At 46.7% G+C, this 53,827-nt stretch carries 47 protein-coding genes and 2 tRNA genes; 18 read left to right on the forward strand and 31 right to left on the reverse strand.

Annotation, left to right across the window (positions count from 1 at the left end; genetic code table 11):
• Positions 1-32: 32 nt before the first annotated feature.
• Together LSG34_RS20045 and LSG34_RS20050 are read right to left on the reverse strand one after the other, a co-directional pair.
• Positions 33-2,423: a Lon protease family protein gene (locus LSG34_RS20045; RefSeq protein WP_233011114.1), complete on the reverse strand. Its 2,391-nt coding sequence runs from the start codon at positions 2,421-2,423 to the stop codon at positions 33-35.
• Positions 2,424-2,498: 75 nt separating this feature from the next.
• Positions 2,499-2,954, reverse strand: coding sequence for a zinc ribbon-containing protein (locus tag LSG34_RS20050; protein WP_233011115.1), 456 nt, complete (start codon positions 2,952-2,954; stop codon positions 2,499-2,501).
• A gap of 149 nt (positions 2,955-3,103) precedes the next feature.
• Here LSG34_RS20050 and LSG34_RS20055 point away from each other — a divergent pair, with 149 nt between their 5' ends.
• Complete coding sequence (locus tag LSG34_RS20055) at positions 3,104-4,261, forward strand: serine hydrolase domain-containing protein (protein ID WP_233011116.1); 1,158 nt, start codon at positions 3,104-3,106, stop codon at positions 4,259-4,261.
• A 15-nt stretch (positions 4,262-4,276) separates the two neighbouring features.
• On the opposite strand, the gene LSG34_RS20060 is transcribed toward LSG34_RS20055, so the two are convergent.
• On the reverse strand, positions 4,277-4,912 hold the full coding sequence (locus LSG34_RS20060) for a LysE family translocator (protein ID WP_233011117.1): 636 nt from the start codon (positions 4,910-4,912) through the stop codon (positions 4,277-4,279).
• A 207-nt stretch (positions 4,913-5,119) separates the two neighbouring features.
• Between LSG34_RS20060 and leuS the strand changes: the two genes are divergently transcribed.
• The 14 genes from leuS (at position 5,120) to LSG34_RS20135 (ending at position 18,839) form a co-directional block, all read left to right on the forward strand.
• Positions 5,120-7,708 (forward strand): leucine--tRNA ligase, encoded by a 2,589-nt coding sequence (gene leuS, locus LSG34_RS20065; RefSeq protein WP_233011118.1) that lies wholly within the window; start codon positions 5,120-5,122, stop codon positions 7,706-7,708.
• Between the two features lies 1 nt (position 7,709).
• On the forward strand, positions 7,710-8,195 hold the full coding sequence (locus LSG34_RS20070; protein WP_233011119.1) for an LPS-assembly lipoprotein LptE: 486 nt from the start codon (positions 7,710-7,712) through the stop codon (positions 8,193-8,195).
• On the forward strand, positions 8,195-9,247 hold the full coding sequence (gene holA, locus LSG34_RS20075) for a DNA polymerase III subunit delta (RefSeq protein ID WP_233011120.1): 1,053 nt from the start codon (positions 8,195-8,197) through the stop codon (positions 9,245-9,247). Before LSG34_RS20070 ends, holA begins: the two co-directional genes overlap by 1 nt.
• Positions 9,228-9,890, forward strand: a complete 663-nt coding sequence (gene nadD, locus LSG34_RS20080) for a nicotinate-nucleotide adenylyltransferase (protein WP_233011121.1) — start codon at positions 9,228-9,230, stop codon at positions 9,888-9,890. The genes holA and nadD overlap by 20 nt, the downstream gene beginning before the upstream one ends.
• Positions 9,891-9,942: 52 nt before the next feature.
• Positions 9,943-10,263 (forward strand): ribosome silencing factor, encoded by a 321-nt coding sequence (rsfS, locus tag LSG34_RS20085; protein WP_233011122.1) that lies wholly within the window; start codon positions 9,943-9,945, stop codon positions 10,261-10,263.
• Between the two features lie 4 nt (positions 10,264-10,267).
• Positions 10,268-10,738, forward strand: coding sequence for a 23S rRNA (pseudouridine(1915)-N(3))-methyltransferase RlmH (rlmH, locus tag LSG34_RS20090; RefSeq protein ID WP_008900365.1), 471 nt, complete (start codon positions 10,268-10,270; stop codon positions 10,736-10,738).
• 147 nt (positions 10,739-10,885) lie between these two features.
• Positions 10,886-12,760 carry a penicillin-binding protein 2 gene (gene mrdA, locus LSG34_RS20095; RefSeq protein WP_233011123.1) on the forward strand — a complete coding sequence of 625 codons (1,875 nt, stop codon included), beginning with the start codon at positions 10,886-10,888 and terminating at the stop codon, positions 12,758-12,760.
• A gap of 204 nt (positions 12,761-12,964) precedes the next feature.
• Positions 12,965-14,080, forward strand: a complete 1,116-nt coding sequence (gene rodA / locus LSG34_RS20100; RefSeq protein WP_233011124.1) for a rod shape-determining protein RodA — start codon at positions 12,965-12,967, stop codon at positions 14,078-14,080.
• 9 nt (positions 14,081-14,089) lie between these two features.
• A complete protein-coding gene (locus LSG34_RS20820) occupies positions 14,090-15,091 on the forward strand; it encodes a septal ring lytic transglycosylase RlpA family protein (RefSeq protein ID WP_269822990.1) in 1,002 nt (333 codons plus the stop codon).
• Between the two features lie 57 nt (positions 15,092-15,148).
• A complete protein-coding gene (locus tag LSG34_RS20115; RefSeq protein WP_233011125.1) occupies positions 15,149-16,321 on the forward strand; it encodes a D-alanyl-D-alanine carboxypeptidase family protein in 1,173 nt (390 codons plus the stop codon).
• Between the two features lie 89 nt (positions 16,322-16,410).
• Positions 16,411-16,692, forward strand: a complete 282-nt coding sequence (gene ybeD / locus LSG34_RS20120; protein ID WP_008900370.1) for a DUF493 family protein YbeD — start codon at positions 16,411-16,413, stop codon at positions 16,690-16,692.
• Between the two features lie 71 nt (positions 16,693-16,763).
• Positions 16,764-17,417, forward strand: a complete 654-nt coding sequence (gene lipB / locus LSG34_RS20125) for a lipoyl(octanoyl) transferase LipB (RefSeq protein ID WP_408636177.1) — start codon at positions 16,764-16,766, stop codon at positions 17,415-17,417.
• Between the two features lies 1 nt (position 17,418).
• A complete protein-coding gene (lipA, locus tag LSG34_RS20130; protein WP_408636178.1) occupies positions 17,419-18,387 on the forward strand; it encodes a lipoyl synthase in 969 nt (322 codons plus the stop codon).
• A 98-nt stretch (positions 18,388-18,485) separates the two neighbouring features.
• Positions 18,486-18,839 carry a PilZ domain-containing protein gene (locus tag LSG34_RS20135; RefSeq protein WP_233011127.1) on the forward strand — a complete coding sequence of 118 codons (354 nt, stop codon included), beginning with the start codon at positions 18,486-18,488 and terminating at the stop codon, positions 18,837-18,839.
• Here the strand turns inward: LSG34_RS20135 and LSG34_RS20140 are convergent.
• The 17 genes from LSG34_RS20140 to rlmE all read right to left on the reverse strand — a co-directional run bounded on the left by LSG34_RS20140 (position 18,820) and on the right by rlmE (position 36,640).
• A complete protein-coding gene (locus tag LSG34_RS20140) occupies positions 18,820-19,974 on the reverse strand; it encodes a hypothetical protein (protein ID WP_233011128.1) in 1,155 nt (384 codons plus the stop codon). The two genes, LSG34_RS20135 and LSG34_RS20140, sit on opposite strands and share 20 nt — an antisense overlap.
• Positions 19,975-20,166: 192 nt before the next feature.
• Complete coding sequence (nlpI, locus tag LSG34_RS20145) at positions 20,167-21,084, reverse strand: lipoprotein NlpI (protein WP_233011129.1); 918 nt, start codon at positions 21,082-21,084, stop codon at positions 20,167-20,169.
• The gene (gene pnp, locus LSG34_RS20150) at positions 21,065-23,197 is read right to left on the reverse strand and encodes a polyribonucleotide nucleotidyltransferase (RefSeq protein ID WP_233011130.1); all 2,133 of its coding nucleotides are present in this window, start codon (positions 23,195-23,197) and stop codon (positions 21,065-21,067) included. Before pnp ends, nlpI begins: the two co-directional genes overlap by 20 nt.
• 246 nt (positions 23,198-23,443) lie before the next feature.
• Positions 23,444-23,713 carry a 30S ribosomal protein S15 gene (gene rpsO, locus LSG34_RS20155; protein ID WP_008900377.1) on the reverse strand — a complete coding sequence of 90 codons (270 nt, stop codon included), beginning with the start codon at positions 23,711-23,713 and terminating at the stop codon, positions 23,444-23,446.
• 101 nt (positions 23,714-23,814) lie between these two features.
• Positions 23,815-24,756 carry a tRNA pseudouridine(55) synthase TruB gene (gene truB, locus LSG34_RS20160; protein ID WP_233011131.1) on the reverse strand — a complete coding sequence of 314 codons (942 nt, stop codon included), beginning with the start codon at positions 24,754-24,756 and terminating at the stop codon, positions 23,815-23,817.
• The gene (gene rbfA / locus LSG34_RS20165) at positions 24,756-25,184 is read right to left on the reverse strand and encodes a 30S ribosome-binding factor RbfA (RefSeq protein WP_233011132.1); all 429 of its coding nucleotides are present in this window, start codon (positions 25,182-25,184) and stop codon (positions 24,756-24,758) included. The genes truB and rbfA overlap by 1 nt, the downstream gene beginning before the upstream one ends.
• An 86-nt stretch (positions 25,185-25,270) precedes the next feature.
• Positions 25,271-27,952, reverse strand: coding sequence for a translation initiation factor IF-2 (gene infB, locus LSG34_RS20170; RefSeq protein WP_233011133.1), 2,682 nt, complete (start codon positions 27,950-27,952; stop codon positions 25,271-25,273).
• A gap of 26 nt (positions 27,953-27,978) precedes the next feature.
• The gene (gene nusA, locus LSG34_RS20175; protein ID WP_233011134.1) at positions 27,979-29,475 is read right to left on the reverse strand and encodes a transcription termination factor NusA; all 1,497 of its coding nucleotides are present in this window, start codon (positions 29,473-29,475) and stop codon (positions 27,979-27,981) included.
• Between the two features lie 28 nt (positions 29,476-29,503).
• Positions 29,504-29,959, reverse strand: a complete 456-nt coding sequence (gene rimP / locus LSG34_RS20180; protein ID WP_233011135.1) for a ribosome maturation factor RimP — start codon at positions 29,957-29,959, stop codon at positions 29,504-29,506.
• A gap of 259 nt (positions 29,960-30,218) precedes the next feature.
• Positions 30,219-30,295: transfer RNA gene (locus tag LSG34_RS20185), tRNA-Met, on the reverse strand.
• A 208-nt stretch (positions 30,296-30,503) separates the two neighbouring features.
• Positions 30,504-30,588: transfer RNA gene (locus tag LSG34_RS20190), tRNA-Leu, on the reverse strand.
• Between the two features lie 19 nt (positions 30,589-30,607).
• A complete protein-coding gene (gene secG / locus LSG34_RS20195) occupies positions 30,608-30,946 on the reverse strand; it encodes a preprotein translocase subunit SecG (protein ID WP_233011136.1) in 339 nt (112 codons plus the stop codon).
• The gene (gene tpiA / locus LSG34_RS20200) at positions 30,946-31,692 is read right to left on the reverse strand and encodes a triose-phosphate isomerase (protein ID WP_233011137.1); all 747 of its coding nucleotides are present in this window, start codon (positions 31,690-31,692) and stop codon (positions 30,946-30,948) included. Before tpiA ends, secG begins: the two co-directional genes overlap by 1 nt.
• A gap of 83 nt (positions 31,693-31,775) precedes the next feature.
• Positions 31,776-33,110: a phosphoglucosamine mutase gene (gene glmM / locus LSG34_RS20205; RefSeq protein ID WP_233011138.1), complete on the reverse strand. Its 1,335-nt coding sequence runs from the start codon at positions 33,108-33,110 to the stop codon at positions 31,776-31,778.
• Entirely contained in the window at positions 33,103-33,945 is an 843-nt protein-coding gene (gene folP, locus LSG34_RS20210) for a dihydropteroate synthase (RefSeq protein WP_233011139.1), read from the reverse strand. Before folP ends, glmM begins: the two co-directional genes overlap by 8 nt.
• A 73-nt stretch (positions 33,946-34,018) precedes the next feature.
• Positions 34,019-35,929, reverse strand: a complete 1,911-nt coding sequence (ftsH, locus tag LSG34_RS20215) for an ATP-dependent zinc metalloprotease FtsH (RefSeq protein ID WP_233011140.1) — start codon at positions 35,927-35,929, stop codon at positions 34,019-34,021.
• A gap of 81 nt (positions 35,930-36,010) precedes the next feature.
• A complete protein-coding gene (gene rlmE, locus LSG34_RS20220) occupies positions 36,011-36,640 on the reverse strand; it encodes a 23S rRNA (uridine(2552)-2'-O)-methyltransferase RlmE (protein WP_233011141.1) in 630 nt (209 codons plus the stop codon).
• A gap of 84 nt (positions 36,641-36,724) precedes the next feature.
• On the opposite strand from rlmE, the gene yhbY reads away from it, so the two are divergent.
• Positions 36,725-37,021, forward strand: coding sequence for a ribosome assembly RNA-binding protein YhbY (gene yhbY, locus LSG34_RS20225; protein WP_008900389.1), 297 nt, complete (start codon positions 36,725-36,727; stop codon positions 37,019-37,021).
• On the opposite strand, the gene LSG34_RS20230 is transcribed toward yhbY, so the two are convergent.
• From LSG34_RS20230 to LSG34_RS20255, 6 genes are all read right to left on the reverse strand, one after another.
• Positions 37,018-37,428 carry a hypothetical protein gene (locus LSG34_RS20230; protein WP_233011142.1) on the reverse strand — a complete coding sequence of 137 codons (411 nt, stop codon included), beginning with the start codon at positions 37,426-37,428 and terminating at the stop codon, positions 37,018-37,020. The two genes, yhbY and LSG34_RS20230, sit on opposite strands and share 4 nt — an antisense overlap.
• Before the next feature lie 79 nt (positions 37,429-37,507).
• The gene (gene greA / locus LSG34_RS20235) at positions 37,508-37,984 is read right to left on the reverse strand and encodes a transcription elongation factor GreA (RefSeq protein ID WP_233011143.1); all 477 of its coding nucleotides are present in this window, start codon (positions 37,982-37,984) and stop codon (positions 37,508-37,510) included.
• Complete coding sequence (gene carB, locus LSG34_RS20240; protein WP_233011144.1) at positions 37,981-41,202, reverse strand: carbamoyl-phosphate synthase large subunit; 3,222 nt, start codon at positions 41,200-41,202, stop codon at positions 37,981-37,983. Before carB ends, greA begins: the two co-directional genes overlap by 4 nt.
• A gap of 31 nt (positions 41,203-41,233) precedes the next feature.
• Entirely contained in the window at positions 41,234-42,364 is a 1,131-nt protein-coding gene (gene carA, locus LSG34_RS20245; protein ID WP_233011145.1) for a glutamine-hydrolyzing carbamoyl-phosphate synthase small subunit, read from the reverse strand.
• 196 nt (positions 42,365-42,560) lie between these two features.
• Complete coding sequence (dapB, locus tag LSG34_RS20250) at positions 42,561-43,370, reverse strand: 4-hydroxy-tetrahydrodipicolinate reductase (RefSeq protein WP_233011146.1); 810 nt, start codon at positions 43,368-43,370, stop codon at positions 42,561-42,563.
• Between the two features lie 86 nt (positions 43,371-43,456).
• Positions 43,457-44,611 carry an iron-containing alcohol dehydrogenase gene (locus LSG34_RS20255; RefSeq protein WP_233011147.1) on the reverse strand — a complete coding sequence of 385 codons (1,155 nt, stop codon included), beginning with the start codon at positions 44,609-44,611 and terminating at the stop codon, positions 43,457-43,459.
• Positions 44,612-44,897: 286 nt separating this feature from the next.
• On the opposite strand from LSG34_RS20255, the gene LSG34_RS20260 reads away from it, so the two are divergent.
• Positions 44,898-46,217, forward strand: coding sequence for a Na+/H+ antiporter NhaC family protein (locus LSG34_RS20260; RefSeq protein ID WP_233011148.1), 1,320 nt, complete (start codon positions 44,898-44,900; stop codon positions 46,215-46,217).
• Between the two features lie 236 nt (positions 46,218-46,453).
• On the opposite strand, the gene LSG34_RS20265 is transcribed toward LSG34_RS20260, so the two are convergent.
• The 3 genes from LSG34_RS20265 to dnaK all read right to left on the reverse strand — a co-directional run bounded on the left by LSG34_RS20265 (position 46,454) and on the right by dnaK (position 50,534).
• Positions 46,454-47,260, reverse strand: a complete 807-nt coding sequence (locus tag LSG34_RS20265; protein WP_233011149.1) for a M48 family metallopeptidase — start codon at positions 47,258-47,260, stop codon at positions 46,454-46,456.
• 138 nt (positions 47,261-47,398) lie between these two features.
• On the reverse strand, positions 47,399-48,526 hold the full coding sequence (dnaJ, locus tag LSG34_RS20270) for a molecular chaperone DnaJ (protein ID WP_233011150.1): 1,128 nt from the start codon (positions 48,524-48,526) through the stop codon (positions 47,399-47,401).
• Between the two features lie 100 nt (positions 48,527-48,626).
• A complete protein-coding gene (dnaK, locus tag LSG34_RS20275; RefSeq protein WP_008900399.1) occupies positions 48,627-50,534 on the reverse strand; it encodes a molecular chaperone DnaK in 1,908 nt (635 codons plus the stop codon).
• Positions 50,535-50,789: 255 nt separating this feature from the next.
• Between dnaK and luxS the strand changes: the two genes are divergently transcribed.
• Positions 50,790-51,296, forward strand: coding sequence for an S-ribosylhomocysteine lyase (gene luxS / locus LSG34_RS20280; protein WP_233011151.1), 507 nt, complete (start codon positions 50,790-50,792; stop codon positions 51,294-51,296).
• Positions 51,297-51,364: 68 nt separating this feature from the next.
• Here the strand turns inward: luxS and LSG34_RS20285 are convergent, their stop codons facing one another.
• Both LSG34_RS20285 and LSG34_RS20290 read right to left on the reverse strand, forming a co-directional pair.
• Complete coding sequence (locus tag LSG34_RS20285) at positions 51,365-53,404, reverse strand: methyl-accepting chemotaxis protein (RefSeq protein ID WP_233011152.1); 2,040 nt, start codon at positions 53,402-53,404, stop codon at positions 51,365-51,367.
• A gap of 165 nt (positions 53,405-53,569) precedes the next feature.
• On the reverse strand, positions 53,570-53,827 hold a 258-nt coding region (locus LSG34_RS20290; protein WP_233011153.1), incomplete at its 5' end, for a hypothetical protein.

The following is a 53,827-nucleotide window of genomic DNA, read 5'->3' on the forward strand; positions in this document are numbered from 1 at the left end:
GAGCCAGAGCTGGTCGCTCTGGCTTTTAGACGTTAACTGTCAGATGAGCCGTTGACTATCTCGGCTATCTCTTCCAGACGGCGCAGCGCCAGATAGTTGATGGTGCGTTTTGGATACTGGCCTTTGCTGTTACGTTCACCGGCCGGCATATCCATTAACAGCTCCAGCGCTTCATCCACACCTTTGACCACATAAATATGGAACTGCCCCTGCTCTACCGCTTTAATCACTTCATCATTCAGCACCAGATTCAACTGGTTGCTGGCAGGAATAATACAACCTTGTTTACCTGTTAAACCACGGGACTCACAGAGGCGGAAGAAACCTTCAATTTTTTCGTTGACGCCACCAATAGCCTGCACCTGACCATGCTGATTAATAGAACCAGTCACCGCCAGACTTTGGGTAATAGGAATATCAGCTATGCCTGAAATCAGCGCACAAACCTCAGCCAGAGATGCACTATCGCCATCTATTAAACCGTAGGATTGCTCCATCGCTATATTGGCTGACAAGGTCAGCGGGAAATGCTGAGCGTATTTAGCGCCTAAGTAACCTGTCAGCAGCATCACACCTTTGGAGTGAATGGATTTACCCAGTTCCACTTCGCGCTCAATATCGACTACACCAGTAGAACCGGCAAAAACTGTGGTACTGATGCGGGCTGGCGTACCAAAAGCGGTATCGCCAATTTCCAGCACAGTTAAACCATTAATTTTGCCAACGGCCCAGTCGTCAGTGTCTATTAAAATCTGACCTTCCTGAATATCTTCTAAAAAGGATTCGCTGATACGGCCTGTGCGGTATTGTTTGCCTTCCAGCGCCATTTGCACATGCTCAGCGCGCAGTTCAGTCGAGTCATGCTGAGTGGCATAAAAACAAGCTTCGCGCACCAGCTCCAGCACTTCAGCAAAACGGGCAGACAACTTGCGCTGATGTTCAGCCTGACGGAAACTGAAATTCAGCAACTGCTTTAAGCCGCAGGCGGACAAGGTTTCCATATCCATTTGCTGAATTTGATCCTGAATTTGCAGCGACATATAACGTACTGTCTGCTCGTTAAACGGCAAATAATGCTCAAAATCGGCTAACACACGGAACAGTTCGTTAAACTCATCGTCCACGTCCTGCACCAGATAATACAAATCGCGCGAACCCAGCAGCACAATTTTGACGCTGAGCGGTATAGCTTTAGGCGTAATAATGGTGGAGTTGGTGACTGCATGATCGCTTAGGGTATCAATCAGAATTTCGCCGGTTTTCAGCGCCAGTTTCAGTGCATCCCACAAGCTTGGCTGTGACAATAAACGGTCTGCATCCAGCACCAGATAACCACCATTGGCTTTATGCAAAGCACCTGGGCGGATCATGCGGTAATTGGTATACAAGGAGCCTTGCATTGAGCTGTATTCAACCCGGCCAAATAAATTGCCGTAGCTTGGATTCGGCTCAAAAATAATAGGAGCGCCGTCCATCAATTCGTGATGCATCAGCACATTAGGCACAAAGTCGCCGACAAAAATGCTACGGATATCCAGCTCTTCCAGCTTATCGCTTTCAGCCTCTTCAGGCAGCAGTTCCAGCATAGCTTTGACTAAAGCCGGTTTCATTTCACGCAGATAACGTAATACACCCAACTCACCTGAATAGTCGTGTTCCAACTGTTTCAGCAATGGCTTAATGGCTTGTTCAATAGTCTCACGACGCAGCGCCCGCAGGTTTTCCGACAGTTCACGTTTCCACTGCGGTAATTCCAGCAATTGCTCATTCAGTATGGTTTCAAGCTCTGAGACTAAATCGTAGAAGAACTGGCGTTTTTCTTCAGATAAATTAGCAAATTCATTGTCATCCAGCGCTTTGCCATCCACCACTGGTGAAAAGCTGACAGCCCCGTTTTCTTCGTACAGTACCACTTGCTGCTCTAAGGCTTTGCGTTCCACTAACTCTATAGCGGCTTCGTACTTATCATCAAATTCCTGATGAATGGCTTTTTTCTTACGCTGATAACCCGGGTTATCAAAAGCAGCCGGGAAAGTATCGAGCAGCTCGTCGATTAAGGCTTCGACCTTTTTCACCAATACTTTGCCTTCACCCGGCACTAAACGTAAGGTGCCCGGAATACGCTCATCGTCAAAGTTATTGATATAACACCAGTCATCCGGCGTAGCTTTTTCGCTGGCAGCTTGCTGCAGAATGTCCTGCACTAAAGTGTAACGGCCTAAGGCAGGCTCGCCCATGACATAGAGGTTATAACCCGGCATATCCATGCCGATAGCAAAATTTAATGCCGCCTTTGCTCTGTCCTGGCCAATAAAAGTGCTGGATAAACCTGTCACGTCCAGCGCTTGCTGGATCAGGTTTTTATCAAGTTGTGGGCCTAAATGTTCGGCGGTTAAAGCATATTTATGGCTGTTGTGCGTCATGCAACCTGCTCAGTGTTGAAAGATGAAAACTACAATTTCCGTCATCTTAACAAATCATTGAATAAAATGAAGGTTTTAAACAGGTAATCCATGACGACTGAAATGCGTGCCTCCACAATACACACAGGCGCTTAATTCAGCCGGATGATAAAAGGCCTGTTGTTGCTGACACTGCTGGCATTGATACAGCCCCATGCCCACTTCTTCACCTTGTAGATACGTACCCTGATGCTCCAAATCCTGCATCAGCTCCTGCCATTCAATCTGGGTTTTGTCGGTAATCAGCGAAAGCTCATACCACAAAGTTTCAGGCCAAAGGGATGGCGCTTGTTCAGCCTCTGTGGCCTGACGTTTAAAGGTTTCAATAAAAAGCTGAGTTTCATAAGCCGTCAGCTCTTTGCCAGCTTTGACATAAGCTTTGACTGTGTCGGCAAAGTCCACCAGATTATCCAGTTGCTGCTGCCGCCCCTCTTTGAACATAGTGGCTAACTCATTGAGCCAATTCTGATATTTTTCTTTAAATTCGGACATAAATCCTCCTTACTACTTTTCTTCAGTATAGTCGGCTAAAAACGAATAACTGAGTTTTAAACCTGTAGCCCGGCTTTTTAGTCGCAAGGCTATTGCGGCTTTTTGCTCTGAAGCTCAGTCTGCAGACAGAACTATAAAAGGGGTTGTTAATGAAACTTTATTTTGCTTTTACCGCTTGTGCTTTGTTATTCAGTGCAGCTAGTGCGGCAGAGTACTTTCCACCTGCCGGGCAATGGCAACAAAAACCAGCCGCCGAATTAAAGGTGGATGCAGCCTTGCTGCAACAAGCTGTGGATTACGCCATAAAATCTGAAAATAAGGCAGACCCGGATCAAGCCATTAATCAGGCTACAACTTTTGGTGCCAAAGAGCCTTATGATCAGATTATTGGCCCGATGAAAACCCGGGCTCCTGCCAATGGCCTCATTATTTATAAAGGCGCAGTGATAGCTCAGTGGGGCGATACACAGGCTGTAGATATGACCCACAGCATCACCAAAACTTTTTTAACCACTGTGACAGGCCTGGCGGTGCAACAAGGTTTAATTCATAGCCTGCAGGATAAAGTAGATAGCTATATGCCGCATGGTGTGGATTTATATCAGGGTAAGCACAACAGCCAAATTCGTTGGGATCATTTACTGCGTCAAACCAGTGACTGGCAAGGTACCTTATGGGGCAAACCCGACTGGGCTGACCGACCTGAAGGCAAAACACCGGCTGACTGGCCAAAACGGCCGTTACGCACACCGGGCAGCCATTACAAATACAATGATGTACGGGTCAATCTGCTGGCGTTATCCACCTTGTATGTCTGGCGTAAACCTTTACCCCAAGTGCTGAACGAACAGATCATGTCGCCTATTGGAGCTTCGTCCACCTGGCGCTGGTATGGCTACAACAATAGCTGGATTGAACTGGATGGTCAGAAGATGCAGTCCGTATCAGGTGGTGGTCATTGGGGCGGCGGCATGTTTATTAATGCCTGGGATTTAGCCCGTTTTGGTTATCTGTTTTTACGGGATGGTCAATGGCAGGACAAGCAACTCGTCAGTAAAGAATGGATCCGGCTTGCCAGTACTGGCGGCTCAGCCAACCCTGAATATGGCTTTGCCAACTGGTTTTTAAACCCGGGCCGTAAAGCTCTGCCAAACGCTCCTGAAACAGCTGTTACTTTTCAGGGCGCCGGCCGCAATATTATTTATATAGATAAAGAAAATGATCTGCTGATGGTCGCGCGTTGGATAGGCAATGGCGATGAGCTGAATCAACTGGTGGGCAAAGTATTGACTGCTCTGCCCCACTGATCAGGTGCAGTCTGACTAGCGCAGGTCTGCCAGCGCTAGCTTCACACCCAAAGCGACAAATAAAGCACCAATACTTTTATTCAGCCAAAACGCCACCAGCGGGCTTACTTTCATTTTTTTTCCGGCAAAGCCAGCACTGACAGCTAAGAACACACACCAGAGCATGCCATTCAGATTAAAAATAAAACCTAAGATCACAAAAGCCAAAGCTTTGTTGGCTGCATCCACGGCAATAAACTGCGGTACAAAAGCTAAAAAAAACAGCGCCACTTTTGGATTCAGTACATTAGTGACAAAACCCTGCAGAAAAATGGTTTGAAAGGAAGCTGCAGAAACCTGCTGTGCAACAACGCCATGTTCAGGACGTTTTGCCAACAACATTTTCACCCCGAGATAAACTAAATAGGCAGCACCAGCCAGCTTCACCAGCGTAAAAGCCGTTGCAGAAGTCGCCAGCAAAGCAGAAACCCCCAAAGCAGCGGCAAAAATATGTAGACAAACACCAGTGCCAATACCTGCAACTGCGACCAAACCAGCACGCCAGCCCTGACTGGCACTACGACTGACAATCAGCACCGTATCCGGCCCTGGTGAAATATTCAGCAATAAGCCCGAAATGATAAACAACATCAGATTTTCAATACCAAACACAAGCTATTCCTTGATGAAACCCGCATCTTCAATTCACCACTTTATGCAGCCGGAGTAACACAGACAAGAGCATCTGAACAAAATAAAACAAAGCAAGGATTGTCCCTTGTTGCAGTTGTTGCCGACCCCCCGCTTGCGGTATGCTAGCGGCAATTTTTCCCGCCGGTTTCATCGGTCTGGTTTTGACTTCACGTTGGAAGGTTTTTAATGCACGAACAATATAATCCGCAGTTGATTGAACAGCAGCTGCAAAAGGAATGGGAACAAACAAACGCCTTTAAAGTAGTAGAAGATGCTTCGAAAGAAAAATACTACTGCCTCTCCATGTTCCCGTACCCAAGTGGCCGTTTACATATGGGCCACGTGCGTAACTACACCATAGGTGATGTGATCAGCCGCTTCCAGCGTATGCAGGGCAAAAACGTGATGCAACCTATGGGTTGGGATGCTTTTGGTTTACCGGCCGAAAACGCTGCTATTGCCAATAAAACAGCACCAGCCAAATGGACTTACGCCAATATCGACTATATGAAAGGCCAGCTGAAACGCTTAGGTTTTGGTTACGACTGGGACCGCGAAGTCGCTACCTGTAAGCCTGAATACTACAAGTGGGAACAATGGTTTTTCACCAAGCTGTTTGAAAAAGGCTTAGTGTTCAAAAAAATGGCGACCGTAAACTGGGACCCTGTCGATCAGTGCGTTTTAGCCAACGAGCAAGTGATTGACGGCCGCGGCTGGCGTTCAGGTGCTTTAGTCGAACAGCGCGAACTGGCGCAGTGGTTTATTAAAATCACAGATTACGCTGAAGAGTTGTTACAAGACTTAGACCAGTTAGACGACTGGCCTGAGCAAGTAAAAACCATGCAGAAAAACTGGATCGGCCGCTCAGAAGGCGTGGAGATCGAGTTTAAAGTGGCTGATTCTGACCAGACCATGTCGGTCTACACCACCCGCCCTGATACTTTATACGGTGTCACTTACGTTGCCGTTGCTGCTCAGCATCCATTAGCCCAGCAAGCTGCCGTAAATAATGCTGAATTACAGGCTTTTATTGACGACTGCAAAGGCGGCAAAATGGCCGAAGCCGATATGGCGACCATGGAGAAAAAAGGCGCGCCAACAGGTTTATTTGCTATTCACCCATTAACAGGTGAACAAGTACCGGTGTGGGTAGCGAACTTTGTTTTGATGCATTACGGCTCAGGCGCTGTGATGGCCGTGCCTGGTCACGATCAGCGCGACTATGAATTTGCAACTAAATACGGCCTGGCTATTAAACAAGTAGTTCAGCCAGAAGCTGGCAGTGCTGCAGTGTGCGATTTAAGCACTGCTGCCTTTACTGAAAAAGGTGTACTGGTTAACTCTGCCGAATTTAACGGTTTAGACTTCGCAGCTGCTTTTAAAGCTATTGCCGACAAGTTAACGGCCATGGGCATTGGTCAGGTCAAAGTGAATTACCGTTTACGTGACTGGGGTGTATCCCGTCAACGTTATTGGGGCTCACCTATTCCTATGCTAACTCTGGAAGATGGCACTCAGGTTCCGGTACCAGAAGATATGCTGCCGGTACGTTTACCTGAAGATGTGGTGATGAATGGTGTAACTTCGCCTATCAAAGCAGACCCGGAGTGGGCAAAAACCACTTACAACGGCCAGGCCGCTTTCCATGAAACCGATACCTTCGACACCTTTATGGAATCGAGCTGGTACTATGCCCGTTACTGCAGCCCGGATCATGACAAAGCCATGCTGGACCCGGCCAAAGCCAACTACTGGCTGCCGGTCGATCAGTACATAGGTGGTATTGAACACGCTATTTTGCATTTATTGTATGCCCGTTTCTTCCATAAGCTGTTACGTGACGTAGGTTTAGTCCAGTGCGATGAGCCGTTTAAGCGTTTATTGTGTCAGGGCATGGTATTGGCTGAAACCTTCTACCGTGAAACTGAAAACGGCGGTAAAGAGTGGTTCTCGCCTGCTGATGTGGCGACAGAACGTGACGACAAAGGCCGTATTACAGCATCTATTTTAAAAGCAGATGGCAAGCCGGTGTTGTCGGCTGGCATGAGCAAAATGTCCAAATCGAAAAACAACGGTATAGACCCGCAATTGGTAATAGACCAATACGGCGCTGATACAGTGCGTTTGTTTATGATGTTTACTGCACCACCAGAACAAACTCTGGAATGGCAGGATTCAGCAGTAGAAGGTGCAAACCGTTTCTTACGCCGTATCTGGACTTTAGCTGCTGATCACAAAGAGCTGTTCAACACAGCAGTGACCTCACTGGAATTAAATTCTGATCAAAAAGCTTTGCGCCGCGATATTCATAAAACTATCGCCAAAGTGTCTGACGATATAGGCCGTCGTAACGTATTCAACACCGCTATTGCTGCCATTATGGAGCTGGCGAACAAGGTGCAAAAAGCTCCTGTGGATACCGATGCTGACCAACAAGTGAAACGTGAAGGTATTCAGACCTTAATTCAGTTGCTGAACCCAATCACTCCTCACTTGTCGCAGTACCTGTGGAAAGAGTTAGGTTTTACTACGTCACTGGAACAAAGCCCATGGCCAGTGGCTGATGCAGCTGCTATGGTGGAAGATGAAAAACTGGTGGTGGTGCAAATTAACGGTAAAGTCCGGGCTAAAGTGACAGTGGCAGCTGATGCGACTGAACAACAGGTGCTGGAACTTGCCCATGCTGAAGAAAACGTTCAGCGTTTCCTTGAAGGTGTCACTATTCGTAAAGTGATTTATGTACCAGGTAAACTGCTGAGTCTGGCCGTAGGATAAAATGAAAAAACACTCCGTATGGACAGGGCTGCTGCTTGCAAGCAGCCTGCTTCTGACCAGCTGCGGCTTCCACTTACGTGGCAGCCTGCCGCTGGAGCGTTATCCGGCAATTTTTGTTGATGCAAAAAAGCACTCTGAGCTGGCAAACTTGTTATCGCAGCAACTCACCAGCAATGAAGTGAAATTGCTGACAGAGCTGGATCCCAAAGCACCAGCACTGATGCTGCAACAGGATAGTCTGGAACGCCGGACTTTATCTTTATTCCCCAATGGTCAGGTTGCCGAATACGAACTGATTTATCAGGTGAAATACCAGTTATTGCTGCCAGGTCAGGATATTCAGGAGTTTCAGTTTGAACTGACACGTGACTATCAGGACGATCCAAACCTTGCGCTTGCCAAAGCCAAAGAACTGGATTTGTTATTGCAGGAACTGAGAAATCAGGCCGCCAGCCGTATAATCCGTCAATTAAACCGGATCCACTAATGCTGAAACTGTATAGCAATCAGCTTGCTGCACAGTTACAAAAAAGCCTGGCACCAGTGTATCTGGTGTTTGGTGAAGAGCCGCTGCAAAAGCAGGAAAGCATTGATTTAATTCGTGCTGCTGCAAAAAAACAAGGCTTTGATGAACGGCAAAGTTACAGCTGGGACAACAGTTTCAGCTGGAACGACTTTCTGATGGAACTGAATAATTTATCCTTGTTTTCGCCTCGTCGGGTATTTGAGCTGGAACTACCGGCTAAATTGCCAACAGGCGCAAGCGACTTATTAAAACAGCTCCCCTCTTTATTGCACCCGGATTTAATTCTGGTGTTGCATGCAGCCAAAAATGCCAACGATTACGCTAAATCTGCCTGGTTTAAAACGCTGGCAGAACAAGCAGTTCAGGTGCAGTTTTATCCATTGGACGATCAGCAGTTTCAGCGCTGGTTACAGCAACGAGCCTCTGCACTCAAACTGCATTTAACACCAGATGCCATTACCTTAATGCAGCATCACTGCGCAGGTAATTTATTAGCTGCGGCACAAGAGCTGGAAAAACTGGGTTTAACTTTGGTCAGTGGCACTATAGATGCTGAACTTCTGGAACAGCATTTAGCCGACCAGTCGCACTTTTCAGTGTTTCAATTGGTAGATGCTTTGCTGTCAGGTCAGGGTAACGAAGCCTTGCACCGTCTTGACCGTTTATTACAGCAGGACACTGAACCTGTAATTATTGCCTGGCAGTTACAAAAAGAAGTCACTACATTGATGCAAATGCATCTGGCCCAGCAGCAAGGTAAACCCTTGGCTGATTTCTTCAAAAAAAATGCGATTTGGCCTAAGCGTCAGCCTATGTACCAAACTGCTGTATCGCGTTTACCTGCCAAATGGCTGGGGTATGTGCAACAGGAACTGGCCGCCTTTGACCGCGCCTTTAAATCTGGTGCTTTAAGCAGCCCTGAACTGGCATTAGCACATTTAGTGAGTTTATTAGTCAGCCCTGTCTCCAAAGTATTTTCATTGCAGCAACGTTATGCCGACTTCACGCCCTGATCGTGCTTTTGCCGTATTTGGCGGCACTTTTGACCCCATACATCTGGCGCATGTAGCCTGCGCCCAGTACGTGTTAAAACACTGTGCTGTACGTGAAGTGCAACTAATGCCCTGCCACCTGCCCGCTCATCGCGCAAGTCCAGGCGTTAGTGCAGAACACAGAGCTGCGATGGTGCAACTCGCCATTGAGCATATTCCTGGTTTGTCGCTACAGAGTCTGGAGCTGAATAAACATAGCCCTTCGTACACGGTCGACAGTTTGCGTTTATTGCGTGAACAGTACCCACGGGGTGGTTTGTTGTTTGTCATGGGTATGGATTCACTGGCGTATTTTAAACAATGGCATCAGTGGCAAAGTATTTTGCAACTGGCGCATCTGGTGGTTTGCCAGCGCCCCGGCAGTACAGCTGAAGATGGTGATTGTCCGGCGCTGCTGGAACAATTTGGCACAACCTCTCTGCAAGACCTGCATTTACTGGACTCTGGCAAAATTATGCTGCTGGATAACCCTCCTCTGGATTTGAGCGCAACGCGGATCAGAACCTTGTTGGAAAAAAACCAGCAAAGCACCGAACTAAGTCAGTTAATACCAGCCGAAGTGTTGCAGTATATAAAAGCAGAAAGGCTGTACAGCGGCGTATAAGATCAAAACAAAAAGTGTTAACATGTCGCGTTTTTAGATCCCGGAGTTAAAAGTGCAAGCACAAGAGTTATTAGCATTCGTCCTCGACAAGCTGGACGATATGAAAGCCAAGGATATCGTCAGCCTGGATGTCAGAGAAAAATCCAACGTGACGGATTCCATGGTCATCTGCTCAGGCACCTCAAACCGTCATACCCGTTCTATCGCCGATCATCTGGCCAAAGAAGCGAAAAAAGCCGGCATCAGTGTGTTAGGCATTGAAGGTGAAGGTTCAGGTGAATGGGTACTGATTGATTTGGGTGACGTTATTGCCCATGTTATGCAGGAAGAAAGCCGCAGTTTTTACCAGTTAGAGAAACTCTGGAGCGTTTAACGGCATGAAGTTAATGCTGATTGCAGTCGGCACAAAAATGCCTGATTGGGTCACCACGGCTTATGAAGAATATGCCCGTCGTTTTCCGCGTGATTTACCACTGGATTTGATTGAAATTCCGGCTGGTAAACGCGGGAAAAATGCGGACATTAAACGTATTCTCGAAACCGAAGGCGAAAAAATGCTGGCCGCTGTGCCCAAAGGCGCCCGCATTATTACGCTGGAGGTGGAAGGTGCCAACTGGAGCAGTCCACAACTGGCACAAAAACTGACACAATGGCAAATGGATGGCCGTGATGTTTGTTTACTGGTGGGAGGCCCTGAAGGCTTAGCTCCAGCTTGCATAGCTGCGAGTGAAGGCAAATGGTCGTTATCAGCGCTGACCATGCCCCACCCTATGGTTCGGGTTGTATTGGCAGAAAGCTTGTACCGCGCCTGGAGCATTAGTACGAATCACCCTTACCATCGCGAATGACCATGATGAAGCAGCTCCCATCCATTCAAACAAGCGCCCCACAAAACCAGCTATTTCATCAAAAGGCTTGGTTTGATTTTGCTAAGGCACTGATTTGTGGGAGTATCGACACCACCCAGTACTCTCTTTATGTAACCGCGAATAACGATGATTAAAAAACGCCCGTCCATTCAGGATCCAGCCGCCGAAAGCCAGATGTTTAATCAAAGGGCTTTGTTTGGTTTTGCTGTAGTGCTGATTTGTTTTTGTGTGGTGGTGTTTAATCAATACAAGTTACAGGTGGTGATGCATGAACATTACATGACCCGTGCAGATGGTAACCGCATTAAACTTATTCCACAGCCACCAAACCGCGGTTTAATTTATGATCGTAACGGCATTTTGTTAGCAGAAAACCGCCCTATTCATTCGGTTGAATTAATACCCGAACAAGTGAAAAACATTCCCGAAACTCTTGCTGAAATTGCCCGTCTGATTGAAATCTCACCAGAGCGCCAGAAGGAATTTTTGAAAGAAGTGAAGTACCACAGACGTTTTGTCAGCATAGCGGTTAAAGAGCATCTGACAGAGCAGGAAGTGGCAATTATTGCCGTGAACCAACACAGATTAACAGGTGTTACTTTAGAAGCGCGTTTAACCCGGCATTACCCTTTTGGTGAGCTGTTTACTCATGCTTTAGGTTATATCGGCAAAATTAACGCTAAAGAACTGGCGAAGCTGGAAGAAGATGGCGTCAGCGCCAACTATGCGGCCAGCCGGGATATAGGCAAAATTGGTCTGGAACGTTTTTACGAAAGCCAGTTGCATGGCCAGGTAGGTTTTGAGCAGGTCGAAGTCAATAACAGAGGCCGGGTGATCCGTATTCTGGATTCAAAACCAGCCACATCTGGTGATGATTTAATCTTATCTATCGATATGAGCCTGCAGCTAAAAGCTCAGGAGCTAATTGGCGAAAACCGCGGTGCCATAGTAGCAATGGACCCAAGGGATGGTGCTGTTTTAGCCTTTTACAGTAACCCAAGTTATGACCCGAATTTATTTGTGCATGGCATCAGTGGTAAAAATTACCGTGAGCTGCTGAATTCCCCCGATCGGCCGCTGGTCAACCGTGTCACTCAAGGGGTGTATCCACCAGCATCCACTATTAAGCCTCATATGGCCGTGCTGGGACTAGAAAATGGCACTGTGACAGAGCAAACCCGTATTCCGGATCCTGGCTTTTACAAATTACCAAACTACAGCCGGCCTTACCGCGACCACGTCAAATGGGGTCACGGCTGGGTTGATGTCTACACAGCCATTACCAAAAGCTGTGACACGTACTTTTATGATTTAGCGGTGAAGCTGGGTATAGATAACATTTCTGATTATATGAAAAAATTTGGCTTTGGTTCCCGTACCGGCATAGATGTGATGGAAGAGAGTGCAGGTCTGATGCCGTCTAAAGAGTGGAAAAGAGCCAGACACAAACAAAGCTGGTATCCGGGTGATACAGTGTCTTTGGGTATAGGCCAAAGTTACTGGAGTGTAACCCCTATGCAACTGGCGCTGTCGACCGCAATTCTGGTGAACGATGGCCAAAGACCTACCCCGCATATGGGTCGTTATTTCCGCAGCCAGGGAAAAGACACCAGCCTGATAGCTCCACTGCAAACCGCGATGGAAGTCAAAGATCACAATAACTGGCGTATTGCCAAAGAAGCTATGCGCCAAACCGTGATGGTCCAGGGCGGTACAGGTTTTAATGCCTTTAAAGGCATCAGTTATAGTGCAGCAGGTAAATCAGGCACAGCTCAGGTTATTAATATGGCAGCAAACCAAAAGTATGATGCCAATGCCATTAAAGAAATCCACCGGGATAATGCGATGTTCATCGCCTACGCTCCGGCCGAAAATCCAAGCATCCTGGTGACTGTCGCCTTAGAGAATGCCGGTGGTGGCGGTGCCAACGCAGGCCCTATAGCCCGTAAAATGATGGATCATTACTTTACACGTCAAAGTGCTGCGGGAGCTCAACCATGAGCTTACAAAAAGATCTGAACCACAAGACTTTAGAACCAAAAGGCCTTCCTGATGGATCTCTCTTTATGTTCACACGTCAAAGTGCTGCGGGAGCTCAACCATGAGCTTGCAAAAAGATCTGAACCACAAGACTGTAGAACCAAAAGGCCTTCCTGATGGATCTCTCTTTATGTTCACCCGTCAAAGCGCGGCAGGAGCTCAACCATGACTCTGTTAAAAGATCCGACTCACAAAGGAATTCTAGCCAAATTGCATTTGGACGGCCCCTTATTTGCCGGACTGCTGGCTTTATGCTGCACAGGTTTATTTGTCCTCTATAGTGCCAGCGGTCAACACTGGGACATGATGGCAGCTCATAGCACCCGCTTACTCATTGCCTTTGGCGCCATGTTATTTTTAGCTCAGGTGAAACCTCAAACCTTTAGTTTTTGGGCCGTGCCTTTGTTTTTAGCGGGTACGGCAATGCTGGTGATGGTGCTGGCCTTTGGTCATATCGGCAAAGGCGCACAACGTTGGCTTGATTTAGGTTTTATGAAGTTTCAGCCCTCAGAAGTGATGAAATTGGCCGTGCCTATGGCGGTTGCCTGGTACGTGTCCTCGCATCCATTGCCGCTCAAATTTAAACACCTGATTATTGGTTTTATTATGTGTGCTATTCCTACTGTGCTGATACAGCAACAACCGGACTTAGGCACCTCCATTCTTATTTTTGTCGCCGGGGTTTTTGTGCTGTTTTTAGGTGGCATGAGTTGGCGAATTATTACTGCAATAGCCATGATTATTCCGGTGGTGTCTTACACCATGTGGTTGTTCTTTATGCACGACTACCAAAAACGGCGGGTGTTAACCTTTTTAAATCCTGAAAGTGACCCGCTTGGTTCTGGTTATCATATTATTCAGTCGAAAATTGCTATAGGTTCAGGTGGTTTTGAAGGTAAAGGCTGGATGCACGGTACTCAGTCGCAATTGGAGTTTTTACCTGAGCGCCATACCGACTTTATCTTTGCAGTATTCAGTGAAGAGCTGGGCATGATAGGGGTACTGTTTTTACTGGCCTTGTATGCTTTTATCATTGCCAGAGGTTTGATTATCGCCAGCCGTGCACAGGACAACTTCAGCAAGCTGCTGGCTGGCAGCATTACTCTGACATTTTTTGTCTACGTCTTCGTTAACATTGGTATGGTATCAGGCTTGTTACCCGTGGTCGGCGTGCCTCTGCCTTTGATTAGCTATGGTGGGACATCCATGGTTACACTGATGGCTGGTTTTGGTATTCTAATGTCAATCAGCACCCATAAACGACTTTTAGCTCAGCAGTAGAAAGAATCAATGATAAAAAAAATAAGCGCTTTATGTTGTACTTTGATGCTGGCTTCCTGTTCACAAACACCAGAGCCAAAATCAGCAGCCACTGAAACCAGCCCTGGTTGGGAAGAGCCAAACAAAGGCCGTTACTCACAAGCAACAGACAGTCACCCCACTCGTCTGCCGACCTTGCTGGAGATGACCGACCCTGAACCCCGGGCAGAAGCCTTAAGCCGCGGCGGTAACAAACCTTACAATATTTATGGTGTGGACTATTCACCCCGTACCGACCTGATGGAATACAAAGAAACAGGCATTGCTTCCTGGTATGGTCATAAGTTTCATGGTCATCTGACGTCTAACGGTGAAACTTATAATGTATTCGCCATGTCTGCTGCACATAAAACCTTACCTTTGCCTTCTTATGTCAGGGTCACCAACCTCGACAACGGTAAGTCCGCCATAGTACGGGTGAACGATCGTGGCCCTTTCCATAACGACAGAGTGATCGACTTATCTTATTCTGCAGCTTATAAAATTGGCATGATGGGCAAAGGTACAGCCCGTGTTCAGGTGGAGCTGTTAGCCTCGCCAGCCATGACTAGTCAGGAAAGTTATGCCATGGGTTTAGGCAGCAGAGGTAATCAGTTTGAAGAAACAACCATAGCCTCGAACCCGGCAGGGCCAAGACCAGGTAGCGTTGCAGCCCCTGTTGCTGCCGCAGTTTCTGCCCCCGTACGCTCAGCGCCTGCAACTGCAATCTCTGCACCTGTATCCAGCGCTAACAAAGTGACAGGCTGTTTTATTCAGCTGGTTGCCAGCAGTAACAAAGCAAAATTACAACAGTTAGGTGCCGATTTGCAGCAGCAATGGTCGGTCTCGACACAAATTAACGATGGCAACGGAATTTTCCGTTTATTGGCGGGTCCAATGCCATCAGCGGCCGAAGCGAACAGCTGGCTGGAACGTTTTAAAAGTGCCGATTATCCATCGGCTTATATTACAGATAAAAAAAGCTGTGGTTAAAACCACGGTTGATTTCGTTTAAAAATGAACTCAGCTCAACAACATAAGAAAGGTCTCATGAATACGTACTCCAGAATTTTTATTGCTTGCTCCTTTGGTGTTGCCAGTTTTTTAGCAGCCGGACAAACAGCCCCACTGACAGCGTCACAAATGACGCCACAACCTCCAGAAGTAAATGCCAAAGGCTACATTCTGATTGATTACCATACAGGTGCAGTGTTGGCTGAAGGCAATGCCGATGGTTTATTAGCGCCTGCAAGTCTGACCAAAATGATGACCAGCTACATCATTGGTACAGAAATCAAAAACGGCACCATTAAGCCGTCCGATCCTGTCACTATTACTGAAAATGCCTGGGCTAAACAGTATTCCGACTCTTCCAAAATGTTTATCGAAGTGGGTGAAACCATCAGTGTGGAAGAATTAAACCGTGGCATTATTATCCAATCAGGCAACGATGCTTGTGTGGCTATGGCCGAACATATTGCTGGCACTGAAGGTGCCTTTGTGGAGCTGATGAACGCCCACGCCGTGCGTTTAGGCATGGACAATACCCACTTTGCCAATAGCCATGGTTTACCTGATGAAACTCAGCGCACCACGGCCCGTGATATGTCAAAGTTGTCGGTTGCACTTATTCGTGACACACCGGACGAATACAAAATTTACTCAGAAAAAGAGTATGTATTTAACGGCATCAAACAATACAACCGTAACGGTTTATTGTGGGATAAAAGCCTGAATGTGGATGGCATTAAAACAGGCCACACTTCAGAAGCCGGCTACAGCCTAATCACGTCTGCGACCAAAGACGACATGCGCTTAATCTCTGTGGTGATGGGCACAGACAGCGCGAAAATCCGTGAAGCAGAAAACAAAAAGTTACTGACCTATGGCTTTCGTTTTTTCGAAACTTTTTCTCCTTATAAAGCAGGAGAAAAGTTTGCTGAACAACGGGTATGGCAAGGCACTAAAGAAATCATCACTTTAGGTGTACTGGCAGAAACGCCTATTACCCTGCAACGTAATCAACGTAAAGATTTAAAAGCCGACTTTAAATTGAATCAGGAACTGATTGCCCCCATATCTAAGGGTCAGGTACTGGGCACTGTTTACCTGAAGTTAGGTGACAAAGATATCGCCGAATTTCCTTTGGTAGCGCTGGAAGATATCGAACAAGCAGGTTTATTCAGCCGCTTAGTAGATATGGTGAAAATGCGTTTTCAGTAATGAAAAGTACAGCCTGAGATGAAAACAGTCCCGGCAAAGCCGGGACTTTTTGTTAGAATAGATCAAGATTATTTTGTGAGCAGAACATCATGACAATTGAAGTAAAAGACACCCGCTTTGATGAATTTTTAGAGTTTCCATGCTCTGTAAACTTTAAAGTGCTAGGCGTCGCTGTGCCAGAACTGGTGGATCACATCGTGGTTGTGCTGCAGGAACACGCTAAAGCCGACGACTACAATCCGCAAATCCGTCCTAGCAGCAAAGGCAGTTATCACTCTGTGTCTGTGTCTGTCACTGTCACCAGCAAAGAACATATGGAACTGCTGTACACAGAACTTGGCCGTTTAGAACTGGTTCGCTATGTGATCTGACGAGTGGCACTGCCCTTTTTAGTGGCAGAGCAGGTATAATGCCGGCACTTTCAACTGAACCGGAGTTCGTTGTGGTTGATCCTCAAGGCTTAGTGATACGGGATTTAGGGCGCCAGCCTTATGTTCAGGTATGGCAAGCCATGCAAAAATACACAGATGAGCGGACTGAACAAAGTCCGGACGAGCTGTGGTTTGTTGAACATGACCCGGTGTTTACTCAGGGTCAGGCCGGTAAAGCAGAACATCTGCTGATGCCAGGCGATATTCCTGTAGTACAAGTCGACAGAGGCGGTCAGGTGACTTATCACGGCCCTGGTCAACTGGTGGCTTATGTACTACTGGATATTAAAAGACGTAAGCTGGGTGTGCGTGAGTTGGTGACCTTGATTGAACAGGTGATCATTAAAGCTTTAGCACCTTATGGCATTGAAGCCTACGCCAAAGCCGATGCCCCTGGTGTTTATGTACAAGAACAAAAAGTCGCTTCGCTTGGATTGCGGGTGAGAAAAGGCTGTACCTTTCATGGTCTGGCTTTAAATGTGAATATGGATTTATCACCTTTTTCCAGGATCAATCCATGTGGTTATGCCGGCATGCAGATGATCCAAACCAAAGATATTGCAGGTCCACAACTAGTGGATGAAGCAAAGCAGGCTTTGCAGTCACAATTTGTTGCCCAATTGGCGGTCAGCCAGACTGAGCACAAAACAGGGTTAAGTGAGTAATATGACCATCAAAACAGCTCGTATGGAACCAGGCGTCAAGTTACGTGATGCCGAAAAAATGGCCCTGATCCCAGTCAAAGTATTACCGACAGAACGTGACGAAATGTTACGTAAGCCGGACTGGTTAAAAATCAAATTACCACGCAGCACGGACCGTATTGAACAAATCAAAGGCGCTATGCGTAAGCATGGTTTGCATTCGGTCTGTGAAGAAGCCTCCTGCCCTAACCTGTCAGAATGTTTTAACCACGGCACAGCAACCTTTATGATTTTAGGTGCCATCTGCACCAGACGTTGCCCCTTCTGTGATGTAGCTCATGGTCGTCCTTTACCTCCAAGCGCAGAAGAGCCGGAGAAACTGGCTTTAACTATTAAAGATATGGCGCTGAAGTACGTGGTGATTACCTCAGTAGACCGCGATGATTTGCGTGATGGCGGTGCCCAGCATTTTGCCGACTGCATCAGCTCTATCCGTCGTGAAAGTCCGTCGATAAAAATTGAAGTACTGGTACCGGATTTCCGTGGCCGTATGGATGCAGCACTGGACATTCTGACGCAAACACCACCAGACGTGTTTAACCACAACCTGGAAACAGCACCACGATTATACAAACTGGCACGTCCGGGCGCTGATTATAAATGGTCACTGGAACTGCTGCGTCGCTACAAAGAAGCACATCCTGAAGTGTCCACTAAATCTGGCCTGATGGTAGGTTTAGGTGAAACCACAGAAGAGATCATTGAAGTGATGCGCGACTTACGTGCACACAACGTCGATATGCTGACAGTGGGTCAATACCTGCAACCAAGCAAACACCATTTACCAGTCAAACGTTATGTTTCTCCGGATGAATTTGACGAAATAAAACGTATTGGTTATGAGTTAGGCTTTAAACACGTTGCCTCAGGCCCGTTCGTACGATCGTCATACCATGCTGATCGTCAGGCGGCAGGTGAAGAAGTCAGCTAATAACTAAGTGACTGTACAGGCAGTTAAATTTAGCTGCCTATGCTGTCTTTTCATGCCGGAAACAACTATGCTCAACGCAGTGAACTGAAGGATTTGGTATGGACAACAGACGTTTTAGCCGGGTGTTATTTTCCGGTCCGGTACAACTAAAAAATGCCGACACTGTGTACACTGGTCAACTACAGGATTTGTCACTCAAAGGCGCTTTATTGCAGTTAGATAAAGCGGCTGAGTTGCAATCAGGCCAACACTTCCAGCTGCAGTTTCAACTCAATGAGTCTGGTGTGGATTTGTTTATGGATGTGACTGTGGCGCATTTGAATGGCACTTGTGTAGGTGTGCGCTGCGATAAAATAGATATCGACTCAGCCAGTCATTTGCGCCGTTTGCTTGAGCTGAATTTAGGCGATGCTGATTTGTTAAGCCGTGAACTTACGGAGCTGTCGGAATAGCCGAAGCTTCTTGTAAAGAGTGCTTTGCATCCGGATAACCTTGTTTTGCGGCCTGCTCCATTAATAATCGCCAACTTTGCCAATCCTGCTGCTGCCTGGCTAAATAAGCATAAAAATACTGCACTGGCATAATCAATTCTGGCTGAGCTAAAACCTTCTGCATCAACTTAAAATACAAGTCTGGCACTTCTGCCTCATGTGAGCGCATAAAGCTTAGATTGTTTACTGGGGCGTAAGCTTGCTTCCCAACCTTGTTACAACTATCTATCGGCTTTAACTGAATATCATCTTTTTCCAGTTTCCAGTGCTTCAGATATAACTCCAGCTGAGCTTTATCGGCCAGCACATTCGGCCGGATTTTATCCTTGCTGCATTCCACTTCCGCCACTTGTACACTTAAGCTGTATTCATCGATAAAACCCAGAATATGAGCAAACTCGTGCCTGAATACTGCAAAAGAACTGCTTTCAGCAAGTTGCACTATGCCATTGTTGTAATTTGCATTGCCCTCGCCCGCTACCAGCAATAACTGGCTAAAGCCACCCTCAGCAACATGGGACATTAATACCGGATACTGACACTGAATACGTTGACCTGGCTGGTAACTACATTGTAAGTCAGTGCTATTAACGCGCTTTTCAGGCAAAAAACAGACAGATAAGGAAGAAAGCTGCGGATCCTGCTGCCACTGCTGCTGTAACAGTTGCAACTGCCGACTACCGGCTCTGGACTGGACTACAGGTTGCAAAGTAAGGCTACAAGAGGACTTTGAGTGTATTGGAGATTCAACACTGTTGTGCACATACTGCCAAATGCCATAATCAGCAGCTAAATCGGCCTGGACGGCATTTAAACTCCGTTGCTGATGCAGGTGTTGCTCAAGATAACCAGCGGCGGCTAAAAAGCCATCCTGCTTGCGTTTCAGCGCAATTAAAGCAGCAAGCTCATTGGTGAGCCCAGCATCCACAGCCTTTTGATACCAATTCAGAGCAGATTGCGAGTCGCCCTGCTGTTCACGTTTTTTCGCAAGTATTACTGCGGCAGCCGCATTGCCTTGCTGCGCTTCATCCATTAATTGCTGTTCAGGCAAATGCTCAAGTGCAGGCTCACAGCCCACTAAACAGCAAAGCAACAAAACTGTTGAACACCTGAGCGAAGCGAAGATGGCACGGGAGGTGACCACTATGGATAGCTGGAAACACAAAAACATCAGGAATGTTTTTGAACATTGGAGCATCGCGACGATGGCCCGGAGGGTGAGCGCCATGGATGGCAGCGAATAAAAAAGCCAGAAAACCGGCTTTTTTTATTTAATCGCATCAGTCTGTTAATTAACAGGTGCAGTGCTTGCATCTAAACCACGCAGCCTGTTCATTTCTATGCGGGCATAACGGTGTTCAACAAACTCATACACATTAGTCGCCAGTACTTTTTTATAGTAATCCAGCGCTTTGGTTGGGTTTTGCTGTTGATGCCACTTGGCCAGATAGAAATAAACTTCACATAAGCGTTCAGCCAGTTGTTGTGGATCGGAATTTACATTAGCTGCCGCATCCAGTAACTCTTGTTCTGAGATTTTTCCCAGATAAAAAGCCACTATATTGCTGGCCCAATGGGTTTGATCCAACTTCAGCTGATTCACAGCTAAACGCGCCTGAGCTTCAGGGACAGATAACTTGGCATCAGCAAAATACAACCACAATGAACGGTATGGATCTTCAGGTTTAGCCTGATAAAACTGTTCAAAATCACCAATAGCCAGATCAGTTTTACTATCATACAGCAGAGCTATACCCCGGTTTAAATAAGCATAATCATAATCTGGTGCCAGCTCTAAAGCGGCATCAAATGACTCATAGGCTTCGGTGTAGTTGCCCACTAAGGTATGGTGAATACCAATAAAGTTATAGGCATCGGCCATATCAGGCTGTAAGCGTAAAGCTCGCAGAAAATCAAAACGGGCTAATGAACGTAAACCGACACTGTCGTACATCACACCACGGTCGTAAAATAACCGGGCACGTTGTTCATCTGTAGTTTCGGCTTTGGTCAACAGCTCGGAAATTCGCGCTATAGCAATTTCAGTGCGATAAGAGGCAGGAACTGGTTCTGGTGCCAGTGGATTTTCCACCAGTACAGCCACTTCAGTTGAAGGTTTCTGGGCGCAAGCGCCCAGAGCCAGCAGTGCTGTAAGCAGCACCGCACTTTTGGTCAGGTCAGAGACCTTACTGAGCTTCAACAGCATCAGCAGACTCAACAGCTGCAGGTTTGTCCTGAGCTTCTTTAATGCTTAAACGCACACGACCTTGCTTGTCCACTTCCATCACTTTTACAGCAACTTTCTGACCGATCACTAAGTGGTCAGCTACATTGCTCACGCGCTCATCAGAGATTTGTGAAATGTGAACTAAACCGTCTTTGCCAGGTAGAACGTTAACGAAAGCACCGAAGTCAACAATACGCACTACTTCGCCCTGGTACACTGCACCCACTTCGATTTCAGCTGTGATAGCTTCGATACGGTTGATGGCGATGTTCGCAGCTTGTGAGTTAGTCGCAGCAATTTTCACTGTACCGTCATCTTCGATTTCGATAGTAGTACCAGATTCTTCAGTGATCTGACGGATCACAGCACCACCTTTACCAATCACGTCACGGATTTTTTCCGGGTTGATTTTTAAAGTGTAGATACGTGGAGCATGTTCAGACAGCTCTTCACGGTGCGTGCTGATTGCCTGGTCCATCACGTTCAGAATGTGAATACGGGCAGCTTTAGCTTGCTTCAGAGCGATCTGCATGATCTCGCGAGTGATACCTTCGATTTTGATATCCATCTGCAGTGCAGTGATACCTTCAGTAGTACCAGCCACTTTAAAGTCCATGTCACCTAAGTGATCTTCATCACCTAAGATGTCAGACAGAACAACGAAGTCGTTGCCTTCTTTTACCAGACCCATAGCGATACCAGCTACAGAAGCTTTGATTGGTACACCAGCATCCATCAGAGCTAATGAAGAACCACACACAGAAGCCATAGAGCTTGAACCGTTTGATTCAGTGATTTCAGATACCATACGTACTGTGTACGGGAAGTCATTGAAATCTGGCATTACAGCAGCTACACCACGTTTAGCTAAACGGCCGTGACCGATTTCGCGACGTTTTGGTGAACCTACCATACCTGTCTCACCTACTGAGTACGGAGGGAAGTTGTAGTGGAACAGGAAGTTGTCAGTTTTTTCGCTCAGTAAGTCATCTACTGTTTGCGCGTCACGGGCAGTACCTAAAGTACAGGTTACTAACGCCTGAGTCTCACCACGAGTGAACAAAGCTGAACCGTGTGTACGTGGTAATAAGCCTGTCATTACACTTAAAGCACGGATCATTTCGTTGTCACGACCATCAATACGTGGTTCGCCTTTGATGATACGGCTACGGACGATTTGGCTTTCCAGGTTGTGGAAAATTTCGTTCGCTTCAGTTTCGTTAAAGCCTTCGCCTTCCGCTAATTCAGCTTTGATTTTAGCGAACACTTCAGCTTTGATTGCGCCAATGGCTTCGTAACGTTTTGCTTTTTCAGTGATACGGTAAGCTTCGCCAACCGGCGCTGTTGCCAGTTCAGCAATTTTGCTGGTCACTGTCGCGTTTTTCACCGGAGCAACCCAGTTCCAGACTGGTTTTGCAGCAACAGCCGCAAATTCATTGATAGCGTTGATTACAGTTTGCATTTGGTCGTGACCAAATACCACTGCACCTAACATCACTTCTTCTGACAATACGCCAGCTTCAGATTCAACCATCAATACAGCGTTTGCAGTACCTGCAACCACTAAATCCAGTTTGCTGTCTTTTAATTCAGTTTCTGACGGGTTTAACACGTACTGGCTGTTTACATAACCAACACGGGCCGCGCCTAATGGACCACTGAACGGGATACCAGAGATAGCCAGTGCAGCAGAAGTTGCGATGATAGAGATAATGTCCGGCTGAATTTCAGGTTGTACTGAAACTACAGTAGCTATTACCTGAACTTCGTTGGTGAAGCCTTCAGGGAATAATGGACGGATTGGACGGTCGATTAAACGAGAAGTTAAAGTCTCGCCTTCTGACGGACGGCCTTCACGCTTGAAGAAACCACCAGGGATGCGGCCTGCCGCATAAGTTTTTTCCTGATAGTTCACAGTCAGAGGGAAAAAGTCCTGACCTGGTTTTGGTTGTTTTTTAGCGACCACTGTGACTAACACAGAGGTATCACCCATGCTTGCAAGTACAGCCGCGTCTGCTTGACGGGCGATAACGCCGGTTTCCAGAGTGATAGTGTGTTGGCCAAACTGGAATGATTTTACGATGGGGTTCACTGATTATTTCCTTTCTATTTTTCGCGTTTTTTCGCGGAGTCTTTTGGTCTGTTTTTCGCGGCACAGTATAGCCTGTTACAAGGCTGAAAAGATAGCTGGCACCAGAGTCGCAGGGTATAAAATTTAAGCATGTCCGGGCGGTAAGAACATCATGAAGGCATTAAGTTGCATTGATATGAATTTTTCTGTTTTGAAGTCGAAAAAAAAGCCAGTCGAGGACTGGCTTTTTCAGGCATAAGCTGCGAATTAACGACGCAGACCTAAACGCTCGATCAGAGTAGCGTAACGCTGACCGTCTTTGCCTTTTAAGTAATCTAATAACTTACGACGTTGGCTAACCATACGTAACAGGCCACGACGTGAGTGGTGGTCGTGCTTGTGATCAGCAAAGTGCGGTTGTAACTTAGCGATAGTTGCAGTTAATAATGCAACTTGTACTTCTGGTGAACCGGTATCGCCTTGTTTAACAGCGAAATCTGCTAAGATTTGCGCTTTTTCAGCTGTAGTTAGTGACATAGAGCCTCCAAATAGAGAGATATGTTGTGCCGGCCACTAATCCAGCAACAACGAAAATGAGCGCGCATTCTATGCGCTTTCTTAAAGTCTTACAAGCAAAATTATAATGCTGGGGTTTGCCAAGCACTGGTGTTCAGTAAACGTCGAACCGACAGCACTCCGGTCTCTAACGAAGCCACCCCAATAAACTGTTGGGCAGGGCCATACAACTTAATAGCATCGGCAGATTCCGTACCTAAATCCACCAGTTCAGACTCGCTTAACAACACCGTCTGGCCATGCACTAAACGTTTTTGCTGCTCTTCAGTAAGCTTCAGCTCTGGCAAGCCTGTTAAGGCTAAATCCATAGGCAACAATAAAGCGTCTAAGCCAGCCCAGTCTTGCTTGTCGTTAAAGGGCACCAGCTGTTCCTGCGTCAGCATTTGCGCAGCATCAAAAGGCCCCACATGAATACGACGTAAGGCGCTGACATAAGCACCAGAACCCAAAGCCTCACCTAAGTCATCGATTAAGGTGCGGATGTAAGTACCTTTGCTGCAATGCACCAGGAAGCTGGCGTATTCGCCGTCAAAGTGCTGCAATTCAAAACGGAAGATAGTGATAGGCCGCGCTTCACGTGGTACTTCAATGCCCTGACGGGCATATTTGTACAGCGGCTGCCCCTGATACTTTAAGGCCGAAAACATAGTCGGAACTTGCATCTGGGGGCCACGAAACTGCTGCATCATCTGCTCAAGCAGGGCTTGATCAAATGCCACAGGCTTACGGCTGATGATTTCACCTGCCGCATCGCTGGTGTCAGTACGTATACCAAAATGGGCGGTCACCAGATAAGTTTTGTCGGTGTCTAATAAGAACTGACAAAACTTAGTGGCTTCACCAAAACAAATGGGCAATAAACCACTGGCCAGTGGATCTAAAGCGCCGGTGTGACCAGCCTTTTCCGCCTGATACAACCAACGCACACGCTGCAAAATACCATTGCTGGAAATTTCTAACGGCTTATCAAGTAACAGAATGCCGTGGACAGCACGACGCGCCATTACTCTTCCTCGTCCTTGTCGACCTTAGGTTTACGATCCGGTTCCTGACCTGCATCAATACGACGCTTGTCATCTTCACGGCGTACCTGTTCAACCAGGTTGGCCATATGAATACCCTGATCCAAAGACTGGTCAAAGTAAAAACGAATCGTTGGTACTATGCGGGCCTGAATACGCTTGGCGATCAGACTGCGGACATAACCACAGGCGTCGTTTAAAATATCCAGGTTTGCTTTTACCTTTTCAGCTTCCAAGCCTAAAAAAGTAACAAAAATTTTGGCGTGTGATAAGTCACGCGACACGTCCACATCAGACACTGTAATCATGTTGTGTAAGCGTGGGTCTTTGATTTCACGTTGTAAAATCACTGCGATTTCCTGCTGCATTTGCTGCGACAGACGGTCTACCCGGGTAAATTCTTTAGCCATAACTCTTTCCAACACATTTGAGCAGAAAGAAACAGGGGCCTAAGCCCCTGCCGATCTCTGTATCTTATAACCTACCAATGAGGTGCTTATAAAGTACGTTCTACTTGAACGACTTCGAACACTTCAATCTGGTCGCCTTCACGCACGTCGTTGTAGTTCTTCACGCCGATACCACACTCGAAGCCGTTGCGTACTTCGGATACGTCGTCTTTAACACGACGCAAGGACTCCAGTTCACCTTCGAAAATTACTACGTTGTCACGCAGTACACGAATTGGCGCGTTACGTTTAATAACACCTTCGGTCACCATACAACCTGCGATAGCACCAAACTTCGGCGAGCGGAACACGGCACGAACCTGAGCCAGACCAATGATCTGCTGTTTAAACTCAGGCGCTAACATACCAGTCATCGCTGCACGTACTTCATCTAACAGCTCATAAATGATGCTGTAGTAACGTAAGTCCAGATTCTCGTCTTCGATGATCTTACGGGCTGTACCTTCGGCACGCACGTTGAAACCGATAACGATAGCTGAAGATGCAGCTGCAAGCGTCGCGTCAGTTTCAGTAATACCACCCACGCCACTACCGATGATTTTGATTTTCACTTCATCAGTCGACAGTCGGCTCAGTGATTCACTGATCGCTTCCACAGAACCTTGTACGTCTGCTTTCAGAACTATGTTCAGTTCTGACACATCGCCTTCGGACAGGTTCGCAAACATGTTCTCCAGCTTAGATTTCTGCTGACGGGCCAGCTTGACGTCACGGAATTTACCTTGACGGTACAAAGCAACTTCACGGGCTTTACGCTCGTCTTTCACTACAGTCACTTCATCACCAGCCTGAGGCACACCGGACAGACCTAAGATCTCAACCGGAATAGATGGGCCAGCAACTTTGATTTCTTTACCGTTTTCATCGCGCATTGCACGAACACGGCCGTATTCGAAACCACAAAGCACGATTTCGCCTTGTTGCAGTGTACCTTCCTGTACCAGGATGGAAGCAACAGGACCACGACCTTTATCCAGACGTGATTCAATCACCACACCACGGGCCAGACCTTTTCTTACTGCTTTTAATTCAAGCAGTTCAGCCTGGTTCAGGATGGCTTCCAGCAGGTCGTCGATACCCATACCGGTTTTTGCAGAGATAGGCACGAACTGAGTATCACCGCCCCACTCTTCAGAAATAACACCAAACTGAGATAATTCGTTACGAACACGATCCGGATCTGCATCCGGTTTATCCATCTTGTTGACAGCAACAACCAGAGGCACACCAGCAGCTTTAGCATGCTGAATAGCTTCTTTGGTTTGTGGCATGACGCCATCGTCTGCTGCAACCACCAGAATAACGATATCTGTGGCTTTAGCACCACGGGCACGCATTGAAGTAAAAGCAGCGTGACCTGGAGTATCAAGGAAAGTCACCATACCGCGTTCTGTTTCTACATGGTAAGCACCGATATGCTGAGTAATACCACCGGCTTCGCCAGCTGCTACTTTTGCTTTACGGATATAATCCAGCGTAGAGGTTTTACCATGGTCAACGTGACCCATAACGGTAACAACCGGAGCACGAGGCTCTAACTCGCCTTCACCCTGACGGTCAGACATTACAGCTTCTTCCAGCTCGTTTTCTTTGGTCAGAGTGAACTTGTGGCCCATCTCTTCACAAACGATAGCTGCAGTTTCCTGATCAATGACCTGATTAATGGTTGCCATAGCACCCATTTTCATCATGACCTTGATCACTTCAGAAGCTTTAACGGCCATCTTAGAAGCTAATTCAGCCACTGTGATAGTTTCGCCAATTTTTACTTCACGTTCTACCGGCTGAGCTGGTTTGTTAAAACCATGCTGCATGCTGACAGGCGTTTTCTTTTTCTTGTGACGATTAGCGCGGTTAAACGCATCTTTATCATCAGCGTCATCTTTTTTCTTAGCTTTGCCAGCAGGAGCTTTTTTCGTCGTACGACGGCCACCACGTTCTTCACGGGCGTCCACTTCGTCTTCAGCAGCTTTAGCATAGACGTTGCTGGTTAAGTGATAATCAGCGTCTTCTGCTGCTGGTTTTGTCTCTTCTTTAGCCCAACGTTCAGCATTTTCTTCAGCTAAACGACGTGCAGCTTCAGCTTGTTGCAAAGCTTCGGCTTCCAGCTTACGTAACTGCTCAGCTTCCTGTTGTGCTTTGATGCGCTCAGCTTCAGCCTTAGCTTCTTCTTTCGCAGCACGACGAGCCGCTTCTTCCGGATCATCTTTCATTAACTGAGCGTGTTTTGCTTCGTCACGTTTTTTCTGTTCAGCCGCTTTACGATCAGCTTCTTCTTTCGCTTTACGATTGGCTTCTTCTTTTACTTTTTGCTCTGCAGCTAAACGCTCATGTTCACGTTTTGCAGCTTCTGCTGCTTGTTCTGCGGCAATACGTTCTTCTTCAGCCAGCTTTGCAGCTTCTTCGCCAGAAGGACGTTTAACAAAAGTCTTTTGCTTGCGCACTTCAACCTGAATCTCACGGTTGCGACCAGCGCCACCGGCCACACTCAGGGTGGTTTTTTCTTTACGAACTAACGTCAGTTTGGACGGTTCAGCGGACTGACCGCCGTGGGCACGGCTTAAGTGATCCAGAAGAGTTTTTTTCTCTTCTTCATTGACCATTTGGCCGACTTGTTTTGTTATGCCTGCATCCGCAAACTGTTGGATTATACGATCAACAGTCGTATTGACGTCACTGGCCAGTTTTTCTATGGTTACATCTGCCATGTCAGTTTTTACCTCCGTTGACCCACTTATTTGTCTTCACTGAACCAAACAATATTACGGGCAGCCATAATCAGCTCTGCCGCTTTTTCTTCAGTCATTTTTTCGATTTCAATCAAATCATCTACCCCAAGCTCTGCCAGATCATCAAGAGTGATGATGCCTTTGCTGGCCAACACATAAGCTGTGTGGGTACCAACACCTGGCAGATTAACTAATGCTTCACTAGGCGCTGAGCCTTCCAGTGATTCTTCGCTGGCCAGAGCACGTGTGGTTAACACGGCTTTAGCACGTTTACGTAACTCTTCTACTGTATCTTCGTCTAAACCATCAACAGACAACAGTTCGCTGACCGGCACATAGGCGATTTCTTCTAAGGTAGAAAAACCTTCGTCTACTAACACACCGGCAAAATCTTCGTCGATTTCCAGTGCAGTCATAAACAATTCCAACACCTTGGCATTTTCTTCCTGGTGTTTGGTTTTCATGGCAGAAACCGTCATCACGTTTAATTCCCAGCCGGTTAACTGGCTGGCTAAACGCACGTTCTGACCTGCGCGACCAATGGCCATAGCCAGGTTGCTGTCTTCAACTGCGATGTCCATAGAGTGCTTATCTTCATCAACGATGATAGAAGCGACTTCTGCTGGTGACATAGCGTTGATCACAAACTGAGCCGGGTTGTCATCGTATAAAACGATATCAACACGTTCGCCCGTTAATTCGCTGGATACGGCTTGTACACGTGAACCACGCATACCTACGCAAGCACCTACAGGGTCGATACGGCGGTCGTTGGTTTTCACTGCAATTTTAGCGCGTGAACCCGGATCGCGCGCAGCGCCACGGATTTCAATCATCTCTTCGCCGATTTCCGGCACTTCGATACGGAACAATTCGATCAGCATTTCAGGACGGGTACGGCTTAAAAACAGCTGAGCACCACGGGCTTCTGGCTTTACTTCAAACAACAAAGTACGGATACGATCGCCTGGACGGAAAGTCTCACGTGGCAACATTTCTTCTTTAGCTAACATGGCTTCTGCATTGTTACCTAAGTCGACAATGATGCTGTCGCGGTTTACTTTTTTCACCACGCCAGTGACTAACTCACCGACCTGATCCACATAAGCTTCAACCACTTGTGAACGTTCTGCTTCACGTACTTTTTGTACTATGACCTGTTTCGCCATTTGGGTGGTGATACGGTCAAAAGTAATAGAGTCGATTTGCTCTTCAACATAATCACCCACTTGTAAGTGAGGTTCGTCGTATTGAGCAGCAGACAAGGTGATTTCGCGGTACGGATGTTCTTGTACCTGATCATCCGGAATAACCATCCAACGACGGAAAGTTTCATAAGAGCCAGTTTTACGATCTATGGTCACACGGACTTCGATGTCGCCTTCGTTTTTCTTTTTAGTGGCGGCCGCTAACGCGTACTCTAACGCCTGGAAAATTTTCTCGCGCGGAACTGACTTTTCGTTCGAGACCGCGTCTACTACTAATAAAATTTCTTTAGCCATATTATTTTGCCTCGCTTCGACCCGTGTATCAGAACACAGGCACTACGTTCGCTTTATCTACGTTATCCATCAGCAAACGGTAGAGTTTGCCATCCACTTCCACTACTAACATATCGTCTTCGATTTGCGTCAGCAGGCCTTTAAATTTGCGGCGTCCTTCCTGAGGAATAGCCAATTTTACTTCAATGATCTGGCCAACAACTTTGGCGAAATGAGCAGGAGTAAAAAGTGGGCGGTCTAAACCAGGAGAGGACACTTCAAGGTAATATTCATTCGGGATAGGGTCTTCAACATCAAGTAACGCACTCACTTCACGGCTTACAGTGGCACAGTGGTCCACAGTAATGCCATCCTGATGGTCAATATAAACCCGCAGAATAGAGTGACGTCCAGCACGAACTAACTCTATGCCGACCAGTTCAAAGCCTGCGGCTTCTACTGTTGGCGTTAACAGCTCAGTTAACTGCTGTTCTTGTTTAGTCAAAGAGACCTCCAGAAATAAAAAAAGGGCATAGAGCCCAGAATAGTAGTAAAACCTTGTCGCCAGATATAAAAACGCCCCGAAATTTCGGGGCGACTTTAGAGCTGACTGGACTCTGATATCGCCAATCAAAGTCCTGAATTCTGTAGGCTTCACAGTGAACTGCTTGACCTGGGCATAGCTTATGCTTAACAAAAGCATCTTACGGTTACAATTTTGCTGTTTAATGAAACTTAATAAGTTTAATTGATCAGTAAAAAATTGGTTGCGGGAGCCGGATTTGAACCGACGACCTTCGGGTTATGAGCCCGACGAGCTACCAGGCTGCTCCATCCCGCGTCCGTAAGCGACGCACATTATATAGTCCTGGTCTGACTATCGCAAGCTTAGTTTCTATCCTTCGTGCTTGAAGTTGCTGCTTTGTTGACTGTGCTCTTTCGACCCAATCGCATAGCTTAACTATGCTCATTGGTTCTCTATCGCTTGTCGCCGTGCCGCCACTCCAATCAGCCTGGATATATTTGTGAGCTTGCCGTGCTTTGTATATTGGTGCCGAGAGCGGGACTTGAACCCGCACGCCCGAAGGCACTACCACCTCAAGGTAGCGTGTATACCAATTTCACCATCTCGGCTAAAAAATCAGAGGTGCAATCAGTTTCCTACAGGAATATCTGATGCTGGCTTTTTCTCTTCTACTGCGTCAGCTGCTTTAGTTTCGACTGGCACAGATAAATCCTGCCATTCGTCTACAGCTTTCACACGGTCTGTACTCAGGTTACCCAGTAACAGACTCAAAGCGAAAAACAAAGTTGCCAGTACTGTCGTAGTACGAGTTAAGAAGTTACCTGTACCTGATGAGCCAAAAATAGTGGCTGAACCGCCAGCACCAAAGGAAGCGCCCATGTCAGCACCTTTACCGTGCTGGATTAATACCAAAACGATCAGGGCTAATGCGACTAACAGATACAATACAATAAACAATTCGTACATTATGAATCCTTTGCCATTGTGCAAATCGCAGAAAAATCTGCCACTTTCAAACTGGCGCCACCAATAAGGGCACCGTCTATGTCCGCCTCTGCAAACAGGGCTTCACAATTAGCAGCAGTGACACTGCCACCATAAATAATTCTTAACACATCTGCCGCCTGCGCATCATACTGCGCCAAATGTTGGCGTATAAACTGATGCACTTGCTGAGCTTGCTGCGGTGTTGCTGTCTGACCCGTGCCTATGGCCCAAATCGGTTCGTAACTTACCACAGAATGCGCCAGTAAATGAGGCTGCGCAGCATACACCGCATCTAATTGCCGTGCAAGAACCTGCAAAGTTTTTTCTTCTTCTCTTTGCTGCAAAGTTTCACCGACACAAAGTATTGGAGTTAAACCTGCATCAACAGCCACTTTAACTTTCTGACTGATCACAGCATCCTGCTCAGCATACAAAGCGCGGCGTTCTGAGTGGCCAATAATGACATAAGAAGCACCAGCGGCACGTAGCATATCCGCAGAGATTTCGCCGGTAAAGGCCCCCACCAGCTGTTCGCTCATATTCTGAGCACCCAACTTATAATTGGCATGTTTTGGAAAGTGGGATAGAAAAATTACCGGAGGGCAGATCAAAATATCAGGCAGAGGTTGGTTTAACACAGACAAGGCTTCTGACATCTGTTGAACCAGATCAGAATTGCCATTCATTTTCCAGTTAGCGACCACTAACGGCTTACGTTGTCTCATGTTATTGCCTCTGAATTAAAACGGGCGAGATAGTAACTAACCTCACCCGTCCAGACAAGACTTGATGGCTAAATTAGCAGTTTTTAGCTGGCGATCTTCACCGCATCGGCTATTTTTTGCGCATATTGTTGTACTTCGTCTTGTATCCTTCCTTCTACCATTACACGAATTAATGGTTCAGTACCAGATTTTCTGATCAAAACACGACCCTGGCCGTTTAAATCCTGCTCAACTTGCTGTATGACTTTCTTGACGTGCAAATTATCTAAAGGCGCTGTACCTTTTTCAAATTTCACGTTCACCAGCACTTGCGGCATTTTGGTCATGCCCTGCGCCAAATCAGCCAGCGACAACTTCGCTTCCAGCATGGCAGTTAATACCTGAATGGAGGCAATAATACCGTCACCTGTTCCAGCATGATCCAGGTTCAGTACGTGACCTGAGTTTTCGCCGCCAATACGCCAGTTTTTCTGCGCCAGCATTTCAACCACATAACGGTCACCAACATTAGAGCGGGCAAAAGGAATATTTAACTCGGCCAGGGCCAGTTCTAAACCCATATTGCTCATCAGAGTACCCACGACTCCGCCCTGCAGCTTATTCAGCTTTTGTGCGTTGCGGGCAATGATATAAACAATTTCGTCGCCATCAATCACGCGGCCTGTATGATCCACCATCATCACACGGTCGCCATCGCCGTCGTAGGCAATACCTAAGTCAGCACCAGTTTCAACTACAGTTTTTTGCAGCAAGTCAGTATGGGTTGCACCACAGTGATCATTAATATTTAAACCATTCGGATTAATACCAATAGCCTGAACATCAGCGCCCAACTCCCGGAATACATTAGGAGCTATGTGGTAGGTGGCTCCGTGAGCACAATCCAGCACGACTTTTAAACCACTTAAGGATAAATGGTTTGGCATATGGCTTTTACAAAACTCGATATAACGACCGGCAGCATCATCAATACGCATAGCTTTACCTAAACGCTCCGATGATTCACAAACCATAGGCTGTTCCATCGCTTCTTCGATGGCAAGCTCCACATCGTCCGGTAACTTAGTGCCGTCGGCTGAGAAAAACTTAATACCGTTATCATAATAAGGATTGTGCGATGCGCTAATGACAATACCGGCTTCAGCACGGAAAGTACGGGTCAGGTAAGACACTGCGGGAGTTGGCATTGGTCCTAATAAACGCACATCGACGCCAGCAGCCACTAAACCAGCTTCCAATGCAGTTTCTAATAAATAACCCGAAATACGGGTGTCTTTGCCAATCAATACTTTTTTGGTACCACGCTGTGATAACACCCGACCAGCGGCCCAACCTAACTTCATCGCAAATTCAGGCGTAATTGGAAACTCACCCACTTTGCCACGCACACCATCAGTGCCAAAATACTTCCTAGACATGCTCTACTCCAAATAAGGTGGCACAAGTTATAGCCACGGCTTGTACAGTTTCTTTAACATCATGCACGCGAATAATGCGGGCACCTTTCATAACAGCTATTGTGGCACAGGCCAAACTGCCTGCCAAACGTTCCTCGGGCGGAACTTGTAATAACTGACCAATCATAGATTTACGCGACATTCCTACCAACAAAGGGTAATTTAAGCCCAGCAAGTCTGAAAGCTGACTTAACAGCTGATAGTTATGCTGCAGACTTTTACCAAAACCAAAGCCAGGATCGAGAATAATCTGGCTTTTTGGGATGCCTGCGGCGATACAAACTTCCGCTCTTTGCTGCAAAAAGTCATAAACCTCTTTTGCCACATCCTGATACAGAGGCGAGTGTTGCATGGTTCTGGGTTGTCCTTGCATATGCATTAAACACACAGGCACTTGCGCAGCTGCAGCCACTTCAACCGCACCCGGATCTAGCAACGCTTTAATATCATTAATGATATCAGCACCAGCAGCCACAGCTTCTTTCATCACTTGTGCTTTGCAGCTATCGATAGAAATAATGCAATCCAGTTCAGAGCGGATGGCTTCAATCACGGGCAAGACTCTGTCGAGCTCTTGCTGTACTGAAACTTCTTCTGCACCTGGTCGGGTCGACTCGCCACCAATATCTAAAATAGCAGCACCAGCAGCAAGCATGGCCCTGGCTTCTGCCAAAGCAGCGTTTTTGCCAATAAAGCGGCCACCATCAGAAAATGAATCAGGCGTGATATTTAAAATGCCCATCACCTTGGGGCGAGACAGGTCTAGCTGACGATTACGGGGCAATTGCAACAACATAATAAAGCTCCTTCATCCTGCTCATAGCAAAACCCCGGGAATTCCCGGGGCTTTGTTGGTCAGAACTTACAACTTACAGAGGATTTTCTGTGGATGGCTCTGACGGACTTACAGCATCAACAGGCTTAGTATCATCACTGTTGGAGCCTTTGTTTTTGTCTTTTGGTTCCCAGTTTTCTGGCTGACGAACTGCGCGACGATTCATCAGATCATCAATTTGTCTGGAATCAATAGTTTCATACAACATCAGCGCTTCTTTCATCGCATGCAAAATATCCATGTTTTCTTCAATCAGGGTTTTTGCTCTGTTGTAGTTACGGTCGATAATGGCTTTGATCTCAGAATCGATAATACTGGCCGTTTCATCAGACATATTCTTCGCTTTGCCCATACTGCGGCCCAGGAATACTTCGCCTTCTTCTTCGGCATACAAAAGCGGACCTAATTTGTCCGAGAAGCCCCATTGAGTCACCATGTTACGCGCAATAGAAGTGGCGTATTTGATGTCCTGTGAAGCACCTGTTGATACAGAGTCAGTCCCGTAGATCAATTCTTCAGCCAAACGGCCACCGTAAGCTACTGAAATTTTACTTTCCAGTTTACGACGACTGATACTGATCGCATCGGCTTCTGGTAAGAAGAAAGTGACACCTAAAGCACGACCACGAGGAATAATAGTCACTTTGTGCACAGGGTCATGCTCTGGCACCAGACAACCAACAATAGCGTGTCCTGCTTCATGATAAGCAGTCATCTCTTTTTCAGCTTCCGACATCACCATAGAACGGCGCTCTGCACCCATCATGATTTTATCTTTGGCTTTTTCAAACTCTTCCATGCCAACCACACGGTTGTTACCACGGGCAGCAAACAATGCAGCTTCGTTTACCAGGTTTGCTAAGTCGGCACCAGAGAATCCTGGAGTACCACGAGCAATGACGCTTGCTTTGACATCGTCACCTAGCGGCACTTTACGCATATGCACTTTAAGAATTTGTTCACGACCACGTACATCAGGTAAACCTACCACCACCTGACGGTCGAAACGGCCTGGTCTTAATAAAGCAGCATCTAATACGTCTGGTCTGTTGGTTGCGGCGATAATGATGATCCCTTCGTTACCATCAAAACCATCCATTTCTACCAGCATCTGGTTTAAGGTTTGTTCACGTTCATCATGACCACCACCTAAACCTGCACCACGCTGACGGCCTACGGCGTCAATTTCGTCGATAAAGATGATGCAAGGAGCAGCTTTTTTCGCTTGCTCGAACATATCACGCACACGGCTGGCACCGACACCAACAAACATTTCAACGAAGTCAGAACCAGAGATGGCAAAAAACGGCACTTTAGCTTCACCGGCAATCGCCTTGGCTAACAGGGTTTTACCTGTACCTGGTGGGCCGACCATTAAAATACCTTTTGGAATCTTACCGCCAAGTTTCTGGAAACGTGATGGGTCTTTTAAATAATCCACCAGCTCAGTCACTTCTTCTTTTGCTTCGTCACAACCTGCAACATCAGCAAAAGTAGTTTTGATTTGATCTTCACCCATTAAGCGGGCACGGCTCTTACCAAAGGACATAGCGCCTTTGCCACCGCCGCCTTGCATCTGGCGCATAAAGAAAATCCAGACACCGATGAGCAGCAGCATTGGGAACCAGGAGATAAAAATCTGACCCAGCATGCTTGGACTCTCAGGTGCAGTACCAGAGAAGGTGATGTCATTTTTGTACATGTCATCAATCAGCTTTGGATCGTAGCCAGTTGGGATCACTGTTTCAAAACGGTCGCCTGAACGTTTTACACCAGTAATGACGCCACTCTGTTCCTTCACCTCGCGGATCTGGCCCTGATTGGCTTCTTTCAGGAACTGGGTATAACTCATTTGCTTCTCTGTTTTGTCAGCAGGACCAAAACTATTAAATACCGACATCAATACAACGGCGATAACCAGCCATACGATGAGATTTTTTGCCATGTCACTCAAGGTGAGAACCTCTCAGTTACGAAAATAATTACGAAAACAAGGTTACGATAAAATGAACCTACCGCTACTTTACTAGACTTTAAAGCCTGTCGCTACGATATATGTCTCACTGGATCGCGCCCGGGACGAATCTGGTTTACGGATCCGTACCGTAGTGAATACACTGCGAACCTGCTGTACAAAGGGTTCGAAGCCTTCACCATGAAATACTTTGACAACAAAACTGCCATTTTTCTTCAATACGTTGTTACACATTTCCAGCGCCAGCTCGACCAGATACATACTTCTGGACTGATCCACTGTGCTGTTACCACTCATATTAGGCGCCATATCGGACAATACCACATCCACATTACGACCACCGATACGCTCTAACAAGGCGTTTAATACTGCTTCTTCGCGAAAGTCACCCTGTAAAAAGGCCACACCTGCTAAAGGGTCCATCGGCAGAATATCACAAGCCACTACACAACCTGCCTGACCTACTAATTCCGCAGCACGTGCCGACCAACTGCCTGGTGCTGACCCTAGATCTACGACCGTCATGCCGGTTTTGATCAGTTTATCTTTATCCTGAATTTCATCCAGCTTAAATGCAGCCCGGGATCTTAGCCCTAATTTTTGCGCTTTTTGCACAAAAGGGTCGCTTACGTGTTCCTGTAACCAGCGAGACGAGCTGGCGGAACGTTTTTTCTTTGTCATCTGAGTACTCTTAAATAGTCTTCATAGCAAGATGGCGGTACAATAGTGTAATTTCAAGCTTTCCAACACGGAAAATCTACACATATGAACCTTAGTAATAAACAAAAACAGTTTTTAAAAGCCAAAGCACACGAGTTAAAGCCAACCATTCTGCTGGGTGGCAACGGATTAACTGAAGGTGTAATGGCCGAAATTGATTTGGCGTTAGAGCACCATGAACTGATCAAAGTTAAAGTTCCAAGCATAGATCGCGAAGAAAAAGTCGCTATCATGGACGCTATAGTGCGCGAAGCCAAAGCACAAAAAGTGCAGGTGATTGGCCATATTCTGGTGATCTACCGCGCTGCCAAAGAGAAAAAGTTACATATTCCAAAAGGCTAATCAGCGCCTTTTAAGTAACCTGCGGCCTGCAAATACAAGCGGGCCGACTCTTCATCCCCTGCAATATGTTTGGTCAAATACGCTGGTTTCTCCACTTCAGTCGCTTTTAAATACTGCCAGGTGAGCATTTCATCTGCAGGTAACAACAATTCCACATGATGCAAATTGTGTGCAAAAGCCCAAACAGAGTTCTGTTTTAGCAAATCCAACGACTGGGCCGGACTGGCTTGCCACTGTCTGATATCCAATACCACAGCCCAAGGTTGCGCCACTATTGGAGTCACCAAAGCGCGGAAATCCCGGATGTACTCTTGTGTACCCAGTAAGCTAGACACACCAAAAACCTGAACCCAAAGCACCCGGTCCATCAGTTGAAGCTGATAAGCTTTTGTCTGACCTCTTTGCATATCTGTGCTCCGCTACCTGTGCTCTGAATGATTTAGAGTAAAAAGGCGGCCTAAGCCGCCTTTTTAGCACTGGTCCAGTTTATAAATACTGCACCTGGGTGATCTCAAACTCCACCATGCCGGCTGGGGTATTGATGGTGACCACGTCTTCTTCTGTTTTACCAATTAAACCGCGGGCTATAGGTGAATTCACCGAAATCCTGAAGTTTTTAATATCCGCTTCATCATCACCAACAATACGGTAGGTTACTTCCTCTTCCGTATCCAGGTTCAGGATGGTTACAGTGGCACCAAAAATCACTTTGCCGTTATTAGGCATTTTAGTGATATCGATGATCTGTGCGTTAGATAACTTAGCTTCGATATCCTGAATGCGGCCTTCACAAAAACCCTGTTGTTCACGGGCTGCGTGGTATTCCGCATTCTCTTTTAAATCACCATGGGCACGCGCTTCAGCAATAGCTGTAACGATAGCCGGACGTTTCACAGTTTTCAGCTCTTGCAGTTCATCACGCAAGCGCTGAGCCCCTTCAACCGTCATAGGGATCTGACTCATCCGTATACTCTCTTATGTAGTTCCTGCACTGATGCAACTGTCGCGAAGGCATTGGCTGCGTTGGCTTTACAGGTTGCAAAAGCTGCATTTAAAGTTGTGGTGTAGTTGGCTTTATGTTGCAGCGCGCCACGTCGTAACACTTTAGAGTCTTCAATCGCCTGACGACCTTCAGTAGTGTTAACAATATAGCTGTATTCACCGTTTTTGATCCGGTCCAGAATATGCGGGCGGCCTTCAAATACTTTGCTGACAGTACGGCATTCAATGCCCGCTGCTTCTAAAGCTTTGGCAGTACCACCAGTGGCATCCAGCTCGAAACCCAACTCAACCATAGTTCTGGCTAATTCAACAACGCGCACTTTATCGCTGTCACGCACTGAAAGTAAAGCACGACCACCTGTTGGGATCACAGTGCCAGCACCTAACTCTGCTTTGGCAAAAGCTTCAGCGAAGGTATCACCCACACCCATCACTTCGCCTGTTGAGCGCATTTCAGGGCCTAGGATTGGATCCACACCTGGGAATTTGTTAAACGGAATCACCACTTCTTTCACAGAGAAATAAGGCGGAATGATTTCTTTCGTAATACCCTGGGATGCTAAAGACTGGCCAGCCATACAACGGGCACCCACTTTAGCCACGGCCATACCTGTAGCTTTTGATACAAAAGGCACAGTACGGGCTGCACGAGGGTTCACTTCAATCAGATAAATTTCGTTATCTTTGACCGCAAACTGAGTGTTCATTAAACCGACCACACCCAGCTCCAGCGCCAGCTTTTTCACCTGCTCACGCATTCTGTCCTGTACATCAACAGATAAGCTGTGTGGAGGTAAAGAACAGGCTGAGTCGCCTGAATGCACACCGGCTTGTTCAATGTGTTCCATAATGCCGCCGATGATGACTTCTTTACCGTCACAGATGGCGTCGATATCCACTTCGATGGCGTCATCAAGGAAACGATCCAACAGTACCGGAGAATCGTTCGACACGCTGACCGCTTCGGTCATGTAGCGACGTAAGTCGATATCGTCATAGACGATTTCCATAGCACGGCCACCTAATACATAAGATGGACGTACTACCATTGGATAACCAATGCTAGGGGCTTTGGCAATGGCTTCTTCCAGGCTGGTCACTGTGGCGTTTTGTGGTTGTTTTAAACCTAAACGCTCTACCGCCTGCTGGAAACGTTCACGGTCTTCAGCGCGGTCAATGGCATCTGGTGAAGTACCAATAATTGGCACTCCGTTCGCTTCTAATGCACGGGCTAATTTTAATGGGGTCTGACCACCGTACTGAACAATAACGCCTTTTGGCTGTTCTTTCAGCACGATTTCCAGTACGTCTTCCAATGTAATAGATTCAAAGTACAGACGATCTGAAGTGTCGTAGTCTGTTGATACGGTTTCAGGGTTACAGTTGACCATAATAGTCTCGTAACCATCTTCACGTAAGGCCAGAGCCGCGTGTACACAGCAGTAGTCAAACTCAATACCCTGACCGATGCGGTTTGGACCACCACCAATAATCATGATCTTGTCACGATTAGTTGGTGCAGCTTCACATTCTTCATCGTAGGTGCTGTACATATAAGCCGTGTTTGATGAAAATTCAGCAGCACAGGTATCCACACGTTTGTACACTGGATGCAGGCCAAAGCTGTGACGCTTTTTACGCACTTCACTTTCAGCAACGCCTAATAAGTCAGCCATACGTTTGTCGGCAAAACCTTTACGTTTTAATACTTTTAAGCGCTTTTCATCTAAACCTGCGAAACCCGCAGCTTGCACTGCCGCTTCTTCTTTCAGCAAATCTTCAATCTGAATCAGGAACCAGTGATCGATTTTGGTCAGCGCATAGATTTCATCCATGCTCATGCCCATACGGAAAGCATCTGCTATGTACCAAATACGGTGTGAACCTGGTTCACGCAGTTCACGGATGATTTTTTCTTTGGCTTCAGGTGCATGGATATCAATGATTGGGTCTAAACCACAAACACCAATTTCCAGACCACGTAAGGCTTTTTGCAACGACTCTTGCTGGTTACGGCCAATCGCCATTACTTCACCGACAGACTTCATCTGAGTGGTTAAGCGGTCATTTGCACCAGCAAACTTTTCGAAGTTAAAACGTGGCACTTTAGTCACAACGTAGTCGATGCTTGGCTCAAACGAAGCAGGTGTTTTACCGCCTGTGATATCGTTTGCCAGTTCGTCCAGCGTATAACCACAAGCCAGCTTGGCCGCCACTTTAGCAATTGGGAAACCTGTTGCTTTAGAGGCCAAAGCTGAAGAGCGTGAAACACGTGGGTTCATCTCGATGATGACCATACGGCCATCAACCGGATTGATACCAAACTGTACGTTTGAACCACCGGTTTCCACACCAATTTCACGCAGTACAGCCAAAGAGGCGTTACGCATGATTTGGTACTCTTTATCCGTTAAGGTCTGAGCAGGTGCTACAGTGATCGAGTCACCTGTGTGCACACCCATAGGGTCGAAGTTTTCGATAGAACACACTATGATGCAGTTGTCGTTTTTATCACGAACCACTTCCATCTCGTATTCTTTCCAACCGATCAGCGATTCATCAATCAGCAACTCTTTAGTTGGCGATAAATCCAGACCACGGGTACAGATTTCTTCAAATTCTTCACGGTTGTAAGCAATACCGCCACCTGAACCACCCATAGTGAAAGATGGACGGATAATGCAAGGGAAACCAATAGTTTCCAATACGCCGTACGCTTCTTCCATAGAATGAGCAAAACCAGCACGTGGGCAAGACAGGCCGATAGAGCGCATGGCTTTATCGAAACGGCCACGGTCTTCTGCTTTGTCGATGGCATCCGCTGTCGCGCCAATCATTTCGACATTGTATTTTGCCAGCACACCATGACGCTCTAAATCCAGCGCACAGTTTAATGCGGTCTGACCGCCCATAGTAGGTAACACCGCACATGGACGTTCTTTTTCAATGATTTTCTCCACCACTTGCCAGTGAATAGGTTCGATGTAGGTCGCATCGGCCATTTCCGGGTCTGTCATGATAGTGGCTGGGTTAGAGTTCACCAGAATGACGCGGTAACCCTCTTCTTTTAATGCTTTACAGGCTTGAGCACCTGAATAATCGAACTCACAAGCCTGACCAATCACAATAGGACCGGCGCCGAGGATAAGAATACTTTTAAGATCGGTACGTTTTGGCATAGCTATTCTCTGTCTCTCTGATTCTTACCAATTAAGCCTGACGCTGTTGCATCAATTCGATAAAGTGGTCAAACAATTCACTGGCTTCGTGTGGACCAGGACTGGCTTCAGGGTGGCCCTGGAAGCTGAACGCTGGTTTGTCGGTGCGGTGAATACCCTGCAAAGTACCATCAAACAACGACTTGTGAGTCGCACGTAAATTGGCAGGTAACGTGGCTTCTTCCACAGCAAAACCGTGGTTCTGTGCTGTGATGAGCACCTTGTTTGTATCCAGATTTTTCACCGGATGGTTACCACCATGGTGACCCACTGTCATTTTGATCGTTTTAGCACCGCTGGCTAACGCCAGTAACTGGTGGCCTAAACAAATACCAAACACAGGAATATCAGTGGTCAGGAAAGTTTCGATGGCTTTAATGGCGTAATCGCAAGGAGCCGGATCACCAGGACCATTGGATAAGAAAATACCGTCAGGGTTCAGTGCTAATACTTCTTCAGCAGAAGTTTGAGCCGGAACTACAGTTAAACGACAACCGCGGTCGGCCAACATGCGTAAAATATTACGTTTCACGCCAAAATCGTAGGCAACTACATGAAAGGCTGAATTATCTGGTTTGGCAAAGCCCTGACCTAAAGTCCAGCTGCCTTCTGTCCATTGATACGACTCTTTCACTGAAACTTCTTTGGCTAAGTCCATACCGGACAAACCAGGGAAAGCACGAGCCAGTTCTAAAGCTTTGTTTTCGTCTAAGTTATCACCAGCCATTAAGCAGCCATTTTGTGCGCCTTTTTCACGCAAAATACGGGTCAGCTTACGGGTATCTATATCGGCGATGCCTAAAATATTACGGGAGCTAAGATAGTGACTAAGAGAGGCTTGATTACGGAAATTACTGGCTAACAAAGGAAGGTCACGGATAATCAGGCCCTTGGCCCAGATTTTATCGGATTCCTCATCTTCATCGTTTGTGCCGGTATTTCCAATATGAGGATATGTCAGAGTGACGATTTGTTCAGCATAGGAAGGATCCGTGAGGATTTCCTGATACCCGGTCATCGAGGTATTAAATACCACCTCTCCAACAGAAATACCTTCAGCGCCAATGGCTGTACCGCGAAATACGGTGCCGTCTTCCAGTACGAGCAGGGCGGACTTAGTCAAAATAACCTCCAAACAGCAGAAAACGGGGGAAAAACATTGTTGTTCACCACCCGTTTTGACCCAGAATTTTTGTATCCACGTTTGCTTAGGCAAACCTGACTATTCTAGGCGATTTGAGCTATTTGGTCTAACTCTTTTTTGATATTTTATAAAAATGACGCTTTGATCGCATTTTTATAACATATTGCTCAAAAAGTTAAGCTAAGTCGGCCAAACCCAGCACTTGTTGCATAGAATAAAGTCCTGGCTGTTTATTTTGCAACCAAAGCGCTGCACGCCACGCGCCTTGAGCAAAAGTACTGCGACTGGAAGCTTTATGGGTAATTTCCAGACGCTCACCGAGGTCAGCAAAGAGTGCGGTATGGTCACCAATAATGTCACCACCTCTGACCGTCGCAAAACCAATGGTCTTTTGATCACGCTCGCCGGTCATGCCTTCACGGCCATAAACAGCCACATCGGAGAGATTACGATCCAAAGCTTTAGCAATCTGATGACCTATCGCCATAGCAGTGCCAGAAGGTGAATCTTTTTTAAATCTGTGGTGCGCTTCAATAATTTCAATGTCAGCCGTCCGCCCCATCACCTTAGCTGCAGTTTCTACCAGATGCAGTAATAAGTTCACGCCTACACTCATATTGGGTGCCCAGACGATGGGAATATATTTAGCGGCCTGTTGCACTGCTGCGTATTGGCTATCTGTGAGGCCAGTCACACCAATTACCAATGCTTTTTTAGCCTGCACCGCCAATTCCAAATGCTGCAGCATGGCTTCTGGCATAGTGAAATCAATCCAGATGTCGGCTGAATCTAAAGCAGCTACAGAGGTTTCAATAAAAGGCAGATTCAATTTGCCACAACCTGCCAGTTCACCTGCATCCATACCTGTTAAAGCTGAACCGGCCCGCACAGTAGCAGCAGTGATTGGCAATTGGTGCTCTTTAGCTACACTGACTAAAGCCCTGCCCATACGGCCGTTGGCACCTAAAATACCTACTGTACTCATCTGTTGTTCCTGTGTTTGGCTACTGTAATACGGGCGCTATTAAACGGCAGTCCGGATGGATATGCAACCCCAAACTGCCCCCTCTATTAAACTGCTGCAGTAAAAATAGCCCGACTGGCACTGTAGTTGATATCACCATGCTCCCCCAGCTTATCCATACCTTGAGCCATTACTTTGGTCATCAGCTCATCCACAGAAGAAGCAGGCAAACCATAAGCGGTTAAACGGGTTGGTACGCCCATTTGCTCAAAAAAGGCCCGGGTATGATGTATGGCTTCATCAATCTGACGTTCAGGGTCTTGCTGCTGTAATCCCCAGACCCTGCTGGCGTACTGCAATAACTTGTCACGTTTGGTGGCTCGTTGTTGCTGCATTAAAGCTGGCAGCACAATGGCCAAAGTTTGAGCATGGTCTAAGCCATACAAGGCGGTGAGCTGATGACCTAAACCATGCGTGGCCCAATCTTGCGGCACACCTACACCAATCAGACCATTCAATGCCATAGTGGCAGCCCACATTACATTGGCTCTTATATCGTAGTTTTCAGGTTCGTTCAGGGCTTTTGGCCCCTCTTCAATCAACACCTGTAATAACGATTCAGCAAATCTGTCTTGCACTGCGGCGTTGACCGGATAGGTCAGGTATTGTTCCATCACATGGACAAAAGCATCCACTACACCGTTAGAAATTTGTTTAGCTGGTAAGCTGTAAGTGACTTTTGGATCAAGAACAGCGAACTGCGGATAGACAGATGGGTGCGAAAAGGCCAGCTTTTGCTGCGTGCTTTGACGGGTAATAACAGCGTTCGCATTACTTTCAGTACCGGTCGCAGGCAAAGTCAGCACACAACCTAAAGGTAATGCCGCTTTAATACGTACCTTATTCTCTAAAATTGCCCAGCCGTCCTGCTCCAATAGTGCAGCAGCTGCTATGTATTTACTGCCGTCTACCACTGAACCACCACCGACAGCCAGAATAAAATCGATTTTTTCTGCTTTTACCAAAGCAACAGCTTTACTCAAGGTTTCATAGCTTGGGTTGGGTTCGATACCAGAAAACTCCAGCACCTGATGGCCTTTTAATGCATCAATCACCTGCTGATACACACCGTTTTGTTTAATAGAACCACCGCCATAGGTCAGCAATACTCTGCTTTCCTTAGGGACCAACTTGCTCAACTGACTAATTTGGCCATCACCAAACACAATACGGGTTGGATTATGGTAAGAAAAATTAAACATAAGATCTCCGGTGTGTAAAACAAAAAATTCAGTGGTTTATATGGGCCTGAACCGCTTTAAGTTCAAGCTGCTTTTGGTTTTTTCTTCTGTCATAGGCAAAATGCCTGAATTCAGTTAGGCTGATTTTAAGCAATTGAGGCGCCTTGTTTGTTATGAAACTTGCGATCTGAAGCAATCATTTTTATTAGTTTGGCTATAGCTTAGTCAGCTTTAATATTTGACAGGACTTCTGGACGTCTCTATATTCCGGAAAATTTTAAAACCTTACAGGTTTAGAGGAAAACTCATGACGTTATCGCAAAAACAGCAAGCCCGTTTGTCCTTGCTGCCGTTGTTGCTGTTTGTCGCTCTGTTTTTAGGCACTGGCTTGTATCTGCAATCCCAGGGCGTTGATTATGCCTTTTATCAGTTGCCAGGACCTGTCGCTATTATCCCGGCTTTGGTGTTGGCGATTTGGCTGTACAAAGCGCCGCTGACTGAATCTATTGACGTCTTAGTTAGAGGTGCTGGCAATAGCAATATTATTACCATGTGTATTATTTACCTGTTAGCAGGAGCTTTTGCCACTGTAGCTCAAGCCACTGGTGGTGTCGATGCTGTGGTCAATGCGGGTTTGTCGATAGTTCCAGCGCAGTTTTTATTGCCCGGCTTATTTGTGATCTCTGCCATAGTGGCTACTGCTATGGGTACCTCCATGGGCACCATTGGTGCTTTAGCCCCTATAGCTGTAGGTTTAAGCACACAGGCACAATTAGAGCCGGCTTTAGTCGCAGGAGTTCTGTTAAGCGGCGCGATTTTTGGCGATAACCTGTCGATTATTTCTGATACCACCATAGCGTCCACCCGTACTCAGGGTGCGGAGATGAAAGATAAATTCAGAGAGAACCTGAAAATTGCTCTGCCAGCTGCGCTGGTGACTTTAGCTTTGTTTGCTTTTTTAGCGCAAAGCCAGACCGAAGTGACAGTCAAAGATTTTAGCTGGACTGGTGTTTTACCTTATGCGGCTATTCTGATACTTGCTGTGGCAGGTATGAATGTATTTGCTGTTTTGCTGTTGGGCATCGTACTCGCAGCATTACAAGGCGCTTTAGTTACCGATTATCAGCTGGCGAACCTGGGTAAAGATATTTACAAAGGTTTTGGCTCTATGCAGGAGATTTTCCTGCTGTCGATGCTGGTGGGAGCTTTAGGTGAGTTTGTCAAACAACAAGGTGGCCTGCAGTATTTATCCAGCCATGTCACAGCTTTGGCTTTAAAGTTAAAACTGGCAGGTAATAAAGCTCAGCAACTGGCTATTGCCGCTCTGGCTTTTGTCAGTAATCTTTGTATTGCCAATAACACTGTAGCCATAGTTGTCACAGGCGATGTCAGTAAAGATATTGCTCAGCACCACCAAATCACGCCTAAACGCAGCGCCAGCTTATTGGATGTGTTTGCTTGTATTGCACAAGGCTTAGTGCCTTATGGCGCTCAGGCTTTGTTATTAGGTGCCAGTTTTGGAATATCTCCATGGGATGTAGTAACACACAGTTACTACTGCCTGATCCTCGCAGTTTTTGCCACAGCACGTATTCTTCTTGAAAAAATCGACCGGAACGATTTTTAACATCGGAGCGCAGCGACGATGGCCTGGACAGGCATTTTGCAGGACAGCAAAATGTAAAAAATCGACCGGAACGATTTTTAACATCGGAGCGCAGCGACGATGGCCTGGACAGGCATTTTGCAGGACAGCAAAATGTAAAAAATCGACCGGAACGATTTTTAACATCGGAGCGCAGCAACGATAGTCTGGACAGGCATTTACAAGGCCAGCATTCAGCTGGCCCTGTTATTTAAATTTTAAGCTTTATTACAATTCGGCAAAGCGCCTTGACTGCGGCGCTGCTGATAATAACTTTCAGCCACAGCCATATGTTTATTCAGCTCTTTTATTCTGTTGTCCGGCACCGGGTGGCTGGATAACAGCTGAGGCGTTGAGCCACTACCTTTAGCCGCCATGTTCTGCCACAACTTCACAGATTCAGTAGGCACAAAACCTGAGCGAGCCATCAGCTCCAGTCCCATAATATCTGCTTCAGTTTCGTGCGCCCTGCTAAACGGCAAAGCGATACCGACCTGAGCCCCCAAACCAAAGGCCGTTTTCATTTGCTCCTGATAAGGCGAACCTGCGACAGCCAAAGCACCATCAGCTACGGTAAGAGCAGTAGATATAAACTGATCACTGGATAAACGCTCGTTACTGTGTCCTGCCATGACGTGGGCAATTTCATGACCTATGACAGCCGCCAGTTGTGACTGATTATCTGCCACTAACAAAAGTCCGGTATACACGCCCATTTTGCCACCAGGTAAAGCAAAAGCATTCACCTGATCATCTTCAAAAACTACAATTTCCCATGGGGTTTGTTGCCATTTAGCATCGGTATGTTTGAGCAGGTTATTTGCCACACACTGTACATACTGATTCACTTTTTTGTTTTTACTGATCGGGGTTTCTGCCTTCATCCCCTCAAAAGTCTGAATACCCATAGCACTGAGTTTTTTATCATCAAATAACATCAGTTGGCGACGGCCTGTTGGCGACTGAGTACAGCTGGCAATCAATACACTGGCGATTAACAATGGAAACACTAACTTAGTACGCATTAAATGATCCTTCTTTTCGTACTTAAAACGGCAGCTAATAGAACTATCAAAGCTCAAATAAGTTCAGTTATTGTGCGGCATCTGAAAAAAGAAAACCACCCGCAGGTGGTTTTCGTTCAGATTGTTTAGAAAACTGGCTTAGCCGGTTAAATCATCGAAAAACTTCTTCACACCATCAAAGAAGCCTTTAGACTTAGGTCTGTGTTTCGCTTCACTGTCACCACCCCAACTTTCATCAAGTTGACGTAACAAGTCTTTTTGCTTGTCGCTTAAGTTGACAGGAGTTTCCACCACCACCTTACAGACCAAATCACCTACACCGCCACCACGGACCGACTGCACGCCTTTACCACGCAAACGGAACATTTTTTCGGTCTGAGTTTCAGCCGGGATCTTCAGCTTGACGCGGCCATCTAAGGTCGGCACATCAATTTCACCGCCTAAAGCGGCAGTGCTGAAACTAATAGGCACATCGCAATACAGGTTGTTGCCGTCACGCACAAAGATAGGGTGATCTTTGACATGCACTTGCACATACAAGTCACCAGCCGGCGCACCAAACTGCCCTGCTTCACCTTCACCGGCTAAACGGATACGGTCACCAGTATCCACACCAGCTGGGATCTTCACCGACAGAGTTTTAGTTTTTTCTACGCGGCCATCGCCATGACATTTAGTGCATGGATCCGGGATAATTTTGCCACGGCCACTACAGGTAGGACAGGTTTGCTGTACAGCAAAAAAGCCCTGGCGCATAGTCACCTGGCCAGCACCATGACAGGTTGGGCAAGACTTAGCCTGTGTGCCTTTTTTCGCGCCTGAACCATCACAGACATCACAGGACACCCAGGTTGGTACTTTAATTTCTACCGACTTACCACGTACAGCGTCCTCGAGATTTAACTCCAGGTTGTAGCGTAAGTCTGAGCCACGTTGGGCACGGGATTGACCACCACGGCGGCCACCACCAAAGATGTCACCAAAAACGTCACCGAAGATGTCGTTAAAGTCGGCACCACCGCCACCGCCGCCACGGTTTGGATCCACACCAGCGTGACCATAGTTATCATACGCAGCGCGCTTCTGGTCATCCGACAGGATCTCATAGGCTTCTTGCACTTCTTTAAACTTCTCTTCCATAGCTTTATCACCCTGAGTTCGATCCGGGTGATATTTCATGGCGAGCCGTTTATAGGCCTTTTTGATTTCTTTATCGTCAGCGCCTTTTTCGACGCCAAGCACTTCGTAATAATCACGCTTCGACATAACAACTCATCTTGATAGAGGAGCGACCGCACAAGGCGGCCGCTCACATTTACTCAGGTATGGGGCGCATCTTAAAGAGGCGACCCCACAGACACAATGATTATTTGTTGTCTTTAACTTCTTCGAACTCAGCGTCGACGACGTCATCACCAGCGGCATTACGAGCCTGAGGTTCAGCGCCACCTTGTTGCGCTTTCGCCTGAGCCACTTCAGACAGTTTCTGAGAAGCCTGGATCAGAGCCTGAGTTTTAGCTTCGATCTCTGCTTTATCGTTTGCTTTGATGGCAGTTTCCAGCGCAGCAACAGCAGCTTCAATCTCTTGTTTGTCGTTAGTGGCTAAGTCGTTACCAGCTTCTTCAATTTGCTTGCGGGTTGCATGCACTAAAGCGTCAGCCTGGTTACGGGTTTGCACTAACTCTTCAAACTTTTTGTCTTCTTCAGCATTCAGTTCAGCGTCACGTACCATACGTTCTACTTCTTCATCTGTTAAGCCTGAAGAAGCTTTGATGGTGATCTTCTGCTCTTTACCTGTGTCTTTATCTTTAGCAGACACATGCAAAATACCGTCGGCGTCTAAGTCGAAGGTTACTTCGATTTGTGGTTCACCACGACGGCCCGGACGAATACCTTCTAAGTTAAACTGACCCAGTGACTTGTTGGCAGAAGCTTGCTTACGCTCACCTTGTAGCACATGGATAGTTACAGCAGCCTGGTTATCATCTGCAGTAGAGAAAGTTTGTGACTTCTTGGTTGGAATAGTGGTGTTCTTCTCAATCAAGGCTGTCATCACGCTACCCATAGTCTCAATACCTAAAGACAATGGAGTTACGTCTAATAACAAGACGTCAGTCACGTCACCAGACAATACAGCGCCCTGAATCGCAGCACCTACAGCTACAGCTTCGTCAGGGTTCACGTCTTTACGTGGCTCTTTACCGAAGAAGGCTGTTACCGCTTCCTGAACTTTAGGCATACGAGTCTGACCACCCACCAGGATGATATCGTTGATATCACTTACAGACAGGTCGGCATCTTTTAACGCCTGTTTCAGCGGCTCGATAGTGCGCTGAATTAAATCGTCTACCAAAGATTCCAGCTTAGCGCGGGTTACTTTGATGTTTAAGTGCTTAGGACCAGTAGCATCTGCTGTGATATACGGCAGGTTCACTTCAGTCTGAGAAGCAGAAGACAATTCGATCTTGGCTTTTTCGCCAGCTTCTTTCAGACGCTGCATCGCCAGTGGATCGTTACGCAGGTCAATGCCCTGCTCTTTTTTGAACTCGTCTACTAAGTAGTTGATCACACGAGAGTCAAAGTCTTCACCACCTAAGTGAGTGTCACCGTTGGTTGCTAATACTTCGAAGGTCTGTTCGCCATCTACATCGTCGATTTCAATGATAGAGATATCAAAAGTACCACCACCTAAGTCATAAACCGCAACTTTGGTGTCGCCTTTTTTCTTATCCATACCATAAGCCAGAGCTGCTGCTGTAGGCTCGTTGATGATACGTCTTACTTCTAAACCTGCGATACGGCCAGCATCTTTCGTCGCCTGACGCTGCGCATCGTTGAAGTAAGCAGGAACAGTGATTACCGCTTCAGTCACTGGCTCGCCCAGGTAATCTTCAGCAGTTTTCTTCATTTTTTTCAGCACTTCAGCAGAAATCTGTGGTGCAGCTAATTTTTTGCCTTTAACTTCAACCCAGGCGTCACCATTATCAGCCTTAACGATTTGGTAAGGCATGATTTTGATGTCACGCTGAACTTCAGCATCTTCAAAACGACGACCAATCAAACGCTTAATTGCGAACAAAGTATTTTTTGGGTTAGTCACAGCCTGACGTTTGGCTGGCTGGCCAACTAATACTTCGCCGTCTTCAGCATAAGCGATGATGGAAGGAGTGGTTCTGGTACCTTCAGCGTTTTCAAGAACGCGTGGCTGGTCGCCATCTAAAATAGCCACACAGCTGTTTGTTGTACCTAAGTCAATACCAATAATTCTACCCATAACTACTCTCCGCTTATTAATCTGTACAATTAAAATTGTGTTGACCAGTTAATGGGGTTTACCCCTATTCGATTCAAGGTTATTTTTTTAAAAAAATTTATCGTTTGTGCGATAAATGAGCAAAAAGGCGGGTTCAGCCACTTATTAGCGCTGAAACTAAGTCTATAGAACAGAAAAGCATTTAACCCAAAAAGCAATTGCGGCGTATAATCCTGCTTAATTACCAGACTATGAGCCTGAACAGAGAGAAAGATCATGCCTTTATTAGATAGCTTTACCGTTGACCACACCATTATGAAAGCACCTGCTGTGCGTGTGGCAAAAAAAATGAATACACCCAAAGGTGATGACATCACTGTATTTGATTTACGTTTTTGCGTGCCTAACGAAGAAATCCTGTCAGAAAAAGGCATTCATACACTGGAGCATTTATTTGCCGGTTTTATGCGTGATCATTTAAATGGCGATGGCGTAGAAATTATCGATATTTCCCCAATGGGCTGTCGCACAGGTTTTTATATGAGCCTGATTGGTACACCGGACGAACAGCGTGTTGCTGCAGCCTGGAAAGCCGCTATGGCCGATGTGCTGACAGTACAAAACCAGTCTGAAATTCCTGAGCTGAATATTTATCAATGTGGCACTGCTCAAATGCATTCTTTAGAAGAAGCTAAAGAGATTGCACAAAACATCATCAGTCGTGGTGTTGGTGTGAATTTAAATGACGAGTTAAAACTTTCTGCTGAGTTTTTAAAGCAATAAGCCATTTATTGTCAAAAGAAAAAGGCCACGGCTCACAAAGCTGTGGCCTTTTTTGTTCTAGTGCTGTGTTAGTGCAGTTTAAATTGACCAGTAATAGTTTTCAGTTGCCGGGCTGCCTGATTCAGCACATTAGATTCTGTGTTCAGCTCAGTAGTATGAGACGCCGTACTGTCCATTAACTGCGTGATACGGTGGATATTCAAATTAATATCCTCTGCCACTACGCCCTGTTGCTGCGTTGCAACTGCAATAGCTGCACTTTGTTGCTGCACCACTTCAATGGCCTGCCCTATAGCATCCAATGCGCTTTGCATCGATGTTGCCCGCTCTGAGCTTAACTGAGTTTGCTCACGCCCTTGTTGCATCTTCGTCTCAGCCTCTTTGGCGATAGCCTGCAGCTTTTCAACCATAGTACGGATATGGCCGGTGCTTTCACTGGTTCTGCCCGCCAGAGAGCGAACTTCATCAGCAACCACAGCAAAACCACGACCCTGCTCACCCGCCCTCGCGGCCTCAATGGCTGCATTGAGCGCCAGTAAATTGGTCTGATCTGCTATGGCCTTAATCACATCAACAACGGCACCGATATTTTCAGATTCTTTTGCTAATCCAATCACCACATCAACGGCTTCGGTCATAGTCCCAGCCAACAGGCTCATATCCCTCACTGCAGCTTGTGATAATACAGCCCCCTCTATGCCTCGTTGCTGAGCTTGCGACGCAGCAGAACTGGTTTGCTGCGCGTTATGACTGATTTCCTGCACTGTGGCTGACATTTCAGTCACTGCGGCAGAAACTGCGTCAATTTGCAGCTTGTTACTCTGAATTTCAGTGTCAGTCTGACCGGCCACTTTATTTAATTTTTGGCTGGATTGATGCACCAAAGCGGACTGCTCTGAGGTACGTTGTAAGGAGTATCTTAACTTGCTGATAAAGGTATTAAAATGCTGAGCCAAAACTCCGACTTCATCAGTGCTTTGAATTGCCAGAGTACGGGTTAAATCACCTTCACCGCTGGCAATATCTTTCATAGCAGCTGTTAAATCAGATAAAGGGCGAATAATACGTTGTGTGGTCAGTACAACAACCAAGGTAATCACAGCTAACATCAACAAGGTGGCAAACAACGCCCAACCAGTGGCTTGTTGTACTGGCGCCTCAATCAGCTCTGCCGGGATTAACAAACCGACCAGCCAGTTCATTTTCGGAAACTCCAGACTGACAGGCTGATACGACACATAATAACTTTTGCCTGACAAACTGACTTTAGTAAAACCAGATTTTTGCTCTTTGGCTGCTTGTGCAAGTGCGCTGAAACCTTCCGTATCAGCAATATTTTTATCTAACAGGTCCAGCGGATCATTGGCTTTAATTTCAAGTCCTGCAGCTTTAGAGAAATGCACAACCTGCCCCACGCTATCAAGCAAAAACGGTAAGCCTTCGCCCTGATAGCGGATGCGTTCTACTTGTTCGCCAAGCTTGTCCAAATGCAGATCCAGGCCACCTACCCCCAATAAAGTGCCATCGGGTAAATACACTGGCCCCTCAACTGCTGCGGACACAATACCAGTGGTGAAATCGGCAGAAGGTGAGCCAACAAAAAACTTATTATGTTCAAGGCTTAACTTGTACCAGGGACGTTGGGTTGCAAAATAGCCCTTGCTAATATCTCCTGCATCCGGCCCTTCTTTGTCTACACCTGTTCTGGAACTTTCCCTGAAGTATTCAGCACTACGATCCAGTGCAAAAAAAGCCGACAGTATATTGGGATCCCGTTCACTGATCTTAATAAAACTATTGTTGATGTCCTGATAACCAGGCACTGAAGTCAGTTTAGCATTGCGGCCCGGGTAAGCCTGGAACCAGGCCTGAAACTGCGGAGCCTCCAGAAAAGTGCGGGCAACCTGGGCGTACTCAGCAAAAAATTTGCCTATATTCACCGACTCAGTAGTGACTAATGAGTCAACTTCCGCCTGCACTTGCTGGCGTGTCAGCTGGCTTAAATGGTTCACCGTAAAAAGTGCAGAGAGCACTAAAAGTACAGCTACCGAGCCGCCTACCGCTATTAATAGTTTTTGTTTTATGGATAGATTTTTGATGTAAGACATAACAGCCCCCAAATGGATACAGCATTATAAAAACATAAAGCAGCTGGGTTTGCTACTGAAATAATTCTGAGGAATAGGTGAATTTAATCAATGATTTAGATGTGACAGATTGGTGCATTTTGATGGGTTATTTTGGTGCGGTTGGGTGATTTTGGGGCGGGGAATTTAGTAAATGTAGAGTGCAATCGCCGGAGGCATTGCGCCGTTAAAGCAATTGTTGGTTAGTTTAAAAGCGGATTTGTTCTGAATTCTGGTGCGGTGAACTACAGTGCTCACCCCATCCCTAGGGTTCTTGGTCAGGCGACAGCATGCCGTCTTGTCCGGCCTTTCGCAGAGCTCAAGGCGTGAAACAGGCGTGACGCAAAACTGTTTGCGTCCCGTTTTCCCTGTTTCACCCTGGCGACCGCCTGTGGCAACGCTAAA

Source organism: Rheinheimera faecalis (assembly GCF_021290965.1).
GTDB lineage: Bacteria > Pseudomonadota > Gammaproteobacteria > Enterobacterales > Alteromonadaceae > Pararheinheimera > Pararheinheimera faecalis.

What these genes read in the sequence shown, in the direction of transcription:
- LSG34_RS20045 (WP_233011114.1), bottom strand. Translation starts at nt 2,423, where the DNA reads ATGACGCACAACAGCCATAAATATGCTTTAACCGCCGAACATTTAGGC.
- LSG34_RS20050 (WP_233011115.1), bottom strand. Translation starts at nt 2,954, where the DNA reads ATGTCCGAATTTAAAGAAAAATATCAGAATTGGCTCAATGAGTTAGCC.
- LSG34_RS20055 (WP_233011116.1), top strand. Translation starts at nt 3,104, where the DNA reads ATGAAACTTTATTTTGCTTTTACCGCTTGTGCTTTGTTATTCAGTGCA.
- leuS (WP_233011118.1), top strand. Translation starts at nt 5,120, where the DNA reads ATGCACGAACAATATAATCCGCAGTTGATTGAACAGCAGCTGCAAAAG.
- LSG34_RS20070 (WP_233011119.1), top strand. Translation starts at nt 7,710, where the DNA reads ATGAAAAAACACTCCGTATGGACAGGGCTGCTGCTTGCAAGCAGCCTG.
- holA (WP_233011120.1), top strand. Translation starts at nt 8,195, where the DNA reads ATGCTGAAACTGTATAGCAATCAGCTTGCTGCACAGTTACAAAAAAGC.
- nadD (WP_233011121.1), top strand. Translation starts at nt 9,228, where the DNA reads ATGCCGACTTCACGCCCTGATCGTGCTTTTGCCGTATTTGGCGGCACT.
- rlmH (WP_008900365.1), top strand. Translation starts at nt 10,268, where the DNA reads ATGAAGTTAATGCTGATTGCAGTCGGCACAAAAATGCCTGATTGGGTC.
- mrdA (WP_233011123.1), top strand. Translation starts at nt 10,886, where the DNA reads ATGATTAAAAAACGCCCGTCCATTCAGGATCCAGCCGCCGAAAGCCAG.
- rodA (WP_233011124.1), top strand. Translation starts at nt 12,965, where the DNA reads ATGACTCTGTTAAAAGATCCGACTCACAAAGGAATTCTAGCCAAATTG.
- LSG34_RS20820 (WP_269822990.1), top strand. Translation starts at nt 14,090, where the DNA reads ATGATAAAAAAAATAAGCGCTTTATGTTGTACTTTGATGCTGGCTTCC.
- LSG34_RS20115 (WP_233011125.1), top strand. Translation starts at nt 15,149, where the DNA reads ATGAATACGTACTCCAGAATTTTTATTGCTTGCTCCTTTGGTGTTGCC.
- ybeD (WP_008900370.1), top strand. Translation starts at nt 16,411, where the DNA reads ATGACAATTGAAGTAAAAGACACCCGCTTTGATGAATTTTTAGAGTTT.
- lipA (WP_408636178.1), top strand. Translation starts at nt 17,419, where the DNA reads ATGACCATCAAAACAGCTCGTATGGAACCAGGCGTCAAGTTACGTGAT.
- LSG34_RS20135 (WP_233011127.1), top strand. Translation starts at nt 18,486, where the DNA reads ATGGACAACAGACGTTTTAGCCGGGTGTTATTTTCCGGTCCGGTACAA.
- nlpI (WP_233011129.1), bottom strand. Translation starts at nt 21,084, where the DNA reads ATGCTGTTGAAGCTCAGTAAGGTCTCTGACCTGACCAAAAGTGCGGTG.
- rpsO (WP_008900377.1), bottom strand. Translation starts at nt 23,713, where the DNA reads ATGTCACTAACTACAGCTGAAAAAGCGCAAATCTTAGCAGATTTCGCT.
- truB (WP_233011131.1), bottom strand. Translation starts at nt 24,756, where the DNA reads ATGGCGCGTCGTGCTGTCCACGGCATTCTGTTACTTGATAAGCCGTTA.
- rbfA (WP_233011132.1), bottom strand. Translation starts at nt 25,184, where the DNA reads ATGGCTAAAGAATTTACCCGGGTAGACCGTCTGTCGCAGCAAATGCAG.
- infB (WP_233011133.1), bottom strand. Translation starts at nt 27,952, where the DNA reads ATGGCAGATGTAACCATAGAAAAACTGGCCAGTGACGTCAATACGACT.
- nusA (WP_233011134.1), bottom strand. Translation starts at nt 29,475, where the DNA reads ATGGCTAAAGAAATTTTATTAGTAGTAGACGCGGTCTCGAACGAAAAG.
- secG (WP_233011136.1), bottom strand. Translation starts at nt 30,946, where the DNA reads ATGTACGAATTGTTTATTGTATTGTATCTGTTAGTCGCATTAGCCCTG.
- tpiA (WP_233011137.1), bottom strand. Translation starts at nt 31,692, where the DNA reads ATGAGACAACGTAAGCCGTTAGTGGTCGCTAACTGGAAAATGAATGGC.
- glmM (WP_233011138.1), bottom strand. Translation starts at nt 33,110, where the DNA reads ATGTCTAGGAAGTATTTTGGCACTGATGGTGTGCGTGGCAAAGTGGGT.
- folP (WP_233011139.1), bottom strand. Translation starts at nt 33,945, where the DNA reads ATGTTGTTGCAATTGCCCCGTAATCGTCAGCTAGACCTGTCTCGCCCC.
- ftsH (WP_233011140.1), bottom strand. Translation starts at nt 35,929, where the DNA reads ATGGCAAAAAATCTCATCGTATGGCTGGTTATCGCCGTTGTATTGATG.
- rlmE (WP_233011141.1), bottom strand. Translation starts at nt 36,640, where the DNA reads ATGACAAAGAAAAAACGTTCCGCCAGCTCGTCTCGCTGGTTACAGGAA.
- yhbY (WP_008900389.1), top strand. Translation starts at nt 36,725, where the DNA reads ATGAACCTTAGTAATAAACAAAAACAGTTTTTAAAAGCCAAAGCACAC.
- LSG34_RS20230 (WP_233011142.1), bottom strand. Translation starts at nt 37,428, where the DNA reads ATGCAAAGAGGTCAGACAAAAGCTTATCAGCTTCAACTGATGGACCGG.
- greA (WP_233011143.1), bottom strand. Translation starts at nt 37,984, where the DNA reads ATGAGTCAGATCCCTATGACGGTTGAAGGGGCTCAGCGCTTGCGTGAT.
- carB (WP_233011144.1), bottom strand. Translation starts at nt 41,202, where the DNA reads ATGCCAAAACGTACCGATCTTAAAAGTATTCTTATCCTCGGCGCCGGT.
- dapB (WP_233011146.1), bottom strand. Translation starts at nt 43,370, where the DNA reads ATGAGTACAGTAGGTATTTTAGGTGCCAACGGCCGTATGGGCAGGGCT.
- LSG34_RS20255 (WP_233011147.1), bottom strand. Translation starts at nt 44,611, where the DNA reads ATGTTTAATTTTTCTTACCATAATCCAACCCGTATTGTGTTTGGTGAT.
- LSG34_RS20260 (WP_233011148.1), top strand. Translation starts at nt 44,898, where the DNA reads ATGACGTTATCGCAAAAACAGCAAGCCCGTTTGTCCTTGCTGCCGTTG.
- LSG34_RS20265 (WP_233011149.1), bottom strand. Translation starts at nt 47,260, where the DNA reads ATGCGTACTAAGTTAGTGTTTCCATTGTTAATCGCCAGTGTATTGATT.
- dnaJ (WP_233011150.1), bottom strand. Translation starts at nt 48,526, where the DNA reads ATGTCGAAGCGTGATTATTACGAAGTGCTTGGCGTCGAAAAAGGCGCT.
- dnaK (WP_008900399.1), bottom strand. Translation starts at nt 50,534, where the DNA reads ATGGGTAGAATTATTGGTATTGACTTAGGTACAACAAACAGCTGTGTG.
- luxS (WP_233011151.1), top strand. Translation starts at nt 50,790, where the DNA reads ATGCCTTTATTAGATAGCTTTACCGTTGACCACACCATTATGAAAGCA.
- LSG34_RS20285 (WP_233011152.1), bottom strand. Translation starts at nt 53,404, where the DNA reads ATGTCTTACATCAAAAATCTATCCATAAAACAAAAACTATTAATAGCG.